The organism is Amycolatopsis sp. NPDC004169, assembly GCF_040610315.1.
GTDB lineage: Bacteria > Actinomycetota > Actinomycetes > Mycobacteriales > Pseudonocardiaceae > Amycolatopsis.
The window spans coordinates 1-57,671 of record NZ_JBEXMD010000048.1; the positions used below are offsets into that span (position 1 = coordinate 1).

Genomic DNA, 57,671 nt, shown 5'->3' on the forward strand with positions numbered 1-57,671 from the left:
CAGTACTCAAGAACGTGTAGCTGCCAACGTACCGTGCCTGATCGATTCTCCGAGCCCCGGCTCCCCGAACCGGCTCACGCGACTCGGCTGTCCTCAGTGGACGGCGACGCCGTTCTTCGGCTGGGGGGCCGAGGTCAGGCGGAACAACCGCGTGAACAGCTCGAGGTCGCGGAGGTCGCCCTCGACGGACACCGAGCCGTTCGCCACGGCCTCCGCCGGCGTCAGCTGGCCGCTGATCACGTCCAGCAGCGCCGATCCCTGGCCGGCGCGGATGATCAGGTCCGCCTCCGGGTAGCGGCCCTCGGCGACCTTGAGGTCGCCGTTGTCGACCATCGCGTGGAGGATCATCGTGTTGTGGTACTGGATCTCGAAGGTGATCTGGACGTCGGCCGCCGCTTCGGCCTGGAACGTCGTGAACAGCGAGAGGATCGCCGCGTCCAGGGTGAAGACGTCGTCCGGGCCCGGGTGGCTCAGCGACCGGGCGCCCCACAGGCCGAGGTCCAGCAGGATCTGGTCGAGTTCGCTGCCGTACTGGGTGAGCTCGTAGACCAGGCCGGCGTCGAGGTCCGGGCGGACCCGGCGGCGGATCACGCCCGACTCCTCCAGTTCGTTGAGCCGCGCCGAAAGGATGCTCGGCGGGATCTTGGGCAGACCGGCCCGGAGCTCGTTGTAGCGCTTCGGGCCGAGCACCAGGTCGCGCACGATGAGCAGCGCCCAGCGCTCACCGACGAGCTCCATGGCGCGGGCCAGTCCGCAGTACTGTCCGTAGGTGCGGGTGCGTGCGGTCATTGATCCTCACTTCGTTCGTGCCGGTGGGTCGGTGGTGCGGTGGTGCGGTGGATCAGAGGTGGTCGCCCTCGGAGATGAGGTCGTGGTGCAGCAGCTGCACTTCGTCGCACGGCTCGACGCCGAGCTCCTCGCTGAGCCGCTTGCGGAGGCTGCGGTAGACGGCCATCGCGTCCGACCGGCGGCCGCTGCGTCCCAGCACCCGCATCAGCTGCCCGTGCAGCGCCTCGTCGAGGGGGTTGCCCGCGGCCAGCGAGCGCAGCTCCCCGATCAGTTCGCGGTGGTTGCCGCTGGTGATCTCGGCCTCGATGAGCATGTGCAGCGCGTTGCGCCGCTGCTCCAGCAGCTCCATCGTGTACGGGAGCAGCACGGGTCCACAGTGGATGTTGGCGAGCGGCGGCCCGCTCCACAGGTCCAGCGCGGCGCGGAAACGGGCGGCCGCCGCCGCGTGCTGGTTCCGGCGCAGCAGGTCCTGCGCTTCCTGCTGCATCAGCCCGAACCGGTGGACGTCGACCTGGCTCGGGTCGATCCGGAACAGGTAGCCCGGCGCCTTGGTGACCAGCATGTCCTCGGTGCCGTCGGCCAGGCTGTGCTGTTCGAAGCAGCGGCGCAGGTGGTAGACGTAGGTGTGCAGCGTGGTCCGGACCGTCCGGGGCGGGCCGCTCGGCCAGAGCTCCTGCGTGATCGAGTCGACGTGCACCATCTTGCCGGGACGCATCACGAGCAGGGCCAGCAGCTGCAGGACTTTCGGCGCGGTGGGGGTGCAGTCGACACCGTCGTGCAACACACCGAGCGGGCCGAGGACCGTGAACTGGACCACACTTTCGGGTGGTTGGTCGGACCGCCGGGACACGTCGACCGGCCCGTCCGATAGCCTTTTCTCGGAGTACATGTCGCGCGCCTCCAGTGTTCTGCCGCGATGTATCTGGCTCCCCAGTACGCCGCGCAAGCCGGGCATAACCGGCCGCGGGCTGTCCACTGTCGAATGTGACAGAGCCGCAGCACCCCAGCCAGTGAGCGGTCCACCAGAGTCAAGATGTGTCTTCCCCGGCGGCCCCGTGCGATCCGCACGTCCTGCTCGGGCACCACCCACCCGCGCCGAGCGCCCCGGGGTGGGCAAACCGCAGGTCCGGCCGGGCGTGACGGGCCGGGAACGGCCGACCACGGCCTCCGGTCCTTCTCGAACCGGCGCTTCTGCCGACCGGGCGCGGTGTGCCGCGCACGGCGCGGGTGTGCGTTCCGCACGGCCGGAGCCGAGACGGTCACACAGTCGCCGTCCGGCGGCGAACTCCGCCTCACCCGGCTTTCGATCGGGGGTCCACCGGCCCGCAAGATCCGGCGTCTTACCTGGCGAAGAGGGAACTTGACTGCGGCAGGGAATTCGAGGTTGGACTGATGATCTTGCGATCGGTGACGTCCGGGGGCGGCGACGGCGAAGACCCGTCGGCGGTTGTGGAGCGGTACAGGCACGTCCGGGCGCCGGAACAGGCCGTGCAGCCCGCTGTTCTCCGCGCGATCGAAATGATCCTGGAGCGGTACTTCGAGCCGATCACGTTGTCGGCGCTGGCGTCCCAGGTGTTCGTGAGCCCGTTCCACTTCTCACGCATCTTCGCCAAGGCGACCGGGGTGACGCCGGGGCGCTTCCTCACCGCGGTGAGGTTGTTCGAAGCCAAGCGGCTGCTGCTGACGACTTCGCTGACGGTGTCGGACATCGTCTGCAGCGTCGGCTACAGCAGCGTCGGCACGTTCACCAGCCGGTTCGTCCGCGCGGTCGGGATGACCCCGACCGAGTACCGGGAGCCGGAGGTGGGTGAGCTGCTCGTGGCGCATTCGGCCTACTTCCAGCGGCTGCCGGCGCTGCGGTCCCTGCGGGAGGCGGCCAGCAGCTGCGCGTCCCTGCAGGACGGCAACGAGCGGCTGGCGGTGCGGCTGGAGTTCCCCACCGGCGCCGCACCGGCCAACGTGCTCGTCGGCGTGTTCGCGGACTCGGTGCCGCAGAGCGGTCCGGTGGCCTTCGGCGGGCTGGCCGACGCCGAGTCGGCCGACCTCACCATCCACGGGGTGCCCGAGGGCACCTGGACGGTCATCGCGGTGGCCGACCACGGTGCGGGGCGACGGCCCGCCGGCGGACCCGCGTTCACCATCGGCACCGCGACGGCGTCGGTGACGCCGTTCGAGCCGTCGGAGGTGACGATCCGGTTGCGCCCGCCTGCCCTGACCGACCCGCCCATCGCGATCACCCTGGCGGCGCGCCGGACGCCGGGCAGCCAGCAGATGCTCGCCGCGTCTCGTGCGCACCTGCGCGCGGTGGCGTGAGCCGGCCGGACGAAAGGGACGAGTGATGGCGACTTTCTTCGGTGTCCTGCGCAAGCGCGCGCTGGCGCCTTCCCTGGCTTCGGTGGGGTTCGAGGAGCGCGGCTTCCCGGTCACCCCCACCGCGGCGACGGCCCGGCTGGAGGCGGTGCCGCAGGCGGTGGTGTGCGGGTTCGAGTGGGCGATCGAGGGCGCGTCCCTCTGGGAGCTCGAGCGGCGGCTCGCCCTCGTCGAGCCGGAGCAGCGCGGGTTCGCGTACGAAGGCGCGACGATGGGGTGCACGATCCTCGACGCGATGCCGGGCGGCGGCCGCGACCGCACGAAGGCACTGCTGGAAGGACCGGGCGAGCCGCACATCTTCCTCACCTACATCGGGATCGGGTTCGCGATGGCCCGGCTGCCGCGTCCACTGTGGAAGAACATTCTCCCGCAGCTGGACGGGGTGCACCACCACCCGGTCATGAGCTGGCTGGCGGTGGACGGCTACGGCTTCGACCGGGCGTACTTCGACACGCACCGGTGGGTCGACGAACAGGCCGAGCCGGCACCGTACCCCTGGGCGGGGCGCCCCGACTACTTCTCGCGTGCCTTCGACCAGGGGGTGGGCCGGGCCCTGTGGTTCATCCACGGCGGCGTGCCCGAGGCGGCCGCGGCCGCGGCAGGCGCCTTCGCCGAAAGCCGCCGTCCCGACCTGTGGAGCGGGATCGGGCTGGCGGCGACCTTCGCCGGCGGCGCGGACCGGGCCGGGCTGGCCACCCTCCGCCGGCTCGCCGGGCCGCACCACGCGGAACTGGCGCTGGGCGTGGTGTTCGCCATCAAGGCGCGCACCTACTCGACGTTCGTGCCCGAGCACTGCCGCCTCGCCGCGGAGGTGCTCGCGGACCTCACGGTCGAGGAGGCGACGGCGCTCGCCGACCGCACCGAAGTGCCCTTCGCCGACGAAGGGCCGCTGCCGCCGTACGAGCGGTGGCGGGAGGCGATCCGCGCGGAGTTCCGCGCGGGCTCGCAAGAGCGCGCAGCCTGACGCCCGAGGTCACCGGCAACCGTGGAGTAGACCGCTGACCAGGGCATCTGTGACCGTGATGAGAAAGAGCTCCACATTCACACCGACCCTTAAGGGGGAGAGTGCGTTGGGCAATGGTTGGCGCGCGCTCAGACGTCGCATCCTGACACCGAACGTCGCGGAGACTTCGCTGGAGAAGCGGGGTTTCCACCGCAAGAGCCCAGCCGCTCAGGAGCGACTCGAGACGATCGGGGAGAAGTTCCTCCTCGGGTACGCACACGCGGTCGAAGCGCGTTCGCCCGCGCAGGCCGAGGAATGGCTGGAGCGCATTCCCCCGCAGTTCCGCGGCTTCGCCTACGAAGGCGCGGGAATGGGGTACGGCGTTCTCGACGGGCTGCCGTTCGGCAAGAGCACGAACATCGCCGAGTTCCTGGCCGGTCCCGGGGAGAAGCACGACTACATCATCTACGTCGGGGTCGGCTGGGCCATGTGCCGTCTCCCGCGGTTCGCGTGGCCGAAGGCGTCGGGCTTCGACCCGCTGCTGCGCTGGCTGGTGCTCGACGGGTACGGCTTCCACCAGGCGTACTTCAAGACCGATCGCTACATCCGGGACCAGTACCAGGAGCCGGGCTTTTCCTGGCCCGACCGGCGTTACGACGGCTACGCGCTGCGGGCCATCGACCAGGGCATCGGCCGGGCGCTGTGGTTCATCTGCGGCACCGACGTTTCCCTGGTGGCCAAGACGATCGAGGAGTTCCCCGAGTCGCGCCACGGCGACCTGTACGCCGGGGTCGGGCTGGCCTCGACCTACGCGTGCGGCGTCACCGCCGACGAGCTGGCGGAACTGGTCGACCGGGCCGGCATCCACCACGGGCAGCTGGCCCAGGGAAGTGCCTTCGCCGCCGAGTGCCGGGTGCGCTCGGGCCTGATGATCCCGGAGACCGAGATGGCGGCCCGCGCGATCTGCGGCCTGCCGGCCGAGCGCGTGGCGGCCATCACCCAAGAGGTCCGGCCGGCCGTGGTCGTCGACGGCGACGACGTCCCGGCGTTCGAAACCTGGCGGCAGCGGATCGCCGAAGAAGTGCTGACCCACGGAGGGAAGAACAAATGACCGCGACCTTCGGCTGGCTGCGCAGGCAGCTGGCGGGCATCGTGGCGCTGGTGCTGATCCTCGGCCTGTTCATGGTCGCACGGCTGCCCAGCGTCTCCGCCGCCGAACAGGACCAGCTGGCGGGCAAGTTCCACTTCACCCCGATGACGATCGCGCTGCCCGCGGCGAAGAAGTCGCAGTCGATCCGGACGGTGAACAAGGAGTACGACAAGATCGCGGCCTGGATCTCCTCGGTCGGCGCCGCGATCGCGATCAACGACATCAGCGGCAGCGGCAAGCCGAACGACCTCTGTCTCGTCGACCCGCGCAGCGACCAGGTCGTCATCACGCCGACGCCGGACTCCGGCCCGCGCTACGCCCCCTTCGCGCTGGACCCGGCGCCTACCCTGCCGACCTGGGACTACATGGCCCCGATGGGCTGCGTCCCCGGTGACTACAACGAAGACGGCCGGACCGACGTCCTGGCCTACTACTGGGGCCGCACGCCGGTGCTGTTCCTGCAGAAGGCCACCGCGACGAAGTTCGACGCCTCGGCCTTCCAGCCGGTCGAGCTGGTGCCGGGCAACCACCGCGGCGCCGACGGCAAGTACAACGGTCCACTGTGGAACACCGACTCGGTCACCATCGGCGACTTCGACGGCGACGGGCACGTCGACATCTTCATCGGCAACTACTTCCCGGACAGCCGGGTGCTGGACCCGAACGCCGACGGCGGCATCACGCTGAACCAGTCGATGTCGCACGCGGTGAACTCGGGCGCCAAGTACATCTACCGCTGGACCGGGGCCAAGTCCGGGGCGAACCCGAGCGCGCAGTACGTCGACGCTTCCCAGGGCATCCCGGAGAGCGCGCGCTTCGGCTGGACGCTGGCCTCCAGCGCGACCGACATCGACGGCGACAACCTGCCGGAGCTCTACATCGCCAACGACTTCGGCCACGACCACCTGCTGTACAACAAGTCGACGCCGGGCAAGATCGAGCTCGCCGAGGTCACCGGCGTCCGCGGGATCGACGACCCGAAGTCGAAGGTGCTGGGCCACGACTCCTTCAAGGGCATGGGCGTCGACTTCGGCGACCTGAACCACGACGGCCTCTACGACCTGTTCGTCAGCAACATCACGACGTCGTGGGGCATCGAAGAGTCGAACTTCCAGTTCATGAACAAGGCCAAGGACAACGCGGACCTGACCAAGCAGCTCAAGGACGGCGTCGCGCCGTTCCACGACGACAGCGCCGAGCACGGCACGGCGTGGTCGGGCTGGGGCTGGGACGTCAAGATCCAGGACTTCAACAACAGCGGCGACAACCAGATCGCGCAGGCCACCGGGTTCGTCAAGGGCCAGGTCAACCGCTGGCCGAACCTGCAGGAGATCGCCACCGCGCACGACGGCCTGCTGTCCAACCCGTTCTGGTGGCCGAACGCCCGCGCCGGTGACGACATCGGTGGTGACCAGACGCTGCACTTCTTCGTGAAGAGCGCCGACGGCCGCTACACCGACCTCGCGCCGAAGCTGGGTCTCGCGGTCCCGGTGCCCACCCGCGGCATCGCGGTCGGTGACACCGACGGCGACGGGCTGCCCGAGTTCGCGGTCGCGCGGCAGTGGGAAGAGCCGATCTTCTACCACAACGACAGCCCGAACCCCGGCAAGTACCTGCAGCTCAAGCTGACCACCGACGCCCCGGTGGCGCCCGGCCCGCTGCCCGCGGCCGGCGTGCCCGCGATCGGCGCCCAGGTCACCGTGACGACCTCGGACGGCAAGAAGTACCTCGGCCGGGTCGACGGCAGCAGCGGGGAGGCCGGACGGCGCAGCTTCGACGTCCAGATCGGTCTCGGGCACGACGTGAAGGGCCCGCTCGACGTCCACCTGCAGTGGCGGGACCGGACCGGGCAGCTGCGGACGCAGAACCTGAAGCTCGAACCCGGCTGCCACATGTACCAGCTCGGCACCACGGCGAAGGAAGCGATGTGACATGACCACCCCGACTCTGACCAAGGTGGACAGTGCGCCGCCGAAGCGGACCAACAAGGTCATCACCGCGCTGCGGCGCTTCGCGATCTCGATCACGATCTTCAACATCGTCGGCTACACCGTGCTCGGCTTCGAGCAGCCGTGGCTGTACCCGTTCGTCGCGCTGGCGACCGCGTACACCACGGAGATCGTGCTGGAGATCATCAACGCCCGGGTGACCCACCGGGACGTCCGGTTCCGCGGCAACGGGTTCAAGGGGCTGATGGAGTTCCTGCTCCCGGCGCACATCACCGGGCTCGCGCTCAACATGCTGACCTACGTCAACGACCAGATCCTCGTCATGATGTTCGGGGTCGTCGTCGCGGTCGGCGCGAAGTGGATCCTGCAGGCGCCCGTGTACGGCCGCATGCGGCACTACATGAACCCGTCGAACTTCGGCATCACGATCATCCTGCTCGTCTTCCCGTGGGCCAGCATCGCCCCGCCGTACCACTTCACCGAGCAGATCCCGACCTGGGGCGGCTGGCTCATCGTCGGCATCATCCTCGTGTCGGGCACGGTGCTCAACGCGCTGCTGACCGGCCGGATGTTCCTCATCGCGGGCTGGCTGAGCTTCTTCGTCGTCCAGGCCTTCGTCCGCGGCTGGATCTTCGGCACGTCGATCTCCGGCGCGCTGGCGATGGGCACCGGCGTCGCGTTCGTGCTCTACACCAACTACATGGTGACCGACCCGGGCACGTCGCCGTCGAAGAAGGGTTCGCAGTTCCTCTTCGGCGCGGGCGTGGCGCTCGCGTACGGCTTCTTCACCGCCGTGCACGTCGCCTACGGGCTGTTCCTGGCCACCGCGACCGTCTGCCTGATCCGCGGGCTGTTCCTGTGGGGCCTGCACTTCTCGAACAAGGCGCGGATCAAGTTCGAGGCGGACCAGGCCGCGCAGAAGACCAAGCTGGAGATCGCGCCGCCGGCGGAAACCGGTGACGAAAAGCCCGGAGCCATCGCGGCATGACCGGTCCCCAGCACCACGCCCGGGCGGCGCGCACCGCGCCGCCCGGGCCGCCGCGCCGGGCGACCCTCCGGTTGCTGAAGCAGCTCTTCACCGACCGGCTCGCGCTCATGGGCGACAACGCCGAGGCCTACGGCGACGTCGTCCGCATCGCCATCGGCCCGAAGGCGATGTACCTGGTGAACCACCCGGACCTCGCGAAGCACGTCCTCGCCGACAACGCCGCGAACTACCACAAGGGCATCGGCCTGCAGGAGGCCCGCCGTGCCCTCGGCGACGGCCTGCTCACCAGCGACGGCGAAACCTGGAAGCAGCAGCGGCGGACCATCCAGCCGGTGTTCCAGCCCAAGCGGATCTCGCGGCAGGCCGCGGTCGTCGCGGCCCAGGTGGCCGGGCTGATCGACCGGCTCGCCGCGCACGACGGGCCGGTCGAGATCCTGCACGAGATGACCGGGCTGACCCTCGGCGTGCTCGGCCGGACGCTGCTCGACGCCGAGCTCGGCGGCTACGAAACCCTCGGCCACTCGTTCGAGGCCGTGCAGGACCAGGCCATGTTCGAGGCGGTCACGCTCAGCGCGGTCCCGCAGTGGGTGCCGCTGAAGAAGCAGCTGGAGTTCCGCACCGCGCGCGACGACCTGCGCCGGATCGCCGACGAGCTGGTCGAGCAGCGGCTGGCGAACCCGGTGGAGAACGGCGAGGACGTGCTGTCGCGGCTGATCGCCTCGGGCTCGCAAGACGGCGCTTCCCGCGAGCGCATGCGCGACGAGCTGATCACCCTGCTGCTGGCCGGGCACGAGACGACGGCGAGCACGCTCGGCTGGGCGTTCCACCTGATCGACGAGCACCCCGAGGTCGGCGCGCGGCTGCACGCCGAAGCCGCCGACGTGCTCGGCGACCGGCTGCCGGAGTACGAGGACCTGCGGCGGCTGACCTACACCGTCGCGGTCGTCGAGGAGGTCATGCGGCTCTACCCGCCGGTGTGGCTGCTGCCGCGGATCGCCCAGGCCGACGACGAGATCGGCGGGTACCACGTGCCTGCCGGGTCCGACGTCGTCGTCGTGCCCTACACGCTGCACCGGCACCCGGGGTTCTGGACCGACCCGGAGCGCTTCGACCCGGACCGGTTCACCGCCGCGGAGCGGCCGCCGCGCTACGCCTACCTGCCCTTCGGGGCCGGGCCGAGGTTCTGCATCGGCAACAGCCTCGGCGTGATGGAGGCGGTGTTCGTGCTCGCGATGGCCGCGCGCGACCTCGAACTGCGCAAGGTGCCGGGCAAGGTCGTCGAGCCCGAAGCGATGCTCTCGCTGCGGGTGCGCGGCGGGCTGCCGATGACCGTGCACCGCCGGCACCGGGTGTCGCGGTCCGAAGCAGCCTGACGTCTACTGTGGACATTCAATGAGGAGGTAGGCCGGTGCAACCCGAGGCCCGACCAGAGAGCACTGCGGAAGAACGCGTCGAGAACACGACCCTCGAGGCCTACGCGGACACGATCGTCCCCGGTGAGAAGCGGTCGCCGGAGGACCGGGCGATCGCCGGGGCCGCGCCCGGCCCGGGTGCGGTGGCGGCGGGTGCGCTGGACCTGCTGAACTTCGACGCGACCGGCGTCACGGCCGGCCTGCCCTACCTCGCGCAGTCGCTCAACGACCACGCGAAGTCCTACGCGGGCGAGGTGGAGCTGGAGCTCGACCACGACGTCCCGCCGTTCGTCGCGCTGCCGTACGAGCACCGCCGCGAGCTGGTGCGCCGGCTGACCACGCCGGGTCACCCGGAGAAGGACGGCTGGGTCAGCCTGGCGCTGTTCTGCAACATGGCCTTCGACAGCGCCGCGCACCTGCACACCGCCGACGCCATCCGCGACGGCCACCCCGGCCTGCTGGCCCTGGGGTACACGCCTCCGGACGCGGACGGGTTCTGGCGGTTCCCGAAGTATGGCTACGGCCGCAAGCTGGCCGAACTCCACCCCGACACGACTGCCTCCGGGAGCCCGGCATGAACGCGATCGACAGGACCGACGTCGTCATCGTCGGCAGCGGCTTCGGCGGGTCCATCCCGGCCTACCACCTCGCCGCCGGCGGGGCCAAGGTGACCGTGCTGGAGCGCGGGCCGTGGCTGGCGGCCGACGACTTCGAGCACGACTACCTGCTCGGCTCGTCCTACACCCGCGCGTTCGACTTCGTCGTCGGCGACGGGATGAGCGTGCTGGGCGGCAACTGCGTCGGCGGCGGCAGCGTGGTGTACTTCGCCGCGATGCCGCGGGCGCCGCGGTTCGTCTTCGAGCGGCACGGCAGCATCGGGCGGCGGATGTGGCCTTCGGTCATTTCGCGGGACACGCTGGAGCCGTGGTACGACCGCGTCGACGAGTCGATCCCGGTGTCCAAACAGGACTGGAGTGACGTCTCCTACGCCGGTGGCCTGTGGGCCGCGGCCTGCAACCACTCCGGGCGGACCGCCAACCCGGCGCCGGTCGCCGTCGACAACGCCACCTGCGTCAACTGCAACTTCATGATGGCGGGCTGCAAGTTCGACGCCAAGCGGTCGATGCTGACGAACTACCTGCCCGCCGCGCTGGCCCACGGCGCGCAGATCCGGCCGCTGCACGAGGTCCAGCGGCTCGAGCGGACCGAAGACGGCGGCTACCGCGTCCACTTCGACCTGATCGACGAAGAGGACTACCGGATCCACACCGGCAGCGGCGTGATCGAGGCGAAGGTCGTCATCATCGCCGCCGGCGCCGGCGCGACCCCGGTCATCCTGCAGCGCTCGGAGGCGGCGCTGGGCGAGATGCCGCACGGCGTCGGCCGGTACTTCTCCGGCAACGGCGAGCGGCTCAACACCGCGATCATCGACGAGGACCGCGTCCGCGAGGTGCTCGGGCTGTCCCGTGAGGACGGTCCGGTGTACTCGGCCAACCACATCGGCAAGGGCCCGACCGTGGCGAACTGGGACAAGCTCGACGGCTCGCTGCCGGAGTACGAGCGGTACTCGCTGGAGCAGCTGTACTTCCCGCCGGGACTGGGCACCATCCTCGCCCAGGTGCCCGGCGGGGCCGAGCCGCGCTGGTTCGGGGCGGAGAAGAAGGAGATCCTCAAGCAGTGGGCCAACTGGCTCACGATCTTCCTGATGACCGAGGACGACAACGAAGGCGTCTTCGGCACGCCGCCGCCGACCGGGAACGCCTACCGGATCTCGCAGCAGATGCTCGGCCGCGGTTCGCTGCGCTACGACCCGACGGAGAACACGCGGCGCGGCTGGGCGCTCGCGGACGCCGACTGCAAGGCCATCATCGAGAAGGACGGCCTGGCGAAGGTGGCGCCGTGGACCAACGACGTCGTCGGGGCGTACACGGTGCACCCGCTGGCGTCCTGCCGGATCGGGGACGACCCGGCGACGTCCGCGCTGCACCCGAACCACGAGCTGCGCAACCACCCGGGCATCTTCGTCACCGACAGCGCGTCGGTGCCGGGCGCGCTGACGGTCAACCCGGCGATGACCATCGCCGCGCTCGCCGAGCGTTCGGTCCCGGGCATCGTCCGGCAGCTGCAGGCCCGCGGCGTCGACGTCAAGTACGGCGCCCCGGCCCCCGACGGCTCGATCACCGGCCGCCGCGCGGTCTCCAAGCTCGATCTGGTCGCCGGCAGCTGATGCACGGGTACTTCGAACTCGCGCTCCTCGGGATCTGGGAGCGCGAGTTCTCCGTGGAAGGGAGAACCATGACCCCGGGACTGGTGCGGCTGGCGCTGCGGCGGACGGTGCGGGACGTCAAGCACGTCGAGGCCGTGCGGCCGCGGCGGGCGGGCGGCCGGGTGCGGGAGGTGTACCGGCAGCTGGAGCGGGACTTCGGGATGCTGGCGCCACCGATCGCGCTCCACTCGCCGTCCCCGCCGGTGCTGGCGGCCGCGTGGCTCCTGCTGCGCGAGTCGCTGGTCGCGGCGGGGGTCTCGAGCCGGGCGGACCGGGAGGTCGTCGCGGCCGCCGTGTCGGCCGCCAACTCCTGCCCGTACTGCGCCGAGGTGCACGCGATGGCGATCGGCGCGCTGGGGGACCCCGGCACCGCGGCCGCGCTGGAAGCCGGCAAGCCGGGGGAGATCGCCGACCCCGGCGCCCGCCGGCTCGCCGGATGGGCGCGGGGCGCGGGCCCGCTCCCGCCGGCCACCCCGGCCGGGGCGGCCGCCGAGTTCACGGCGGTGGCCACGGCGTTCCACTACCTGAACCGGGTGGTCGCCGTCTTCCTCGGCGACTCGCCGGTGCCCGCCCGGGTGCCCGCCTCCGCACGGGGCCGGGTGAAAGCCGTGCTGGGCCGCTTCCTCCGGCCGGGCCAGGCCCCGCCGCCCGGACTCGCCCTGGCCCTGCTGCCCGCCACGGGCGCCGACGGCCCGGACTGGGCCGAGCCGGGCAGCACGCTCGCCGACGCCTTCGCCAGGGCCCGCGTGGCCGTCGAAGCCGCCGGAGAGCGGGTGCTGCCGCCGCGGGTGCGCGATCTCGTGCGGCGCGAGCTGAAGGCGTGGGACGGGCGGCCGCCCGGCCTCGGCCGCTCCTGGGCCGAGGGGCCGCTCGCCGAGCTGCCGGCGGCCGAACGCCCGGCGGCGCGGCTGGCTCTGCTGGTGGCGAAGGCCGCCTACCAGGTCGACGACGACCTCGTCGCCGACCTGGTCCGCAGCGACGGCCTCGACGACCGGGGGCTGGTCGAGCTCGTCTCGTGGGCGGCTCACGCCGCCGCGGAGGAGCTCGGCAGCCGCCTTTCCCTGCGCCCACGAGGAGAAGACGCGTCACGCGAGCGCGGGTGATGATTCGAAAAGGAGCAGATCGACCGGCCGGTCGAGCGCAGCACCGGGACACAGCCGAAACCCTGCCCGGCGTGCCGCCGCCGACCGGCCGGATCCCCCCGATCTTCTCCTCGGCGGCCGCCGCACCGTGGCCCACTCACCCCCGCCACGAGCCCGGCGGCCGCCGAGCCCCGTCCCCTGACCGTCCACGAGAACCGCGTAGCGAGAGGACAACCGGTGACTGACACGACGGCCGTGATCGCCGACCTGACGACCGAGGCCGAGGGCGTGGACGCGCTCGTCGCCGGCCTTTCCGAGACCGAGTGGGACACCCCGACCCCGGCGCCCGGCTGGACCGTGCGCCACCAGATCGGGCACCTCGCGTTCATCTTCCGCATCGCGGGCCTCGCCGCGGCGCAGCCCGAGGCCTTCGTCGCGATGACGAAGTCGATCGGCGGCGACCTCGACGCCGCGGTCAACGGCGCGCTGCACGAGTACCTGGGTGGTCCGGCCGAGGTCCTGCTGAACCGCTGGCGCGCCGAGCGCGACCAGGGCATCAAGGCGCTCGCCGCCGTCGGGGGCACCGACCTCGTGCCGTGGCTGGTCAACCCGCTGCCGCCGTACGTGCTCGCCTGCGCGGGCATGATGGAGGTCTTCGCGCACGGCCAGGACATCGCCGACGCGCTCGGCGTCCGCCCGGTGCGCACCGACCGCCTCGCCCACCTCGTGGGCTTCGCCGTGCGCGTGCGCGACTTCGGGTACCAGGCGCGGGGGCTGACCCCGCCCGAGGAGGAGTTCCGCTTCGAGATCACCACGCCGTCCGGGCGCCTGCTGAGCTTCGGGCCGGAGGACGCGCCGGAGCGGGTGACGGGAAGCGCCGAGGACTTCTGCCTGCTGGTCACCCGGCGGCGGCACCCCGGCGACCTCGACGTGCGCGCCGAGGGCGGGCTGGCCCGGCAGTGGCTGGAACTGGCCCAGGCCTACCGCGGCCCGGCGGGCGCGGGACGCCGCCCCGGGCAGTTCCCGGCCTGATCGGTCCGATGTGGACGGTCGCGGGGAGCGCGGCGGATTTGTTCGCCGTTGCGCTTCCCCCGGCCCGGGCAGGGAGAAAGTAGAAGGCGGGCGTGCGGGAGCCCATGCTGGAGCGGCTGGGGCAACCACGGGAGACGCCGGCGGTACACGACGAACGACCTCGGCGGCGGTGCGAACCGTGCGCCGGACAGAACCGGGAGCCGTCGCCCTCGCGACGGACGGGCTCGAGAGCTATTTGGGAGTGCGGTGGCATGAGCGGTGAGCGGATAGCGATCGTCGGGATCGGACTGCGGTATCCGGACGCCCGTTCGCTGGACGAGCTCTGGGAGAACGTGCTGGCTGGCCGCCGCGCGTTCCGACGGCTGCCCGACGAACGGATGAACCGGGCGGACTACTACTCCCCGGATCCGGCGGCACCGGACCGGTTCTACGCGCAGAAGGCCGCGGTGCTCCGCGACTTCGAGTTCGACCGGGTCGCGTACAAGGTCGCCGGCAGCACGTTCCGGGCCACGGACACCACGCACTGGCTGGCGCTGGACGTCGCCGCCCAGGCACTGGCGGACGCCGGGTTCCCGGAGGGCGAAGGCGTGCCGAGGGAGGCCACCGGTGTCGTCATCGGCAACAGCCTGACGGGCGAGTTCTCCCGGGCGAACATCATGCGGCTGCGCTGGCCGTTCGTGCGCCGGACCGTCGCCGCGGCACTGTCGGAGCGGGGCTGGGGCGACGAGGAGACCGCGGCCTTCCTGCGGGACCTCGAGGTCCAGTACAAGGAGCCCTTCCCGGAGATCAACGAGGACACCCTGGCCGGCGGCCTGGCGAACACCATCGCCGGGCGCGTCTGCAACTACTTCGACTTCGCCGGCGGCGGCTACACCGTCGACGGCGCGTGCTCGTCCTCGCTGCTTTCGGTGGTGAGCGCGGCCAACTCGCTGGCACAGGGCGACCTCGACGTCGCCATCGCCGGCGGCGTCGACCTCTCGATCGACCCGTTCGAGGTGATCGGCTTCGCCAAGACCGGCGCGCTCGCCAAGCGGGAGATGAAGGTCTACGACGCCGACTCGAACGGCTTCTGGCCGGGCGAAGGCTCCGGCATGCTCGTCCTGATGCGCGAGAGCGACGCGATCGAGCAGGGCAAACGCATCTACGCTTCGATCGGTGGCTGGGGCGTTTCCTCGGACGGCAAGGGCGGCATCACCCGGCCCGAGGCGGCCGGGCACCGGCTGGCCCTGCGGCGCGCCTACGACCGGGCCGGCTACGGCGTCGAGACCGTGTCCTACTTCGAGGGCCACGGCACGGGCACCGCGCTGGGCGACGCCACCGAGATCGAGGCGCTCTCCACCGCCCGCCACGACGCCGACCCCCTGGCCGGCCCGGCCGCGCTGTCGACGATCAAGGGCAACATCGGGCACACCAAGGCCGCGGCGGGCGTCGCCGGGTTGATCAAGGCGACGCTCGCCGTGTACCACCAGGTGATCCCGCCCGCGACCGGGCACTTCGACCCGCACGAGAAGCTCACCGGCGAAACCGCGCGGATGTACGTGCCGCTCGAGGCGCAGCTGTGGCCGGCCGACGCGCCGGTCCGCGCCGGTGTCTCGGCCATGGGCTTCGGCGGGATCAACTCGCACGTCACCGTCACCGAGGCGCCCAACGCGCCCCGCAAGACCGAGCTCGACGAGCGCACCAAGGCCCTCGTCTCCGGCCGGCAGGACGCCGAGCTGCTGCTGCTCGACGCCGACGACGTCGAGGGGCTGCGTGCCCGCGTCACCGGCCTGCTGGAGATCGTGCCGAAGCTGTCGATGGCCGAGCTCACCGACCTCGCCGCGCAGCTGGCGGGCGAGCTCGCCAACCGGCCCGCCCGCGCCGCGGTCGTCGCGACCGGGCCGGAGGAGGCCGAGCGCAAGCTGACCCGCCTGCTCGAGCTGCTGGCCACCGACGGATCGGTGTTCTCGGCCACCGACGGCATCTTCGCCGGCCACCGCGTCACCGAACCGCGCATCGGCTTCCTGTTCCCCGGCCAGGGATCCGGGCGGGCCGTCGACGGTGTGCTGCGCCGCCGGTTCACCGCCGCCGACGACGTCTTCCGCGCCGCGGGCCTGCCCACCGGCGCCGACCACGTCGCCACCGAGGTCGCCCAGCCGCGGATCGTCGCCGGCTCGCTGGCCGCCCTGCGGGTGCTCCGCTCGCTCGGCATCGAGGCGCAGACCGCGGCCGGGCACAGCCTCGGCGAGCTGACCGCGCTGCACTGGGGCGGTGCCCTGGACGAGCGCGCGGTGCTGCAGCTGGCCAAGGTCCGCGGCAAGGTGATGGCCGAGACCACCGCCGGCGACGGTGCCATGGCGGGCATCGCCGCGTCGCCGAGCCGCGCGGAGGAGCTCGGCCTCGGTTCCGACGTCGTCATCGCGGGCTACAACGCCCCCGAGCAGACGGTGATCTCGGGCCCGGCCACCGCCGTCGACCGGGTGATCGCCCGCGCCCACGCCGCCGGCGTCACCGCGACCCGGCTCAAGGTGTCGCACGCGTTCCACTCGCCGCTGGTCGAGCCGGCCGCGACGGCGATGACGGCGCCACTGGCCCGGATCCCGTTCGCCCGCCTCGAGCACGCCGTCGTCTCGACCGTCACCGGTGACGTCCTGCACGCCGCGGAGAACCTGCCCGAACTGCTGCGCGAGCAGATCGTGCTCCCGGTCCGCTTCCGCGAGGCCGCCGCCAAGGTGGCCGAGCGCAGCGACCTGGTGATCGAGGTCGGCCCCGGCCGCGTGCTCTCGGGCCTGTTCGAGGAGATCGCGCCGGGCACGCCGGTGCTGGCCGTGGACACCGACAGCACCACGCTCAGCGCGGTCCTGCGGGTCGCCGGTGCGGCCTTCGCCGCCGGTGCCCAGCTGACGACCGGCCCGCTGTTCGAGGGCCGCGCGGTCCGCTCGCTGCCCGAGGACGGCGTGTTCTCCTTCCTCGCCAGCCCGTGCGAGGCGGCGCCCGAGATCGACAGCGAGCTGGCCGCGGAGCTGGCGGCCGAGAAGGAGCAGGTCGCCGCGGAAGCCGCGGTCGAGGTCGGCGGGGGTGCCAACGCGACGCTCGACCTGCTGCGCAAGCTCGCCGCCGAGCGCGTCGAACTGCCGCTGGAGACCGTCACCGCGGACACCCACCCGCTCGACGACCTGCACCTGTCGTCCATCACGGTCGGCCAGCTGGTCAACGACGTCACCCGGGCACTGGGCCGTCCGGCACTGGAGGGCATGCCGAACTTCGCGACGGTCTGCCTCGGTGAGCTCGCCGAGATGATCGACGAGCTGGCCCAGACCGCCAAGCCGGCCGACACCGGCGGCGGCGAGGTCCCGGGCGCCGGCCCGTGGGTCCGGCCGTTCGCGGTCGAGTACGTCCCGGCCCCGCGGCCCGCCGCCGACCTGACCCCGGGCCTCGGCCAGTCGCGCTGGGAGGTCTTCTCGACGCCCGGCCACCCGCTGGCCGAGCCGCTGCGCGCGGCACTGGCCCGCGCGGGTGCCGGCGACGGCGTGCTGCTCTGCCTGCCCGCGGACTGCGACGCGAGCCACACCGGCCTGTTCCTCGAAGCCGGCCGCGCCGTCATGGCCGCGCCCAACGGCACGCGGTTCGTCGTCGTGCAGCACGGCCTCGGCGCCTCCGGGCTCGCGAAGACCCTCCGGCTGGAGGACCCTTCGGCCCGCACCACGATCGTCGACCTGGCCGACCCCACCCCGGCCGATCCGGCCGCGATCACCGAGGCGGTCCGGCTCGTCGTCGCCGAGGTCGCCGCGACCACGGACTTCGCCGAGGCCCGCTACGGCGCCGACGGCGGCCGCACGGTGCCGCGGCTGGTGGCCGTCGCCCCGGCGCCCGCCGGTCCGGCTCCCGAGTCGCTGGAGGCGGGCGACGTCCTGCTCGTCACCGGTGGCGGCAAGGGCATCACCGCGGAAAGCGCACTGGCGCTGGCCAAGGACTCCGGCGCGAAGCTCGCCCTGCTCGGGCGCAGCGACCCGGCCGACGACACCGAGCTGGCCGAGAACCTCGGCCGGATGACGGCGGCCGGCATCGACTACCGCTACGAGCGCGCCGACGTCACGTCGGCCACCCAGGTGGCCGACGCGATCGCCCGGATGCAGGCCCAGCTGGGCCCGGTGACCGCCGTGCTGCACGGCGCCGGGCGCAACGAGCCCGCCGCGCTGTTCAGCCTCACCGAGGACGCCTTCCGCAAGACCCTCGCGCCGAAGATCGGTGGCCTCAACGCCGTCCTCGACGCGGTGGACAAGAGCAAGCTCAAGCTGCTGGTCACCTTCGGCAGCATCATCGGCCGGGCCGGCCTGCGCGGCGAGGCGCACTACGCCACGGCCAACGACTGGATGACCGAGCTGACGCTGCGCTTCGGCCGCGAGTACCCGCAGGCGCGGGCGGTCGCGCTGGAGTGGTCGGTCTGGTCCGGGACCGGCATGGGCGAGAAGCTCGGCGTGGTCAGCGCCCTCAAGCGCGACGGCATCACGCCGATCCCGACCGAGGACGGCATCGCCATCCTCAAGCAGGCGCTGGCCGACCCGGCGGTGCCGCCGGTGCTGGTCGTCTGCGGCCGGACCGGTGGGCTGGCCACGCTGCCGATCCAGCGCAAGGAGCTGCCGCTGACCCGGTTCGTCGACCGCGCGGTCGTGCACTACCCGGGCGTCGAGCTGATCACCGAGGCGGACCTGTCCGCCGGCTCGGACCCGTACCTGGCCGACCACCTGCTCGACGGGCAGCTGCTGTTCCCGGCCGTGCTCGGGATGGAGGCGATGACCCAGGTCGCCGCCGCCACCCTCGACCGGGCCGGTGCGCCGGTGCTGTCGGACGTGGAGTTCCTGCGTCCGATCATCGTCTCGCCGGGCGGGTCCACCACGATCCGGCTGGCCGCCGTCGCCCGCGACGCCGACACCGTCGACGTGGTCCTGCGCAGCGACGAAACCGGGTTCAGCGCCGACCACTTCAAGGCCACGCTGAACTTCGCGCGGCCCGCGGAGATCGGCCCGAAGCAGGCCCGCGGCACGGACGTCCCGTCGGTGCCGGTGGAACCGCTCTCGGAGCTCTACGGCACGGTCCTGTTCCAGGGCAAGCGGTTCCAGCGGGTCATCGGCTACCGGCGGGCGAGCGCCCGGCACGCGGTCGCCGAGATCGCGACGACGGCCGACCACGACTGGTTCGCCCCCTTCCTGCCCCAGCAGCGGCTGCTGGCCGACCCGGGCACGCGGGACGCGATGATGCACGCGATCCAGTGCTGCGTGCCCGACGCGACGCTGCTCCCGCAGGGCATCGAGAAGCTGCACCTGGCCGAACCCGGCGCCCAGCACCCGGAGTACGTGCTGCTGGACGCGAAGGAACGGCTGCAGGACGGCGATTCCTACGTCTACGACCTCGACGTCCGCAACCCCGACGGCGAGCTGGTGGAACGCTGGGAAGGCCTGATGCTGCGTGCGGTCCGCAAGACCGACGGGGCCGGGCCGTGGGTGCCCTCGATGCTGGGCTCCTACCTGGAGCGGGCGTGCGAGCGGTTGCTCGGCGGTACCCGGTCGGTGGTGCTGGAGCCGGACCCGGCCGGCGCCGAAGGCGGCATCGCGGTGCGCCGGGCGCAGACCGCGCTCGCGGCGAGCCGGGCGTTCGACCGGCCGGTCGAGATCCGGTACCGCCCGGACGGCAAGCCGGAGATCGACGGCGGCACGATCACCGCGTCGCACAGCTCCCGGCTGACCCTCGTCGTGGCGGGCACCGGACAGGTGACCTGCGACGTCGAGACGGTGCTCGAACGGACCGAGGAGGACTGGGCCGGGCTGCTCGGCGAGGAACTGCTTTCGGTCGGCCGGCTGCTGGCCGCCGACGCGGGCGAACCGGTCGCCGTGGCGAACACCCGGGTGTGGAGCGCACTGGAATGCGTCCGCAAGACGGGCGCGATGACCGAGTCCCTGACCGTGCGCCGGGTGGAGGCCGACGGCTGGGCGCTGCTGGCCTGCGGGCCGGCCCGGATCGCGACCTGGTCCACGACCGTCAACGACCGGGCCGAGCCGGTGGTCTTCGCGGTGCTGCAGGCAGAGGAGAACTGAGCATGTCCGACTACTACGAGATCCGCCACACGGTCGGCTTCGAAGAGACGAACCTGGTGGGCAACGTCTACTACGTGAACTACGTGCGCTGGCAGGGCCGGTGCCGCGAGATGTTCCTCAAGGAGAAGGCCCCGGCGGTGCTCGAGGAGGTCCGCGACGACCTCAAGCTCTTCACCCTCAAGGTGGAGTGCGAGTTCTTCGCCGAGATCACCGCGTTCGACGAGCTGTCCATCCGGCTGCGGCTGGAGGAGCTCACCTCGACGCAGGTGCAGTTCGCCTTCGACTACGTGCACCTGCACCCGGACGGCGAGCGGCTGGTCGCCCGCGGCAGGCAGCGGATCGCCTGCATGCGCGGTCCGAACACGGCCACGGTGCCCTCGCGGGTGCCGGAGCAGCTGCGCGAGGCGCTGGCGCCGTACGCCACCAGCGCGGTGAACGGCAGGGGAGCGTGACGTGGCCGACGCCGGGGAAACCAACGACGGGGCGGTCCTGAAGCGGTTGCCCGCTTCGCCGGGGCGACGGCACCTGTCGGCCCAGACCGGGTTGCGCGAGGTCATGGCGCAGTTCGCGACCGGGGTCACGGTCCTGACCGCGGGCGGTGAGTCGGGTCACGGCATGACGGCCAACGCCTTCTCGTCCGTCTCGCTGGAACCGCCGATGGTGTTGTGCTGCGTGTCCCGGGCCGCCCGGATGCACGCCGCCATCACCGAGGCCGGTTCGTACGCCGTGAACATCCTCGCGGCCGACCAGCAGGACCTGTCCAAGTACTTCGCCGACTGGCGCCGTCCCGCCGGGATGGCCCAGTTCGACGCGGTCGCCTGGACACCGGGCGCGCGCACGGGGGCACCACTGCTGGCCGGTGCGCTGGCGTGGCTCGAGTGCGAGCTCGAACAGGCCTACGAAGGCGGTGACCACTCGATCTTCCTCGGTCGCGTGCTCACCTCCAGCCGCGGCACGGGAGACAACTCGCTCGTCTTCTACGGCGGCAGTTACCACGAAGTCGACGGCCGCGCCCGCGCGGCCTGAACTCAGGGGAGTGCGATGTTGGTCGCGGTGACCGGGGGCACCGGGTTCCTCGGTGCGCACACCGTGCGGGCCCTGCTGCGGCACGGCCACCGGGTGCGGCTGCTGGCCAGGCGGCCGGACCGGGTGGCGGCCGCGCTGGCCCCGCTCGGGGTGGCGCCGGACGCGGTGGACGTCGTCGAAGGCGACGTCACCGACCCGGCGGCGGCGGCCCGGTTGGTGTCCGGAGTGGACGGTCTGCTGCACGCGGCGGGCGTCTACACCTTCGACCCCCGCCGCCGCGCCGCACTGCGCCGGGTGAACGAGCACGGCACCGAGGTCGTGCTCGCGGCGGCACTGGCCGCACGGGTCGGCCGGCTCGTGCACGTGTCGACCGTGGGAACGCTGTACCCCACCACGGCGCCCGCGATCGGGCCCGGGTCGCCGCTCGGCCGGTCCCGGGAGCCGTACCTGGCCTCGAAGACGGCCGCCGAGCGGATCGCCCGGCGGTACGGGGCGGTGGTCACGCGGCCCCCGGCGCTGCTCGGCCCGCACGACCCGCACCTGGGTGACCAGAACGCGCGGCTGCGGGACCTGCTGCGCGGGCTGATGCCGCTGTGGCCGACGGGCGGCCTGCCGCTCGGCGACGTCCGCGACAACGCCGAGCTGCACGCGCGGCTGTTCGACGGCGTTCCCGGCGCGGAGTTCTTCGGCCCGGGCTCGTTCGTGACGACTCGCGAATACGTCGGCACGGTGCGCGCGGTCACCGGCCGCGTGCTGCCGGCGGCGTTCGCTCCGGCCCGCGCACTGGCTTTCGCGGGCCGCGCGGCCGACGTGCTCCAGCGCTGCTGGCCGGGGCGCCTTCCGGTCCAGGGCGGCGCGATCCACGTGTGCGAGGTCGCCGTGCCGGTCGTGGCGGGCGCCCCGGACGCCCGCGTGCCCGCGCGGCCGCTGGCGGAGACCGTGGCCGACACCGTGCGGTGGCTCGCCGACACCGGCGCGCTCAGCGCGCGCCGGGCCGGGCGGCTCGCGGCGCCCGCCGTACCTCTCTCACCCGCTCCACCAGTCACTCCAGCCGGACCCGTGGGGTCCGGCGCGACCGGAAAGGCACTGCCATGACCGCGCACGAGGAGACCGACGACACCACGCGCCCGGTCCGGGTCGTCCCGGACCCGGTGGCCGCGGCGCCCGCCGCGCCGGTGGCCGCGGAGGTGCCCGTCATCCCCCGCCCGATGCCCCGGCTGGGCCGCGGCATCGTCTGGAGCACCATCGTCGCCGAGATCGAGCAGGAGAACCTGGAGCGACTCGGCCGGCTGCGGGACGCCGCGTGAGCGGTCCGTCCGACGCCGGCGCCCAGCCGATCGACGACGTCGACGTGGTGCCACTGGCCGGCGGTGACCGCCGCGGGCCGGGACACCACCGCCGGTCCGTGCCGTCCGGTGAGGCCCGGGTGATCTCCCTGCACCCGGTCACCGAGCCGGAGCCGGGCATGCCACTGCTGCGCAAGCGGCGCGACGAGCTGGCCGCGCACGTGGCCGAGGGCCGGATGGACGCCGTGCGGCGGCAGCACTCCCTCGGCAAGCTCACCGCGCGGGAGCGGCTCGCCCTCCTGCTCGACGACGACTCCTTCACCGAGATCGAGCCCTACCGGCGCCACCAGGCCCGCGGGCTCGGGCTCGAGGAGAACCGCCCCTACACCGACGGCGTGGTGGCGGGCTCCGGCACGATCGACGGCCGCCGCGTGTTCGTCTACGCCCAGGACTTCACCGTGTTCGGCGGGTCCCTGGGCGAGGCGCACGCGGCGAAGATCCACAAGGTGCTGGACCTGGCCGTGGCCACCGGCTCCCCGGTGATCGCGCTCAACGACAGCGGCGGCGCCCGCATCCAGGAAGGCGTGCTGGCGCTCAACGGCTACGGTGGCATCTTCCGGCGGCAGGTCGAGGCGTCCGGGGTGATCCCGCAGATCAGCGTCATCCTGGGCCCGTGCGCGGGAGGCGCGGCGTATTCGCCGGCGCTGGCCGACTTCACGTTCATGGTGCGCGACACCGGCTGGATGTTCCTGACCGGCCCGGACGTGGTCGAAGCGGTGACCGGGCGGCGCGTCAGCCACGACGAGCTGGGCGGGGCGGACACCCACGGCCGCCACTCCGGGGTGGCCACCGTGGTGCACGACGACGAGGAGAGCTGCCTCGCCGACGTCCGCTACCTGGTTTCCCTGCTGCCGCGCAACTACCTCGAGCGGCCACCGGCCGAGCCCGAGACGGGGGCGACGGCGGACTGGCGGCCGCGCCTGGCCGAGCTGGTCCCGGCGGAGCCGAACCGGCCCTACGACATGCGGGACGTGCTCACCGAAATCGCCGACGACGGCGAGTTCTTCGCGCTGCACGAAGCCTGGGCCCCGAACGTCCTGTGCGCGCTGGCCCGCATCGACGGCCGCGTGGTCGGGCTGGTCGGGAACCAGCCGTGCGTGCTCGCGGGCGTGCTGGACGGTCCGGCGTCGCAGAAGGCGGCGCGGTTCGTCCGGTTCTGCGACGCGTTCGGCATCCCGCTGGTGACGCTCGTCGACGTGCCCGGGTTCCTGCCCGGCGTCGACGAGGAGCGCAACGGGATCATCCGGCAGGGCGCCCAGCTGCTGCACGCGTACTGCGAAGCGACGGTGCCCCGGATCCAGGTGATCCTGCGCAAGGCCTACGGCGGCGCGTACATCGTGATGGACTCCCGGTCCATCGGGTGCGACCTGTCGCTGGCGTGGCCGACGAACCAGATCGCGGTGATGGGTGCCGAAGGGGCGGTGAACGTGCTGTTCCGCCGCGAGCTGGCGGCGGCCCCGGACCCGGCGGCCCTGCGGGCCCGGCTGGTCGCCGAGTACGTCGCGGAGTACCTGAACCCGCAGTACGCGGCGGAGCGGGGCCTGGTGGACGACGTGATCGACCCGGCGGACACCCGCGCGGCGATCGCCCGCGGGCTGGCCATGCTGCAGGACAAGCGCAAACCAGGGCCCCAGCGCAAGCACGGCAACCACCCCGTCTGAGGTTTCGAGGTCCCCGATGGCAGCAACCGAGCCCGCAGGCCCCCGGCTGAGGGTGGTCCGCGGCCTGCCCGACGACGCCGAGCTGGCGGCGGTGATCACGGCCCTGCTGGCGGTGTCGGCCGCGTCGGCTCCGGTGCGGCCGGAGCCGGCGCGTTCGGCGTGGGCCGCCCCGGCGGCCCGGTGGGACGCGCAGCCGGTGGGGCCGGACTCCTGGCGGCTGTCCGGCCTTCCCCGCTGACCCGGCGGCGCGTCCGGTCCGTCCGGGATATCCGGCCCGTCCGGATACACCGCACGCACGCGCCGCCGGCCCCGGTCAGGCCGCGTCGTCCAGCTCGAAGGCGTCGTAGGCGTCGAACTCGTCGCTGTCCCAGACCGGCGGCCGCCGGGGGCGGGGGTGCACCGGACGGGTTCCTTCGCTCACCCGATCGGTCCGGATCGGCGCCCGGCCGTCGTGTCCGGTCCCGGCGTCGGTGAAGATCTCCTGAGGACGTTCGGTCATCGTGCTCCTCGGTGGTCGTGGCGGGCTCCGGCTCGTCCAGTGCACCGCGGTGCGGCACCGTCGTGCGTCTCGCCCGCTGCGGACCGGGTTTCGATCGGCCCGTCAGCCGGGCGCGACGTCACCTCGACCCCGCAGGCGCACCATGGACGGCGCACAGGAGCGAGACGGAGGTACAGCGATGACCGTTCCCCAGATCCGGAACGACCGCGAACTGATCGAAGAGGCGCTGGGTGTCCCCGCGCCCCGCACCGCTCTCGAGGCGGTGCCCGTCGCGCCGGCCGAAGCGCCGGTGCAGCGCGAGTACCTCGCCGACACGATCATCCTGGGCTACAACTGATCCCGGCCGGGAGGCCGCAAGATCCGAGATGCCGCCGGGTGCCGCGAACAGCCACAATTGAGGCTGTTTCGCCCTCGGTTCGTCGCGCTCGGTAGGGAGGCCAGCGGATGGCTATGCACCTCCGGCTCGCGGCGGGTGTCGAGCTGCTCGACAAATGGGCGGAATCCGCTACCCAAGCCGAGCGGAATGTTCTCTACGAGGCTTTGTTCGCCATCGGCGACGGTTCCGTGTTTCTCATTTACGACGTTTTCGGCGACCCGGATGACATTTCCAATTTCATGGTCATGGTCAAAGCCGATCTGCTGGTGAAGATCAACGTGCAGCGCGCCGAATCGTCGTTCGACATCCTCTACGTCGGCACCCTCGACGACGGCGCGGCGGCGAACGCCGCCGAGATCGCGGCCGAACTCGCCGCCGACGCCGTGGCCGACGCCGAGGTCGACGACGCCTGACCTCCCCGTTCCGCGTAACCCCGCTGCCCCGAACGGCCGAATTCGCCGCGCGCGTCCGGCCGCGGCCGCCTGCCCGTACAGCCCTGGCGAATGTGCATTCGTCATCTTGACGCCCGGCCAGCCCGTGTGAAATTCTCGGGCTTGTTCGCAGTTCATGGGGGCTCTCGGGGGCGAAATAAGGAGGCTGCGCGATGACGTCACCGGAATTCGCAGGATTGGATGTTTCCGGGCGGGTGCGGGCACGAGACATCCAGATGGCCGGCGTCGCCGACGTCCGCCGCCGGGTGCTGATGATCTCCGGCGCGATCGACACGTCCGACCACGACGTCTCGGTCACCGTCAACCTGCCGGAGCCGGGGCGCTGGCAGGTCATCAAGTCCGAGACGAACCTGACCGACCAGACGTGGGTCGCGATGCAGGTCGTGATGGACGACGAGTCGACCTTCGTCAACGACCCGGAGACGCTCGTCATGTCCCGGCAGTTCTCGAAGTCGTTCATGACACCCGACCAGCGGCGGCTGACCTTCTACGGCGGCGAGGTCCGCCCCGGCGAGGCCGTGCTCAAGGTCTACGAGATGGAGACCAGCGGGCGCAAGCCGGCGTACTCCTACTCGCGGTACAGCCCGATCGCGACCGACAGCCTGGAGCAGTCCCAGCAGACGCTGGAGGAGCTCGTCCAGGACGGGATGGCCCGGCGGCCGATGGTCGAGGTCATCGTCCCGGTCACCGTGATCGGCTGAGCCGGATGCCGTCCGGACGCCGGGGGGCCCGGTGACCACCACCTTCATCCCGGGTCCGCACCTGCTGGAGTCGCCCCGGGGCCGTGACTGGCCGCGGTTGCCGGCCGCGCCCGCGCGCGTGCGCGAGCCGGCGCCGCCTTCGCGGGCCGACGTCGTCGTCGTGGGCGCCGGCCCGGCCGGGCTGGCCGTGGTTTCGGCGCTCTGGCACCACGGCGTGTCCGACGTCGTCGTGCTCGACCGCGGCGGCCGGCCGGCCCGCCGGTTCTTCGACCGGATCGACCTGCTCGGCCAGCGGGTGCTGCGCTCGCCGTACGAGCACCACCCGGGCGTCGAGGGCTACCGCGACTGCGAGCTGCTGGACTTCGCCCGGCTGCACTGGTCGCGGCTGACGCCGGTCGAGCGCCGGGAAGTCCGGATGGCGCAGGCCGGGCACCGCTCGGTCGTGCCGGTGGACGTCTTCGAGGCCTACTGCGACCACTTGGTCGCCACCCACGACGTGGCCGGGCGGACGTGGCGGGCCACGGTCCGTGACGTCCTGCCGGGGCGGTCCGACGTCACCGTCCGGACCGACCGGGGCACGGTCACGGCCCGGCACGTCGTCCTCTGCCCGGGTGAGGAACGCCGTGAGGCGCCGCGCGAATGGTGGGGTGGCGGCGCTGCCCCGTCGGGGGTGCGGTACTGGGACGAGCGGCCGCCGCCGGGCGGCGAACGCCAGGTGGTGGTGGGTGCGGGCCTGACCTCGGCGCACCTGATCTCCAACGCGCTGGCGGCCGGTCGCCGGGTGCACTGGGTGATCCGGGAGCCGGGCGAGCGCTACCAGTGCGCGGACGTCAACTCGAAGTTCTTCCGGCCCGAGGGCCGGGCCCGGGTCGGCAACGTCGGCTGGGACGACCGGCTGGGGCTGCTGGCTCAGTTCCGGCGGGCGTCGATCATGTTCGAGTTCCGCCCGCTGCTGGAGCGGGCCGAAGCCGACGGGCGCCTGGTGGTGCACCGCGGGGCGGCGGTCACCGGGGTGGCGGCCGCGACCGGGGGCACGGTGGCCGTGCGGCTGGCAGGCGGGCAGCGGGTCGGCGGCGACTGCGTCGTGCTCGCGCTGGGCACGGTGCCCGAGACGGGCCGCGGGCTGCTGCCCGAGGAGGTCGTCGGCGAACGCGACGGCTGGCCGGCCCTCGACGAGCGGACGCTCGCCTACACCCACGCGCCGCGGGTGTCCGTGGTCGGCGCGGCCGCGGGCATGGTGCTCGGGCCGGCGGCCCGCAACATCGACGGGCACCGCGTCGCCACCGCCCGCGTCGCGGAGGCGATCGCGCGCGGGGTGCGGGGCGGGACCCTCGCCGCGGCGCCCGTCCGGACCGAGGTGGGCGCCGGTGTCTGAGCAGGAACCGTACGACTCGCGCTTCACCCTGCCCGACGTCGACGCCTGGCCCGAGACGGAGGCCGGGGTGATCCTGCTGGGCCTGGAGCCGGACCGGCTGCTCGCCGGGCTCGGGTTCGCGGCGCTCGCCGACGACCCGGGCCTGGTCACCCAGGTCGTCGACCAGGCCCGGCACGGTGTCTTCACCGCGGACCTGGCCGGGCTGGCCGAAGCCGGGGTGGCCCGGTGGCGGGCGCTGCGGCCGGCGCTCGCGGCCGTGCCGGGGCGCCCCGCCGCCGGCGCGCTGCGACAGGAGTGGGCGAACTCGGCCGACCTGGTCGCGGTCGCGGTACCGGGCGCCGGACCGGCCGCGCTGGCGTACCTGACGGCCTGCTGGATCCGCCGGGACGAAATCGACCGGCTCGCCGAGGGAAAGGAACCCGATGTCCTACCTGAAGTCGCTGCCGGCTGAAACGACACTGCTCCAGGTGTTCCAGGCCTACCCCGAGCCGGCGCGTCACCTGCTCGCGTTCCACGAAACGCTGCTGCGCGGCGAATCACCGTTCACCGCGGGGGAGCGGGAAATGATCGCCGCCTACGTTTCCGGGGTGAACAACTGCGGTTACTGCCACGGCATCCACACCGTGACGGCCGAGGCGTTCGGCGTGCCGGAGGGCGTGCTGGCGGCGGCCGTGGCGGACCTGGGAAGCGCTCCGGTGGACGACAAGCTGAAGCCGGTGCTGGCCTACGTGGGCAAGCTGACGCGCACGCCGTCGAAGATGACCGAGGCCGACGCCGAAGCGGTGTTCGCCGCGGGCTGGGACGAGCGGGCGCTGCACGACGCGGTGCTCGTGTGCGCGTTGTTCAACTTCATGAACCGGATGGTCGATGGCCTCGGCATCGAGGCGGACGCGGCGTACACGACGACGTCCGGCGAGCGGCTGGCCGAAGGCGGCTACGCCGGGCTTTCGGGTCTGCTGGCCGGGTGACGGAACGGCCGTCACCACCCACCGGTGGTGACGGCCGTTCCGTCGGTCAAGCCGCTTCGCGCCGGGCGGCGTCCGGAGCAGGCGGCGCGGAGTCCGCTGTGGACAGACGGTGGCCCAGCCAGTCTTCGTGGTCGAGCAGCCGCAGCCGCTCGTCCTCGGTGCGCGCCACGCGCCGCATCGACAGCCGCAGCAACGGCGGCGCCATCACCGACGTGACGATCGCGACGAGCACCACCATCGTGTAGGTGGCCGTGTTGAGCACGCCGAGCCGCAGGCCGGTCAGCGCCACGATCACCTCGATCACGCCGCGGGAGTTCATCCCCGCGCCGAGCGCCAGCCCTTCCCAGCGGCTGAGCCTGCTCACCCGGGCGCCGGCGTACGCGCCGACGAACTTGCCGGCGATGGCCAGCGCGAGCAGCGCGAGCGCGGCCCAGGCGGTGGTCGGGTGCCACAGCGCGGTGAGGTCCATCCGGAGCCCGGCCGTGGCCAGGAAGAGGGGCGCCAGCACGGAAAGCACGACCGTGCGCAGCGGCGCCAGCTTCGGCTGCGCCGACCGCGACCGCGCGATCAGGATGCCGCCGACGAACGCGCCGAACACCGGCTCCATGCCGAGGCTCTGCGTGGCGGCGCCGAAGCCCAGCAGGATGATGACGGCCATGGCGACCGCCGGGCCGGGCTCCGGGCGGCGGGCGGCCAGGTCCATCAGCTTGCGCACCAGGACGCGGCCCACGGTCCCGGCCAGTGCCACGAACCCGGCCAGGTAGCCGACCGAAAGCGAGACGACGCCGGCCGTGACGCCGACCGTGGCCGCCGCGGAGACCACCGACAGCAGCAGCCAGCCGACCGCGTCGTCGACCATGCCGGCCGCCAGGGTCAGCTGGCCGATGTTGCGGTGCAGCAGGCGCATGTCGGAGAGCGTCTTCGCGATCACGGGAATGGCCGTCACGCACATGGCGACCCCGATGAAGAGCGCGAACACCCAGCGGCTGGAGTTGCTGCCGAGCAGGGAGCCGGGCAGCACGAAGCCGAGCGCGATGCCCAGCCCGAGCGGCAGCAGCAGCCCGAAGAGGCTGACGGTCGCCGCGACCCGGCCCTGGCGGCGCAGGATGCGCGGGTCGAGGTGCGTGCCGGTGATGCCGACCAGCAGCAGGACGGCGAACTGGCCGACGGCGTCGATCAGGTGGATCTGCTCGGGCGGCTGCGTGGGCAGCAGCCAGTGCGAGATGCCCGGCGCGACGTGGCCCAGCAGGGTCGGGCCCAGCAGCATGCCGGTGACGAGCTCACCGACCACCGACGGCAGCCCGAAGCGCTCGCCGAGGCGGCCGAGCAGCTTGGCCAGGCTCAACAGGACCAGCAGGCCCAGCAGGAAGAGCAGCAGGGGGTGCGGCGCGATCGGCGCCACGGGAGCGGCAAGGTGCATGGTCGACCTCCACGAGTACTCGTCCGTCGAATTGTTTCGGTTGACCACCACCGCCGACGTCTCGATCCGTGCGAATCTCAGGAATTTCCCGTGCAGTTCACCGGTTTCCCGCCCAGGCGGCCGGCCGGCCGTAGAATTCGGGCAGGGGTCAACCTGCGTTTTCCGAACGCACCTCGATGAGGGGAGTTTTCCGATGGGTACGAAAATCCGCAGAATCGCGACCGTGGTGGCGGCGGCCGCCGGGATCGTGGCCGCGTCCGCGCCTGCCGCGTCCGCCGCGGCGCCGGTCCGGCTGTTCGCGGCGCCGACGCATGCCTTGTCCGCCAACGCCACGGTGGCGGCCGTGGTCACCGGCCTGCCCGCGAACGGCACGTTCTGGGTCGGCGAATGCGGCTGGGTGCCGACGGGCTGCGCCGGCAACCCGGCGACGGTCGTGGAAATCCACAGCGACGCGAAAGGTTTCGCATTCACCACGATTGTCGCGCAGAAAGTGTACGTCGGAAACATCGGCGACGGCGTGGACGTGACGGTGGACTGTGCCGCGGTTCAGTGCACGCTGGGCGTTTACGACGCTGCCATCACCGCATTCGATCGCGTCGACATCCATTTCCGCTGACCGCGCGCGGCACCGCCACGGAAGTGGCCGTGGCGGTGCCGTGGCGGCGCGGCGGGTCAGGAGGCGAGGATGCGCTCGGCGCGGTCGCGGTCGCCGTCCTCGTACGCTGACAGCAGGTCCGCCAGCCCCTGCGCGGGCAGGATCCGGATGCCCAGCTGCGCCGCCTTGTCCGCCTTGCCGCCGGAGCCCTCGCCGACGACGACCAGGTCCGTCTTCGCCGACACCGACCCCGACGGCGTGCCACCGAGCCGTTCGACGGCCTGGTTGCCTTCGTCGCGGTTCTTGAGCCCGGGAACGGCGCCGGTGACCACGACCCGCATCGGCGAACCGTCGGGCTTGCGCAGGGGCAGCACGGCCGCCGTATCCGCAGCCGCCGTGGCGGCGGGCCGGGTGGCGTCCGGCTCGGTCATGGTGAGCCCGCGGGCCTCGAGCTTCGCGATGACCCCGGCCAGCTCGGCCAGCTCGCCCGCGATCGCCTCGGCGCGTTCCCGGCCGACGCCTTCGACCTCCTGCAGCTGCTCGGGGGTGGCCGCGAGCAGCGCGTCCATCGAGCCGAAGTGCCGGGCCAGCCGCCGCGACACCGCGCGCCCGGCCATCCGGATGCCGAGCCCGGTCAGCAGGCTCGACAGCGGGCGCGTCTTCGTGGCCGCGATCGCCGCGACCAGCTTGCCGCCGGAGATTTCGCCGAGGCCGTCGAGCGCCGCGAGCCCGGGCACGTCGAGGTCGTAGAGGTCGGCCGGGTCGGCGACCAGTCCCTCGGCCACCAGCAGGTCGATGATCTTGCCGCCCATGCCCTCGATGTCCATCGCCTCGCGCGTGGCGTAGTGGGCCAGGATCTTCCGCGCGCCGCAGGTCCGGCCGCCGGTGCAGCGCCAGCGCGTCTGCGACCGGTCGATCTCCGAGCCGCAGTCGGGGCACACCTCGGGCGGGGTGAACGGCCGGGCGTCCGCGGGCCGTTCGTCGAGCTTGGCGCCGGTGATCTCGGGGATGACGTCGCCGGCGCGGCGGACGAACACGGTGTCGCCGACGCGGACGTTGCGCCGCTGCAGGTCGTCGAAGTTGTGCAGGGTGGCCGAAACGACCTTCACGCCGTCGATGAACACCGGCTCCAGCGTGGCGACCGGGGTGATCACCCCGGTGCGGCCGACCTGGACGTCGATCGCGAGCAGCTTGGTGCTGCGGGTGTCGGCGGGGAACTTCACGGCCACGCCCCAGCGCGGCGCCTTGGCCGACGCCCCGGCCGCGGCGCGGTCCTGCGGCCGGTCGGCTTTGATGACCGCGCCGTCGACGCCGAAGCCGAGTGCCCCGCGCAGGTCCCGGATCTCCGCGACCGCCGCTTCGATCTCCTCGGCGCTCCGGCAGACCTTCAGCGCCGGCTTGCCGCCCGAGGTCGTCGCGACGCCGAGTTCTTCCAGCTGCCGCATGGCTTCCGAGTGGGTGCCGTCGTCGGCGAGGCCCTGCACGGCGTAGGCGGCGAACGAAAGCGGCGCGGAGTAGGCGCGGTCGACCGCGCGCAGGGTCCCGGCCGCGGCGCTGCGCGGGTGCGCGAACGCCGGTTCGCCGTGCCCGGTGCGCAATTCGTTGGCCGTGCGGAAGTCCTCGTCGGTCATGAACACCTCGCCGCGGACCTCGATCGTCCGCGGCGACGAGAGACGGGTGGGCAGGCCCTTGGCCAGTACCGCCCGGGTGGTGACGTCCTCGCCCATCGTGCCGGTGCCGCGCGTGAGGACGAGGGTGAGCCGGCCGCGGGAGTAGCGCGCCGCGACGGCGAGGCCGTCCAGCTTCGGCTCGACGGTGTAGGCCGTGACCGGGTGGCCGAGGACGCGCTCGAGGCGCGTGGCCCACTTCCGCAGCGATTCGCTGTCGAAGACGTTGTCCAGCCCCAGCATCGGTGTGCTGTGCGGGATTTCGGTGCCCGGCGCCACGCCGGCGCCGACGGCTTCGGTCGGGGTGTCCGCGGGCTTCCACGCCGGGTGCGCGGCCTCCGTCGCGATCGCGCGGGCCAGCAGGGCGTCGTAGGTGTCGTCGTCCATGACGACGTCCGCGCCGGCGTAGTAGGCGGCCGCGGCGGCGCGGATCTCGGCGAGCGCCTTCTCGTAACCCGCGACGGACGGGAACGGCTTCGCCTTCGCCGGGTCGACGGGCGCCCCGGTGCCGGGGGCAAGTTCCGTGGTCATCGGGATCCCTCGCTCGTCGGCCGTCGGCGGGGCCGGACGGCCCCGCCTGGGACGCTAGCCCCGGCGGGGCCGCCTGCCATCTCCGAAAGTGCCGTGAAGGCCCCCTGGTCCGCGCCGGGCGCGGGCGAGGGGGCCTCCACGGACTTCGTCAGCCCTTGACCGGGCTGCTCTGGTGCGAGAACAGGCTCAGGTCGCCCTCGCCGTTGCGGACGACGACCCAGACGGCCCGGATCTGGTTCTCCGGCGCGATCTCGGACTCACCGGCGCGGATGATGCCGCCCTCGGTGATCGCGATCGCGATGCCCGGCTCGAGGAACTTGACCTCCAGCGGCCAGCCGTAGACGTGCGCTCCCTTCAGCGGCCCGGCGAACCCGGCCCGCATGTAGCCGCGGATCTCGTCCCGGCTGGTGAGCTGGTTGTCCTGCAGCAGCAGGCTGCCGTCGGCGGTGAAGACGTCGGCGAACTTGTCGGCGTCGTTCCGCAGCCAGGCCTCCTGGATGCGCTGCGGCACGGTGAGGACGGCCTTTTCGTCCGCGCTGGTGAACTCGCGGTAGAAGGAGGTGTCCTCCTCGACGCCGTGCGCGGCGAGGATCGCGGTGGCATCGCCCCACGAAGTGTTCGGCACAATGATCTCCCGGGTGGTTTCGGTTACCAGCGGAGCGTCGCGCCGGCGCCGCGCGGGCTGTTCTGGTACACGGCCAGCTGCCATTCGTTGTCGCGCTTGACGACGACCCAGGTCGAGCGGACGGCGAGCTCTTCGTCGATCTCGGTCTCGCCCGGCGCGAGGATGCCGCCGTGCGTGCGGATCAGCGCGACGGTGTCCGAGACGAACCGGAGGTTGACCGGCTTGCCCGTGACGCCGGTGCCCTTGAACGGACCGGCGTACGCGGCGGCCATGAAGGCGCCGATCTCGTCACGGCCCTTCTTGAGCACGTCGCCGGGCAGGATGAGGATGCCGTCCTCGGTGAAGGCCTTGGCGACGCCGTAGCCGTCGTTCTTGCTCCAGGCGGCGATCAGGCGCAGGGGGACGTCGAGGGCTTCCTTTTCCCTTTCGGAGGTGAAGGGCCCGTAGTAGTCGTCCAGCCTGGCCTGTTCGTCAGAAGTGGGTGCGGACACTGTTGCTTCTCCTTCGATCGGTCGGCCAACCAACGGCGGGGGTTACGATCGGCCCATACGGCGTTCATGGTCACACGCGGCCCCGCGCCGCGACCTCTCCTGAGTTGCCGCGCCTGCCCGTCGTTTTCGCGCGGTGCTGCGCGCGGTGTTCGCGCAGGGGAGGAGATGCCGGACGGCCCCGGTTGCCGGAATCCTGGCCACGGAGATTCGAGCCACATCGTCTGCCAAGGAGAGCCGGATGTCCGAGAAGGCTTCGTCCCTCGTCGCGGGGGCCAAACAGTGGGCCACCTACTACGGGAAGTTCACCCAGGGTGAGGAAAGCGCCGCGGTGACCGCCCAGCTGCGCGCCCGCGCCGCGTGGGACGCGAACGATGCCGGCGCGTTCGCCGAGTCGTTCGCCGAGAACGGCAGCATCCTCGTCGACGACGAGCAGATCAACGGCCGGGACGCGATCCGGGCGTTCTTCGCCGACGCCTTCGGGGCCACGCTGTCGGGCACCAAGCTGGTCACCGAGCCGATCGAGGTCAAGGTGGTCGAGCCCGGCGTCGCGGTGGTCATCACCGACGGCGGCGTGCTGTACGAAGGCGAGACGGCCGTCCCGGCCGAGCGCACGGTCCGCGGCACGTGGGTGGTGGCGCAGGTCGACGGCGAGTGGCGCCTGGTTTCCCAGCAGACCAGCCCGGTCAAGGGCTGAGGGGGAACCGAGATGACCGAACGCACGGGCGTCGTGACCTTCCGCGGCAACCCGGTGACGTTGCTGGGCCCGGAGATCGCCGTCGGCGACCGGGCCCCGGACTTCACGGCGCTGGGCAGCAACCTCGCCCCGGTCCGGTTCTCCGAGCTGGGCGGGACGCGGGTGATCTCGGTCGTCCCCTCGCTGGAGACGCCGGTGTGCGACCTGCAGACCCGCCGGTTCAACGAAAGCCTGGCCCGGCTGGGCGAGGCGTCGGTGCTGACCGTGTCGGTGGACCTCCCGTTCGCACAGGCCCGCTGGTGCGGCGCGGCGGGCGTCGAAGGCGTCCGCACGCTGTCCGACCACCGCGACCTGTCGTTCGGCCTGGCGTACGGCGTGGTGATCAAGGAGTTCCGCCTGCTGGCCCGAGCGGTGTTCGTGGTGGACGCGGCCGGCACGGTGGTCCACGCGGAGTACGTCCCGGAGGTCGGCCAGGAGCCGAACTTCGACGCGGCGATCGTCGCCGCACAAGGAGCCGAGACCGCGCGCCGTTCGGACGGTCGCGCCGCCTGACCGTCCGAAAGGGACGGTCACCGTGAGGGCCGCCGTTCGGGTTCCCCTGTACCCGAGCGGCGGCCCTCGCCTTGTGCTGCCCGCGATCGGGATCGGCGCGCCCGGGTTCAGGGTGGCGAGGTGGGTGCCGTTGCGGAGCATGGCGTAGCGGACAAGGTACCGGCGGAAGAGCCGGAAGCGTTTAGTGGCACGGGAACGGGAGAAGCCCCCGGCGGGACCGGGACGCGAGTCCCGATCCGCCGAGGGCTCCGGTTCCCTTGAGCAGAACCTCCGTCAAGCGGCGCGCGGCGCCGCGTCGATCCGGGCCAGCAGCACCTTGAGCGCCTTCTTGTCCGCCTTGCCGACCGCGGTGTGCGGGAAGGCGGCCAGCACCTCGAGCCGCTCCGGGATCTTGAACGCCGCCAGCCCGCGCCCGGTCAGGAACCGGGTGATCTCCGCCAGCGACAGGGAACACCCGCCGTGGAAGCGGACGAACACGCAGACCCGTTCGCCGTACAGCGGGTCCGGGTCGGGGACCGCCGCGACCTCGGCCACCTCGGGCAGCTCCTGGATCAGCGTCTCGACCTCGCCGGCCGAGATCTTCTCGCCGCCGCGGTTGATGAGGTCCTTCACGCGGCCGCACACCACCGCGTAGCCCTCCGGCGTGATGCGCACCAGGTCGCCGGTGCGGAACCAGCCGTCTTCGGTGAACGACAGCTTGTTCTGCTCCGGCACCCCGTAGTACCCGCGAGGCGTCCCCGGCCCCCTGGTCAGCAGCTCACCCTCACCGCCCGGGGGAACCGGCCGCCCGTCCTCGTCGACGACCAGCAGCTCGTCGAACGGGCTGACCGGCGGCCCCTGGGTGCCGAAGGCCAGCTCGTCCGGGGCGTCCGGCGGGGTGTAGCAGACCAGCCCCTCGGCCATCCCGTAGACCTGCTGCAGCCGGCACCCGAGCGAGCGCGCCATCCGCTCGGCGATCTCCGGAGCGAGCATCGACCCGCCGACGTGCACGTACCGCAGGCTCGCGAGATCGGGCTTCGCGGCCGCCGCCGCCTCGACCCACTTCAGCACCACGGCCGGCACCGCGGACGTGGCGGTGACCCGCTCCGCCTCGATGGCGGCGAACACGGGTTCCGGCCGCGGCGAGGAGGAGAGCACCACCCGCCCCCCGGCGTGCAGGGCGCCGAAGATCCCCGGACTGGCCAACGGGAAGTTGTGCCCGGCCGGCAGCACCGCGAGGTAGACGGTGCCGGAGTCGAAGGCGCACGCCCGCGCGGTGTGGGTGATGTTGAACAGGTAGTCGTCGTGGGTGCGGCTGATCACCTTGGGCACCCCGGTGGTGCCGCCCGAGAGCAGGAACACCGCGATGTCCGACGGCGCGGGACCGTGCGCGTCGAGCCACGCCCGCCGCCCGGCGACGTCACCGCCGGGCTCCATCAGGGCACGGACGTCGACCGCTCCGGGCGTGACGGTGTCGCCCACCACGAGCACCGATGCCGGGGCGGGCAGGGCCGCGCTGACGCGGAAAGCCAGCTCCTGGTGGTCGAAGCCGCGCCACGTGTCCGGCACGACGAGACCCTTGGCCCGCACGTGGGCCCCGATGGCGGTCAGCTCGTGGTCCCGGTGCGGTGGCAGCATCATGGCCGGAACGACGCCGAGCCGCAGCAGGGCCGCGGTCACGACGACGAACTCCCACGTGTTCGGCAGCTGCACCAGCACGGTGTCCCCGCGCGACAGCCCGTGGTCGGCCAGCCGCACGGCCAAGGCGTCCGCGCGGACGGCGAGGTCCCGGTAGGTCAGCCGGGTGGTGCCGTCGACGACGGCCTCACGCGCACCGTGGTCCTCGGCCCACTCCCACAGGTAGGACCCCATCGTCCGGCCCGGCCAGACCCCGGCCGCGCGGTAGGCGTGGGCCAGGTCCGCCGGCCAGGGCACGAAACCGTCGAAACTCATTCGGGTTCCCCCGTCTCCTCGGCCATCCGCTCGGTGAGCAGGGCGGCGACCGCTTCGATCGTCGGCCGGTCCCAGAACAACGTCGCGGGCAGCGCGAACCGGAAGCGCCGCTCGAGCCCGCGCCGGATCCGGACGGTCATCACCGAGTCGAGGCCCATCTCGATCAGCGGCCGCCGGGAGTCCACTTCGGACGCCGCGAGGCCGGTCTCGGCCGCGACGTGCTTGCGGATCTCCTCGACGACCGCCGCCGACAGCTCGGCGCCGGTGAGCCCGGCCCACGGCACGTCGACCAGGTCCGCGGCGGTGGCACCGGCCGCGGCCTCCTCGGGCAGTTCCGACAGCAGGGCCAGCTTCCGGACGCCGGGCTCCGCCGGCAGCGTCCGCAGCATGACCGCGTACCCGAGGTCGTGCCGGGTCGCGAGGTCCCAGGCCCCGAACGCCTCGGTGACGCTGATGTCGGCCGTGCCGCGGGCGGCGAGCTCGGCGTCGATCACCGCGGAGGAGGTCGACATGCCCAGCCCGCGCCACGACGTCCAGGCGTAGCTCGCGGCACCCGCGTCCCCCGCCGCGCGGCGGTGGGCGGCCAGTGCGTCGAGGAACGCGTTGCCCGCCGCGTAGCTGGTCTGCCCGGGCAGGCCGAGCAGCTGGCCGCACGAGGAGAACAGCACGAAGAAGTCCAGCGAGCCCGGCTCGAACAGGTGGTGCAGGTTCAGCGCGCCCTCGACCTTCGGCCGCATGACGCGGCGCAGCGAGGCTTCGTCGAGCCGGCCGAGCGTGCGGTCGTCGAGCACACCGGCGGCGTGCACCACCCCGCGGAACGGCGGCAGCCCGAGCGCGTCCGGCGAAAGCTTGGCGGCGACCTGGGCGGCGTCGGCGATGTCCACCGCGACGGGGACCACGGTCACCCCGAGCCGCTCCAGCGCGACCACGGACTCGACGGCGCCGATTTCGGCCTCGTCGGTCAGCTCGCCCCACCGGGCGCGCGGCGGCAGCCCCCGGCGGCCCGCGAGCACGATGCGCCGGGCCCCGCGGTCGGCCAGCCAGTACGCGACTTCCAGCCCGAGCGCGCCGAGGCCGCCGGTGACCAGGTAGGTCGCGTGCGGCCGGGCGGTGAGCCGCGGCCGGGCCGGATCGCCCTCGAGCCGGTGCAGGCGCCCGACCGAGGCCTCGCCGTCGCGGACGACGACGACGTCTTCGCCGCGAATCGTCCGCAGCACCTCGACCAGGGCGGCGATGTCGCTTTCGGACTGTCCGATGTCGACGGTGCCGCCCCAGAGCCCGGGGTGCTCGCCGCCGATCACGCGGCCGACGCCCCACAGCGGACCGTGGGCGAGCGCGTCGGACTCGGCGCTCTCGCGGACGCCTTCGGTGAGGCACCAGACCCGGGCCGTCTTCGCCTCCCCGGTCGCGGCGACCCGCTGTGCCGTGCGGGCGAGCAGCCACGAAGCCGCCGCGGCGGCTTCGCCGGTCGACCCGGCGGCGGGCACCACGAGCAGCGTGTGGTCCGGGCCGAGCACCCTTTCGGGCAGGCTCTCCGGCGTGGCCGCGGCCAGGTGCGCGACCCCGAGCGCGTCGAGGCCGGCGGCGACCCGCCGCAGCAGCGGCGAGTCCGGCCCGACCAGCACGAGGTTCCCGGACGGCGCGCCGGCGACGCCCTCGGCGGGGCGCCAGGCCAGCTCGTGCACGACCTGGCGGGGACTCGTGACCGCACCGGCCTCACTGTCCAGCACGCCGTACTTGAGCCGCGTCAACCGGCCCACGACGGTGCCGTCGAGGTCGGCGATCTCGACGTCCACGGTGTCGTCGGCGACCACCCGCACGGTCACCTTCGCCCGCGACGGCGACCGCTCGGCGAGCGTGACGCGGTGGATGTGCGCGGGCATCCGCAGGATCGGCGGGCCGCCGAAGGCGACCGAAGCCGCCGACAGGGCACCGTCGAGCAGGGGGGCCCACGTGGCCGGCGGCTCGGCCGAGCCGGGGTCGGTGTCGACCGTGACGACGAGGGTGCCCTCGCCGCGCCGGATCTCCTCGACCGCCCACGGGAAGCCCATCGCGGCGACGCCCAGGGTGGCGAGCCGGTCGATGACGTACCCGGTGGGCAGGTCTTCGGTGGTCCGCGCCTCCGAGCGCTGGCCGCGGATCGAGCCGCCGAACGCGGTGACCGCCGCCGTGGTGTGGGTGACCCAGCCCTTGTCGTCGCCGTCATCGGCGCTGACGTCCTCGATGATCCGCGAGGACAGCCGGAACGTGCCGTCCTGCAGCACGATCTGCAGGTGCCGCGGCCGCGTGACGCTCACCGGGACGCGCAGCGCGACGTCGGAGAGCTCGTGCCAGGTCCCCTTCGCCGTCGCCGCGGCGGTGAGGAAGCTGTTGAGCAGCACCGCGGCCGGGATGATCTCGACCTTCCGCACCGGGTGGTCGCCCGGGTACGGCCGCGAGTCGCGGTCGAGGTAGGTCAGCCAGGCCTGGGCCGGGTTCGCGCCGTGCACGTTGATCCGGCCGCCGAGCAGGGTGTGGCTGTCGAGGTCGTGCTGCTCGGTGAGGAACGAGCGGCCGACCGAATCGTCGACCCAGTGCTCCTTGCGCTGCCACGCCGTGGTCGGCAGGTCCGCGAGGGACCCCTCCGGCCAGTGCGCCGCCCAGTCGACGTCGGCACCGCCGCAGTGGAGCACGCCGAGGTTCGTCAGCAGGGTTTCGCGCTCGGGCCGGTTGCGCCGCAGGGAGTGCGTGACGACGGCGTCGGTGATGCCCAGCTCGTCGAGGGTCTCGTTGATCGAGTGCTCGACCACCGGGTGCGGGGAGACCTCGACGAACAGCCGGTAGCCGTCCGCCGCCGCGGCCGCGACGGCCTCGGCGAACCGCACGGTGCCGCGCAGGTTCGTGGCCCAGTACGCGCCGTCGCGCGGCGCCTCCGACCGCGGGTCGGCCAGCGCGGTGCTGTACACGGGGATGCCGGCCGGGGCGGGCGGCAGGTCCGCGGCGGCCGCGGCCAGCGACTCCAGCAGCGGGTCCATGTGCGGGCTGTGGAAGGCGACGTCGGAGTCGACCTTGCGCACGGCGAGGCCCTCGGCGGCGAACACCTCGCTCGTCTCCTGCACGGCGTCGATGTCACCGGAGAACACGGTCGACCCGGTGGCGGCGGCGACCGCGACGGCGATGTCGGTGCGGCCGGCGAGGCGACGGCGCGCCTCTTCCGGCGGCAGGTTCACCATCGCCATCGCGCCCCGGCCGGCCACCCGCCGCAGCAGCACCGAACGGCGGCAGACCAGCCGGGCGCCCTGCTCGAGGGTGAGCATGCCGGCCGTGACGGCCGCGGCGATCTCGCCGACCGAGTGCCCGATCACGGCGTCCGGGTGGACCCCGCGGTCACGCCACACCGCGGCCAGCGCGACCTGGACGGCGAAGATCATCGGCTGGATCACGTCGACCGGCTGCACGGCGTCCGAGCCGATGGTCGCCCGCGGCGAGATCCCCAGCTCCGCCTGGAAGACCGGCTCGATCTCGTCGATGACGGCCGCGAAGGCGGGTTCGGTGGCCAGCAGCTCGCGGGCCATGCCGGTCCACTGCGAGCCGTGCCCGGAGAAGACCCAGACCAGCTCCTGGCGCGCGGTCTCCGGCAGCGCCCGCCCGGTGACCCCGCCGGTGCCCGAGGCCGCGAATTCGGCGAGCTTCGCGCGCAGCGCCGCGGTGCTGTCGACCGTCACCGCGGCCCGGAAGGGCAGGTGCTGGCGGCGCCGGGCCAGCGTGTGCCCGACGTCGGCGAGTGCGGTGTCCGGGTGCCGCGCCAGCCAGTTCGCCAGCCGCCCGGCGTACTTCGCGACGGCGGCTTCGGTCGCCCCGGACAGCGGCAGGACGTTCGGCCGGCTGGTGCTGTCCGCCTTCGCCGTCGTGGCTTCGGCTTCGGGGGCGGCTTCGGGGGCGGCTTCGAGGATGACGTGCGCGATGGTGCCGCCGTAGCCGTAGCCGGACACCCCGGCGCGGCGCGGCGCGCTGCTCTGCGGCCACGGCGTGTTCTCGGTGACCACGCGCAGCCCCGAGGTGTCCCACGGGATCTTCGGGTTCGGCGTGGTGAAGTTCAGGCTGGCCGGGATCTCCCCGTGCTGCAGCGCCAGCACGGTCTTGATCACGCCGGCGACGCCCGCGCCCGCTTCCAGGTGCCCGACGTTCGGCTTCACCGAGCCGATCAGGCACGGCGCGCCCGCCGGGCGCCCGGCGCCGAACACCGAGCTCATCGCGCCCGCTTCGAGCGGGTCGCCGACGCTGGTGCCGGTGCCGTGCGCTTCGACGTAGCCGACGGTCGCCGGGTCGATGCCGGCGGCCTGGTAGGCGCGGCGCATCAGGTGGGCCTGTGCCTCGCCGTTGGGCGCCATGATCCCGTTGGTCTTGCCGTCCTGCTGCACGGCGCTGCCGCGGATGACCGCGAGCACGCGGTCGCCGTCGCGGCGGGCGTCCTCGAGCAGCTTGAGCACGACGATGCCGCCGCCCTCACCGCGGCCGTAGCCGTCGGCCGAGGCGTCGAAGGACTTGCTGCGCCCGTCGCGCGAGGTGGCGCCGGCGGCGTCGAGCACCACCGACAGGCCGGGGCCTGCCATCACCAGGATGCCGCCGGCGAGCGCGACCGGGCACTCGCCGGACCGCAGGGCCTGTGCGGCCAGGTGGATCGAGACCAGCGACGACGAGCACGCGGTGTCCACCACCATGCTCGGCCCGCGCAGGTCCAGCGCGTAGGACACCCGGTTCGCGACGGCGCAGAACGAGCTGCCGATCCCGGTCCAGGCCTCGATCCGCGGCAGGTCCTCCAGCAGCCGGCGCCCGTAGTCGTCGGCGCCCACGCCCATGAACACACCGGCGTCGGTGCCGCCGAGCGAGCGTGGCGGGATGCCGGCGTGTTCCAGTGCCTCCCACGCCAGCTCCAGGGTGATCCGCTGCTGCGGGTCCATCAGGGCCGCCTCGCGCGGGGTGACGTCGAAGAAGTCGGCGTCGAACTCCTTGACGTTGTCGAGGAACGCACCGCGCTTGGTCACGTCCCGCACCACCGCGGCGTGCTCGCGGCTCTGGCCGGCGTGCCACTCCCAGCGGTCCGCGGGCAGGTCGCCGACGGTGTCGCCACCGTCGCGCAGGAGCGCCCAGAACGACTCTGGTGACTCGATTCCCGCGGCGAAACGGCAAGCCATCCCGATGATGGCGACGGGTTCGGGGAAGTTCATCGGCCTTCTTTCGTTCGTCCCGCAAGCGGCGGGCGCCGGGCAAGGACACCGAAGATCCGGGCGAGCCGGTTCCGGCTCGCCCGGATCGGGGACCGGGCTACTTGTGGCCCACCACCAGGGCGTGGCTGAAGCCGAGGTCGGCGAACCGCTCGACCCGCGAGAACCCGGCGTCGCGCACGGACTTCTCCATGTCCGCCGCCGACCAGGTCATGCCCTCGCCCGAGGCGAGTGCGAGGAAGTACGGCGAAACGAGCCCGCCGGACAGCGAGCCGGTGCCCTCGTCGTTGGAGACGAAGTTGTAGACGAGCACCGTGCCGCCCTCGGGCAGCGCGTCGTAGCACTTGCGGAGCATCTCCGTGTTCCGCTCCAGCGACCAGATCTCGTAGATGTGGAAGTACAGGATCGCGTCGGCGCCCTCGGGCAGCCGGTCGGTGAGCATGTCGCCGGGGTGGAAGTGCACGCGCTTGCGGACCGACGGGTCCTCGATCTTGTCCGCGGCGAGCCGGGTGACGCTCTCCTGGTCGAACACGGTCATCTCGAGCTCGGGGTAGCGCTCGGCCAGCTTGACCGAGTTGGTGCCGTCGCCGCCGCCGATGTCGATGGCGTGCTTGACGCCGCTGAAGTCGTAGAGGTCGAGGAACTGGTCGAACGCGCGGTTCGAAGCGTCACCCATGTTGTCGTAGAAGACCTTCTGCAGGTCCGGGGTGGCCGTGAGCTTCGAGTACAGCGTGTCGCCGGGGCCTTCGAGGTGGCGCAGGCCGACGTTGGTGCTCTGCCGCATCGACTCGGCGAAGTCCACCAGGGTCTTGTTGATGATCTTGTCCTGGATGTCGATGAGCGGGCCGAGGAACCGCTCACCGTCCTTGAGCAGCTTGCGGCGCACGATCGGGGCGTTGACGAACTTGCCGTCCTTCTTCTCGACCAGCAGCAGGGAGGCCAGGCCGAGCAGCAGGACGCGCGCCGGGTACTCCTCGACGCCGAGCGCCTCCGCCGTCTCGGTGACGTCCAGGCCGCCGCTGTCCTCGAGCTTCTGGAACAGGTCGAACTCCAGACCCGTGCGCAGCAGTTCGAACGCGGTGTGGCCGTGGATGAGGATCCGGAGGTAGTCCGCATCCGAGATCGGGACGCTCGTCGCCATGACTTGTGCTCCTTCGCAAGGGATGGGTCGGCCGCCCGGCTCGCCCGCATACGAGGATGATCGGGGCGAAAACCCGGCGGCGCCTCCATTTCTGCGGTGGGCGCTGCCGGGCGCCGGACCGGAACCCGGAAGCGCACGACGGGAGACGCGGGCCGGGCGCGCGCGGGGTGCCGTGGCGGGCCCGGGTGACCCTGCGTAGATTCGCACCGTGACCGACGGCCGGTGTCCCAGCTGCGGCAAGCCGCTCCCCGCGCGGGCGGGTGGCCGCGGGCGCGTGTCCAAGTACTGCTCGCCCGCCTGCCGGCAGAAGGCCTACCGCGAGCGGCAGCAGCAGGGCGGCTACGCCGTGCCCCAGCTCATCGCCGACATCGAGCAGCGCGTCCGGCGGCTCGCGCCGCAGCTGCCCGAGGCCTTCTACACCGACGTCACCGACCTCGCCTCGACCGTCGGCAGGCTGCGCCGGGTCGCCCAGCTCGCCCGCGACGCCGCGGCCACCGAAAACGTCACGCCCGCCCGCGTGACGGAGAACCGGCCGGAAAACGTCACGCCCGCGGACGTGACGGAAGAAAGCGTCACGGAAGAAAACGTCACGGACGACGCCGTGACGGAAACCGGCGCCGGTGAAGACGGCGAGGTCACGGCGGCCGTCCGGGCCGGTGACGAATGGGACTTCGCCGGGCTCGTCGAGCCGTTCCGGCACGAACTGCAGGTGCACTGCTACCGGATGGTCGGCTCCTACGACGACGCCGAGGACATGGTCCAGGAGACGTTCCTGCGCGCCTGGAACCGGCGGGACGCCTTCGAGGGCCGGTCGACCTTCCGCGCCTGGCTGTACCGCATCGCCACCAACGCCTGCCTCGACTTCCTGCGGCGCAACGAGCGCCGCCCGCAGCGGTACGAGCCCGTACCGGGAATGGACAACGGGGCCGCCGAACCACCCGTCCGGGTGACGTGGTTGCAGCCCTACCCGGACGCGCTGCTCGCGGACGTCGCGTCCACCGACGTCGAGCCGGAGCGGGCCGCGGTGTCCCGGGAGACGATGGAGCTGGTGTTCCTGGCCGCCATCCAGCACCTGCCGCCGCGGCAGCGGGCTGTGCTGATCCTGCGTGACGTGCTCGGCTGGCCCGCCGCCGACACGGCCGAGCAGCTGGACATGAGCGTCGCGTCGGTCAACAGCGCCCTGCAGCGGGCCCGGCCCGCGCTGCGGCGCCATCTGCCGGAACGGCGCAGCGACTGGACCGCACCGGCTCACCCGACCAGCCAGGAGCGCGAAATCCTGCAGCGCTACATGGACGCGGCCGACCAGGCCGACGCCGCCGTCGTCGCCGAGCTGCTCAGCGAGGACGTCGTCCTGACGATGCCGCCGAACCCGTTCTGGTTCGTCGGCCGCGACGCGATGATGGCGTTCATCAAGCCCTCGATCGACCCGGCGTCACCGCACTTCCAGGGCACCTGGAAGCACCTGCCGACCTTCGCGAACCGCCAGCCGGCCGCGGCGGGGTACCTGCGGCGGCCGGGCACCACCGTGTACCGGGCGCAGGTGCTGGACGTCCTGCGCATCGAGGACGGCCGGATCGTCGAGATCACCTCCTTCGAGCCGCACCTCTTCCCGGCCTTCGGCCTGCCGCTCACGCTTTAGCCCGATCCGGGCGATGAGTTCTCCGGCGGCCGTGCGTCTCAATGTCCGACAACGCGGGCAACACAGCACGCGAAGAGACGCGAAGGAGAGAGCGATGTCGCTCGAGAAGAAGAACGCGATCGTCTACGGCGCCGGCGGCTCGATCGGCGCGGCGGTGGCCAAGGCGTTCGCCGCCGACGGCGCGCACGTGTTCCTCGTCGGCCGCACCCTCGAGCCGCTGCAGGCCGTGGCGGACGAGATCGAGGCCGCCGGCGGGTCGGCGTCGGTGGACGTGCTCGACGCCCTCGACGAGTCGGCCGTCGAGGAGCACGCCAAGACCGTGGTGGTCGAGGGCGGCAGCCTGGACGTCTCGATCAACCTGATCACCCGCGGCGACGTGCAGGGCATCCCGCTCGTCGACATGAAGACCGCGGACTTCACCGGCCCGATCGTCACCGGCGTCACCACGAACTTCATCACCATGCGCGCCGCCGCCCGGCACATGGTGGACCAGGGGTCCGGCGTGATCCTGGCGCTGGACAGCGGGTCCGCGCACGGCAGCCCGATGATGGGCGGCACCGGGCCCGCCGACGGCGCGATCGACACCCTCGTCCGGAACCTGGCCGCCGAGGTCGGCCCGAGCGGCGTGCGCGTCGCCGGCATCTGGACGGCGGGTCTGCCGGAGACCCTGTCGCCGGAGAAGCTGGCGGCCTTCAGCGGCGGCCCGAAGATGGACGACGCGGCGTTCCAGGGCCTGCTGCAGCACCTCGACGGCATGCGCATGACCAAGAAGTCGCCCACGCTCACCCAGGTGGCGCAGACCGCGGCCTTCCTGGCCTCCCCGGAAGCCGGCGCCATCACGGGCACGTTCGTCAACGTCACCAGCGGCATCTTCCCCAGCTGAGTCACGCGTACGGCGCAACCGGTTCCTTCCGACGGGGTAAGGCCGGTACCGCCGAACGCAGTCGGTGAGCGCAATCCGGAAGATGCCGCCCGCCTCGCGAAGGCACAACGATGTGCTCGGATACCTCGCCTTGGTCCGCCGTCCGGCGGGGCGGGGCCGAGGCGATGGCTGGGGGGCCAGGCCACGCACGTGTGCACCGGCACACGTCGACGAGGAAAGGAAAGCTGATGTCCCTGGAGAACAAGAACGCCATCGTCTACGGGGCCGGTGGTTCCATCGGCCGCGAAGTGGCCAAGGCGTTCGCCGCGGCCGGGGCTCGCGTCTACTGCGCGGGGCGCACCCGCAAGAACCTCACCCCGGTGGTCAAGGAGATCACGAACGCGGGCGGCTGGGCCAAGGCCAACGTGGTCAACGCCCTCAACGAGGCCGCGGTCGAGCGGCACGCCAAGGCGGTCGTGGCCGAGAGCGGCAGCCTGGACATCTCGATCAACCTGATCACCCGCGGCGACGTGCAGGGCACGCCACTGGTCGACATGATCGCCGACGACGTGACCGGGCCGGTGCTCACCGGGCTCACCACGAACTTCCTGACCGCGCGGGCGGCCGCGCGCCACATGGTGGAGCAGGGGTCGGGGGTGATCCTCGGCCTGAACAGCGGGTCGGCCAACGGCAGCCCGATGATGGGCGGCACGGGCCCGGCCGACGCGGCGCTGGACACGCTGTTCCGCAACCTGGCGAACGAGGTCGGGCCCGCGGGCGTCCGCGTCCTCGGCATCTGGACGGCGGGCCTGCCGGAGACGCTCTCGCCGGCGAAGCTGGCGGCCTTCAGCGGCGGGCCGGAGATGGACGAAGAGGCGTTCCAGGGCCTGCTGCAGCACCTGGACGGGATGCGCATGACGAAGAAGTCCCCGACGCTGGCCCAGGTGGCGGCGACGGCGACGTTCCTCGCCTCCGACCGGGCGGGCGCCATCACGGGCACGTTCGTGAACGTCACGAGCGGCACGTTCCCGAGCTGATCCCGGCCACGGACGGAAGGGGATCCCCGCGAACCGCGGGGATCCCCTTCGGCGTTCCCGGGTGTCTCGAATGGACTCGGGGGAACCGGCCGGGATTTCTCCGAACGTTCTCCCCGGGCCCCGCGGGGCAAACCATGAGACGTCCGCCGCCCGACGGGGGTGTGAGGCTGACAGCAGGCCGCACCGCGGGATGACCCGCGTGATGGCCCTTCACGTACCTCTCACGCCAAGGAGGCCGGCACATGGCCGGACAGGTCGGAAGCGTCGCCGTCGTCCTCGGTGGCAGCATGGCCGGTAGCCTGGCGGCCCGGGTGCTGTCCGAGTCCTACGAGAACGTCCTGGTCCTCGACCGCGACACCGTCCTCGGGGTGACGAAGCCGCGCCGGGGCACGCCGCACACCCGGCACGCGCACGGACTGCACGCCCGGGGCCAGCGGATCCTCGAAGACTTCTTCCCCGGTTTCACCGACGACCTGCGCGCCGCCGGCGCGCCGGTCGGTGACCTGGGCGAGATGCGCTGGTACTTCAACGGCCTGCGCCTGCCCTACACCCACACGGGCCTGGTGTCCGTGACGCCGACGCGCCCGGTGCTGGAGAACCACGTCCGCACCCGGGTGAACGCGCTGCCGAACGTGACCTACCTGGAGCAGCACGACATCCTCGGCCTGGTGTCCACTTCGGACAACTCGCGGGTGATCGGCGTGCGCGTGCGCGACGACGCCGGGATCGAGAAGGTGCTGCGCGCCGACCTCGTGCTCGACGCCACCGGCCGCGGCTCGCGGACGCCCGCCTGGCTGGAGCAGCTCGGCTACGCGCGGCCCACCGAGGACCGCGTCAAGATCGGGCTGGCCTACACCACGCGGTTCTACCGCCGCCCGCCCGGCTCGTTCACCGACACGTGGTCGATCAACCCGGTCGCCTCGCCCGCGCACCCGCGCGGCGCCTTCTTCGGGCTGTCCGACGAGGACACCTGCATCGTCTCCCTCACCGGGATCCTCGGCGACCACCCGCCGACCGACCCCGAGGGCTTCGTCGAGTTCGCCAAGTCGCTGCCGGTGCCGGACGTCTACGACGGCATCAAGGACGCCGAGCCGCTCGACGACCCGACGTCGTTCGGGTTCCCGGCGAGCGTCCGCCGCCGTTACGAGCACCTCGACCGCTTCCCGGCCGGCCTGCTCGTGCTCGGCGACGCGATCTGCAGCTTCAACCCGGTCTACGGCCAGGGCATGAGCGTCGCGGCCTGGGAGGCCCACACCCTCCGCGAGCACCTGCGCGCCGGCGAGGTCGACCAGTACGCCTACTTCCGCGACATCGGCCAGGTCGTCGACGCGCCGTGGGCGGTCTCCGCGAGCGGCGACCTCGCCTTCCCCGACGTCGAAGGGGAGCGGACCCCGGAGATCGAGCAGGGCAACGCCTTCATGGGCCTGCTGCAGTACGCCGCGTCGAAGGACCAGGAGATCGTCAAGGCGTTCATGCGCGTGGCCGGGCTGATCGACCCGCCGACCGCGCTGATGGACGAGTCGCTGGTCCAGCGCGTCCTCTCGTACCAGCCCGCCGAAGGCCAGGCCGCCTGACCCCCTGCCCGGCAGGCAGCACAACCCGCAAACACCTCGGCCGCGGGTCACCCGCGCCCGTTTCTCGGCGCCGGAACCGGCGCCGCAGGACTTCGAGGAATTGGAGTGTGATCATGTCCCGGTCCGTTCACGAGGCGTTCTCCGCGCAGGCCGCCCGAACCCCCGACGCGGTGGCCGTCTCCGGCTCGGACCGGACGCTGACGTACCGGGAGCTCGACGAGCGCGCCAACCGGCTCGCCCACCGGCTCGCCGGCCTGGGCGCCGGCCCGGACGTCCCGGTCGCGGTGCTGCTCGAGCGCAGCACCGACGTCGTCGTCACGTTCCTGGCCGCGCTCAAGGCCGGCTCGTTCTACCAGCCGATCCACTCGGCCTACCCGGCCGACCGGCGCCAGTGGATCGTCGACCACTCGAAGGCGACCATCCTCGTCACCGACGAGGCCTCGAAGGGCCTGGGCATCCCGTCGATCGCCGATGTCGTGCTGGCCTCGGAAGACCTCGCGGACCAGCCGGCGACGGCCCCCGCGGTGACGCTGGACGACAACGCCCCGGCGTACGTCATGTACACCTCGGGCTCGACGGGCGAGCCGAAGGGCGTCGCCGTGCGCCACACCGACGCCCTCGCGCTGGCCCTGGACTCCACCTGGGACACCGGCAACCACGAGCGGGTCCTGCTCATCGCGCCGCACGCGTTCAACGTCTCGACCTACGAGATCTGGGTGCCGCTGCTGCACGGCGGCACCGTCGTCGTCGCGCCCGAGGGCAAGCTCGACATCCCGACGCTCGGCTCGCTGCTGGCCGCGCACCGGATCACCGGTGTCCACCTGACGGCCGGGCTGTTCCGGGTCGTGGCCGAGGAGGCGCCGGAGAGCCTGGCGGGTGTCCGCGAGGTCCTGACCGGCGGTGACGTGATCGCGCCGACCGCGGTCGCCCGCGTGCTCGAGGTCAACCCGGACCTGACCGTCCGCGCCATGTACGGAGCCACCGAAGGCACCGTCTTCAGCACGAACTCCGCGATCACCGCGCCCTACACGCCGGGCCCGGTGGTCCCGGTCGGGCGCGCGATGGACGGGGTCGCACTGCACGTGCTGGACGAGCGGCTCGACCCGGTGCCCGACGGCACCGTCGGCGAGCTCTACTTCGGCGGCGTCGGTGTCGCGCTCGGCTACGCCGGCCGCCCGGACCTGACCGGCGAGCGCTTCGTCGCCAACCCGTTCGGCGAGCCGGGGTCCCGGATGTACCGCACCGGCGACCTCGTGCGCCGCACCCCGGCCGGGGAGATCGAGTTCGTCGGCCGCGCCACCGACCAGGTCAAGATCCTCGGCTTCCGCGTCGAGCTCGCCGAGATCGAGGCCGCCATCGCCGGGCACCCCGGTCTCGCCGACGTCGCCGTCGTCGCCCGCGAGGTCAAGGCCGGTGACGTCCGGCTGGTCGCCTACCTGGTCGCCGACTCCGGTGCTCCGGACACCGCCGCCATCCGCGAGCGCGTCCGCTCCCGGCTGCCGGAGTACATGCTGCCCGCCGCTTTCGTCGTCGTCGAACGGCTGCCCCTGACGGCCAACGGCAAGCTCGACCGGGCCGCGCTGCCGCAGCCGGAGTTCGAGGCCGCGGGCGCGTCCCGCGCGCCGAGCGGCCCCAAGGAGGAGGCGCTCTGCCGCGCGTTCTCCGCGGTCCTCGGCGTCGAAGAGGTCGGCGTCGACGACAGCTTCTTCGACCTGGGCGGCCACTCGCTGCTCGCGATGCGCCTGCTCAACCGGATCCGCGCCGAGCTGGGCGTGGAACTGAAGATCAACACGCTCTTCGACACGCCGACCGTGGCCGGCCTGGCCCAGCTGCTCTGAGGAGACCGAAATGACGAACCCCTTCGACGACCCGGACAAGAACTACACCGTCCTGGTGAACGCCGTGGGCGAGCACTCCCTGTGGGTCTCCGGTATCCCGGTGCCCGCCGGCTGGGAGGTCACGTACGGCCCGCGCGGGCGCCAGGCCTGCCTGGACCACATCGCCGAGAACTGGCGTGACCTGCGGCCGCACCCGGCCGGCCGCCGCGCCGCCTGACCCCCGGACGCCGCCCACCGCGCTGATCCCACGAAAGAAGGTTTCCATGGTCACCCCGAACCCGTCGGCCCTCGACGGTCTCGAGCTGGACTACGTCCGTTTCTACGTCGGCAGCCTCGACACGGCACGGGACTGGCTGGTGCGCGGATACGGCCTCGGCGAACGGCCGCTGGGCGACTCCGGCCCGGACTGGGCGACCGTGCGCTCGACCGAGATCGGTGCCAACGACATCCGGTTCGTCTTCAGCGAGCCGCTCGTCGACGACCACCCCGGCACCGCCTACGTCGACCGCCACGGCGACGGCGTCTCGGACATCGCCCTGCGCGTCACCGACGCGAAGGCGGCGTTCGAGGAGGCCGTCGCCCGTGGGGCCCGCCCCGTCGCCGGGCCGTCCCGCGCCGGCCACGTCGTCACGGCCAGCATCATGGGCTTCGGCGACACCCTGCACACCTTCGTCGAGTACCCGGACGGCCCGCCCGCCCCGATCGCGGTGAACGCCGAGGAACCGGGCGCGCTGCTGGAGATCGACCACTTCGCGGTGTGCGTGGAACACGGTCACCTCGACGCCACGGTCGACTTCTACCGGGACGTGCTGGGCTTCGAGCTGATCTTCGCCGAGACCATCGCGGTCGGCTCGCAGGCGATGACCACGAAGGTCGTGCAGAGCAAGTCCGGCAGCGTGACCTTCACGCTCATCGAGCCGGACACCTCGAAGGATCCGGGGCACATCGACGACTTCCTCAAGGACCACGGCGGCGCCGGCGTGCAGCACATCGCCTTCACCAGCAACGGGATCATCGAGGCGGTCGACGTGCTGCGCGACCGGGGCGTCGAGTTCATGGGCACCCCCGCCTCCTACTACGCGGACCTGCTGCAGCGCGTGGTGCCGGAGCAGTACTCGGTGCCGGAGCTGCGCACGCAGCAGGTGCTCGTCGACGAGGACCACGACGGCCAGCTATACCAGATCTTCGCGCGCTCGGTGCACCCGCGGAACACGATCTTCCTCGAGCTGATCGAACGGCTCGGCGCGCGGGGCTTCGGCAGCGGCAACATCACCGCGCTGTACCAGGCCGCCGAGCGCCAGCGCGACCACCACTGAAATCCGTCCGGGCAGGAAAGGGAATCCCGATGAGCCGCTACCCGTTGTCGGCCAACCTCGGTCTGCTGTGCATCTTCGACAAGGGCGAGACGGACGGCGCGTTCGGGCCCCGGCACCTGGTGATCCACGGCTGGCGGGTGCGCGGCGAGCTGGACCCGGACACGCTGCGCGGCGCGCTGGACGACGTCGTCGAGCGGCACGAGATCCTCCGCACGGAGATCGTCCGCGAAAACGGCGAGCAGTACCAGCGCGTCCACCCGCCGTGCTCGCCGGAACTCGTCCTGCACGAGCTGACCGACGACGGCCGCCCGCGCGACGAGCAGGTCGACGAGTTCATCAATGCGGTCGAGGCGGGCCGGCTGGGCGCCGACGAGCTGCCGCACCTGCGCGCCGAGCTGGGCCGCTTCGACGACCGGGACGGGGTGCTGGTGCTGATCGTGCACCACACCGCCGGCGACGGCTGGTCGCTGCACGTGCTGATCAACGACCTGGCGGTCAGCTACGCCCGGCGCCGCGGGCTCGACGTGCCCGCGCTGCCGGAGCCGCGCCAGTACGGGGAATTCTCCGTCTGGCAGATCGACGACCTGGCCGGGGAGCAGGCGCAGGCGTCGCGCGAGTACTGGGGCGGGAAGCTGCGCGGCGGCCGGATGCTCGACATCAAGGCCGACCGCACGCTCGCCCCGGACACCCCGGCCGTCTACGCGGTGGAGCGGTTCCTGCTCGACGCCGAGCTCACCCGCGGCACGACGGAGCTGGCGCGGGTGATGCACTGCTCGCCGTTCATGGTGCTGCTGGCGGCCTACAACGCACTGCTGGCGCGGATGTCCGGCGCGACCGACCTGGTCGTGCCGATCATCACCTCCGGCCGCGCCGACCAGTCGCACTACGACACCATCGGCCCGTTCTTCAACCTGGTCCCGCTGCGGACCGACATCGACGGCTGCCGCACCTTCTCCGAGCTGGTGCTGCGGATCCGGGCCACCTGCCTGGAGGCCTACGCGCACGAGCTGCCCTTCAGCGAGGTCGTCGCGCAGGCGCCGGAGATCAACAAGACCTACGAGCGGGACGACAACGCCGTCTGCGCCATCCAGGTCCTGCAGTTCCCCGGCATGACCGAGGCGGAGACCGTCGGCGACGTCGAGTACGCGGAGGTCCGCAGGCGCACCAAGTCCTGCCAGGACACCTCGGACATCCCCAACGGCGTGCTGTGGGCGCTCGACATCCTCGGCGACGGCGAGATCGCCGGCACCTCGCGGTACAACACCGAGCAGTTCGACCGCGAGACGATGGTCCGGATGATCGACGACTACCGCGGCATCCTGGCCGCCGGCCTGGCCGACCCGAACCGTCCACTGTGGGCACTCTGACTTCCAGCAGCAGCGGCCGATATCCGAGGAGGATCGCGCAGATGAGCGCAAGCGAGGAAACGTACGACGTCGTGGTCGTCGGCGGTGGACCCGGCGGCGCGGCGACGGCCGGGCTGCTGGCCGGCATGGGCCACAAGGTGCTGGTCCTGGAGCGCGAGAAGTTCCCGCGTTACCACATCGGCGAGTCGCTGATCACCGGCGCGCTGCCCACCCTCGACGACCTGGGCCTGATCGAGCGCCTGGACGCCATGGGCTTCACGAAGAAGTACGGCGGCACGCTCCTGTGGGGCAAGAACCAGGGAACCTGGGGCTTCCGGTTCACCGAGTCGGCGCTCTACGACTACGCCTACCAGGTGCGCCGCGCCGACTTCGACGCCCTGGTTCTGGGCCGGGCCCGCGAACTGGGCGCGAAGGTGCTCGAAGAGGTCACCGTCCGCGAGCCGATCTTCGACGGCGAGCGCATGGTCGGCGTCACCTACGCGGAGAAGGGCAGCAAGGAGACGAAGGAAGCGCACGGGACGTTCGTCGTCGACGCCACGGGCCAGAACCACATCCTGGCCAAGCACTTCGACTCCGTCGCCTGGCACGACGACCTGCGCAACATCGCCACCTGGACGTACTGGCAGGGCTGCAACCTCTACAGCGGCACCAAGGCGGGCGACATCATCTCGGAGAACCGCCCGACCGGCTGGTTCTGGTTCATCCCCCTGCACGACGGCACGGTCAGCGTCGGCTACGTGACGCCGCTGGAGGAGTACCAGAAGTCGGGCAAGTCGCTGGAGGAGCTGTACTTCGAGGAGCTCGGCAAGACCGAAGAGGTCAGCACCCTGGTCAAGGGCGCGACCCGGGCGAGCGGGTTCCGCAACATCAAGGACTGGTCCTACACCGCCGAACGCTTCCACGGCCCGGGCTGGGCGATGGTCGGCGACGCCGCCGCGTTCGTCGACCCGCTGCTGTCCACCGGCGTCACGCTGGCCCTGCGCGGGGCGCGGGCGCTGGCCGACGCGATCGACGGAGTGCTGCAGGACCCGTCGGCCGAGGACGAGCTGCTCGGCCTGTACGAGGAGAGCTACCGGACCTTCCTCGACTCCGTGCTGGACTTCGTGCGGTTCTTCTACGACCGCACGAAGAACAAGGAGGACTACTGGGACAAGGCCCAGGAGCAGATCGACCCGCAGAAGCTGCGGCCGCGCGAGACGGACTTCGCGACCATGCTTTCGGGCCTGACCGGGATCAACGACATCTTCCAGCAGCGCCGGCGCGCGGCGTAGCGCCTCGAAAGGGCACGAAAATGAGTGAACACGAGATCCTCGCACCGCGGGGGAAGGGGCTCACCTACCGCGGGGTCGCCTACGACTGTGGGTCGAACCACGAGACCGGTCAGGGCCACAACTCGCGCATGGTGTGGAACGAAGACATCATGCGGTCGGAGATCGACTCGATCGCCGACGGCCTCAAGGCCAACTCGGTGACGATCTACGGCACGCTGTTCGACCGCCTCGAGGCCACGACGGCGCACGCGGTCGAGCGCGGCCTGCACGTCTGGCTGCAGCCGCGCCTGATGGACGGCGAGCAGCCGGAGGTGCTGGAGCACATCGCCGAGACCGCGCGCCTCGGCGAGAAGTTCCGCCGGCAGGGCGCCGACATCCACGTCAGCGTCGGGTGCACGCACGCGATCCAGACCATGGGGATCATGCCGGGCGAGTTCTACCACAACCGGATGGGCAACGCCTTCCCCGACTCCGACCACCACTTCCTGCGCCCGGTCGGCCCGATCGACCACGAGGACGTCGAGCTGAAGCTCAACGCCTTCCTGGGCCAGGCGGCCAAGGTCGCGCGGGCGAACTTCGACGGGGGCATCACCTACTCGGCGGGTTCGTTCGAGCGGGTCGACTGGACGCCGTTCGACTACATCGGCATCACGGACTACTACCACCCGAAGCCGAGCCGCGAGGCGTACATCGCCGAGCTCGACGCGTACCGCAAGTGGGACAAGCCGATCATGATCGCCGAGTACGGCACGTTCACGTACGCGGGCGCGTCGGAGAAGGGCCTGCTGGGCTTCGACATCGTGGACCGCACGGTCGAGCCGCCCCGGGTGTTCGACGGCTTCCGCCGCGACGAGCAGGCCCAGGCCGACTTCCACCTGGACCGGCTGCGCCTGTACGACGAACTCGGCATCTACAGCGTCGCGGTGACGGAGTTCGTCCACCCGACGCACCCGCACTCCGAGGACCCGCAGTGGGACCTCGACACGGCGAGCATGACGATCACGAAGACCATCCGCGACGACTACTTCGACCACTTCTCGACGTACCGGATCGAGCCGAAGGAGTCGTACAAGGCGATCGCCCGCTACTACGAGGCGGTCACCGAGCGCGAGCGCCGCACCGCGGCCTGACCTGGGGGCGCCCCGAGCCGCCTCGCACCGACGGGTGCGAGGCGGCTTTTCCCTGTGCGCAGGAGGCGGCCTTGGTTGCGTGTGACGCACCGCAGGCGGCCTTGGGGGCGCCGGCGGGTGGTGGTGTCCCGTCAACCCCATGGGGACACCACCCGGCTCATGCCTTCGACTGGGTGCCTCGGTCATGCCGGGCCTGGCGACCACAGCTCCTGGTGGGGGCCCTCGAAAAGGGACGGGGAGCCCGCAGCGCCGAAGCCCCGCGGGCCGTCCGGCCGGAGACGCGAAAGAGCCCCGGGCCGGCGAAGCCGGGCCCGGGGCTCGAGCGAGCCGCCCTACGCGGCCGCCGCGGCGGAGGACTCCGTCAGGCGGATGGGCAGCTCGTTGAGGCGGTGCACGAAGTAGCTGGGCTTCCAGCCGAGGTCCGACTCCGGGATCGCCAGCCGGATGTCCGAGAACTTCGCCAGCAGGCTCTTGAAGAAGATCTCGCCCTCCAGCCGGGCCAGCGGGGCGCCCAGGCAGAAGTGGATGCCGTGGCTGAAGGCCAGGTGCGGCGTCTGGCGCTCGAGGTCGAACTTGCCCGGCTCCGGGAAGTCCCGCGCGTCGTAGTTCGTCGCGGTCAGCGAGATGGCCACGTGCTCGCCCGGCTGGACCGTGACGTCGCCGATGGTGACCTCCGCCTTGGCGAAGTGGTAGGTCACCGTCACCACCGGCGGGTCGACCCGCAGGATCTCCTCGATCGCCTTCGGCACCAGGTCCGGGTTGGCCCGCAGCTTGGCCAGCTGCTCCGGGTTGCGCAGCAGCGCCAGGATGCCGTTGGCGATCATGTTGACCGCCGTCTCGACCGAGCCGATCAGCATCAGGAAGATGTTGGACCGCAGCTCGATGTCCGACAGCGTCGCGTTGCCCTCCTGGCCCGACAGGATGGCCGAGATCATGTCCTCGCCCGCGGTTTCCTTGCGCTGCGAGATCAGCTTCGTCAGGTATTCGTCGAACCAGCGGCCGGCCTGGAAGATGTCGTTCTGGTCGGTCACCTCGCCGAGGCCGGTGACGATCCCGCAGTACTCGCGGAACTCCGCGCGGTCGGACATCGGGACACCGAACCACTCGCAGATGACCTCGTTGGGCAGCGGGATGGCGAGGTCCTCGACGACCTCCGCGGTTCCGCTGGCGGCCACCGCGGCCAGCAGCCGGTCGGTGATCTCCTGCACCCGCGGACGCAGGTTCTCCATGTACCGCGGGGTGAACGCCTGCGAGACCAGCTTCTTCATCCGGGTGTGGTCCGGCCGGTCGTTGAACACCATGGAGTGGCGGAAGAAGTCGTCGTTGTACAGCGCCAGGTACGGCTTCAGCGTCGGGTCGGCGACCTTGTCGCTGCGGGCCAGGCGCGGGTCCGACAGGGCGCGCCGCGCTTCGCGGTAGCCCGTCACCAGCCAGGCCGGCATGCCGTCGGGCATCGACACCTTGTGGATCGGCCGGTCGGTGCCGAGCTTGGCCAGCAGCTTCGGCGGGTCGGTCAGTTCGGTGGCCTCGAGCGGCACGCGCGGGGCGTCTTCAGCGGACATCAGTCACTCCTCAAAGGTCTTCGGCCGAACCCCGCGCCCACCCCAGGACGGCCGCGGTCGCCGTTGCTCGTTCCCCGGCTTCATCTTCGCCGCGGCACCGGTCGCGGACACCTCGCGTCTTGCCCAGTGCCGCGGCGCGCTTCACCGGGTCATGTCGGGAACGGTCCAGCCGTCGAGGTCGTATTCGTTCAGGCACGTCTCGACGAACCGCTTGTAGTCGTCGACGTCACCCGAGGCGACCTGCCCGAACAGCAGCTCGATCCGGGTGTTCTCGTGGCTGCCGGCGTAGTTGCGCTCGTAGAGCTCGTGCCGGCCGCCGAACTCCGTGCCCACGGCGTCCCAGAGCAGCTTCATCACCTTGACGCGGGTCTCGGCTCCGATGCCGTTCGAACCGCGGACGTAGGTGTCCAGGTAGCCGCGGATCTCCGGGTTCTTGAAGTCCTCGGCGCTGGAGTTGATGTAGATCAACGCACTGGCGACGTCCTGCAGCACGATCTCGCGGATGCGGGCGTAGCCGACCTGCGTGAACCAGCGGTAGGCCAGGCCGTACGCCGGGTTCGGCAGCAGCGCGCCGTCGCGCCACGGCACGGGGTTGCGCGCCGCGGCGTCCGACAGGCCCCAGAACAGGTTCCGCCAGGCCAGCACCTCGCCGAGGCGGGTCTGCACGCCGCGGAAGTCCTCGGTGCCGGTGATCTCCAGTGCCTTGGCGATCAGGCCGGCGATGAACTCCAGCTTCACCGCCAGCCGGGTGCAGCCCTGGAACGTCG

48 protein-coding genes (1 of these 48 running past the window's edge) are annotated in these 57,671 nt (G+C 72.1%); 36 read left to right on the forward strand and 12 right to left on the reverse strand.

Going from position 1 to position 57,671, the window contains the following annotated elements:
- Positions 1 to 93: 93 nt before the first annotated feature.
- Together ABZX11_RS40730 and ABZX11_RS40735 are read right to left on the reverse strand one after the other, a co-directional pair.
- Entirely contained in the window at positions 94 to 789 is a 696-nt protein-coding gene (locus ABZX11_RS40730) for a winged helix-turn-helix transcriptional regulator (RefSeq protein WP_354923739.1), read from the reverse strand.
- Positions 790 to 841: 52 nt separating this feature from the next.
- A complete protein-coding gene (locus tag ABZX11_RS40735; protein WP_354923741.1) occupies positions 842 to 1,678 on the reverse strand; it encodes an AfsR/SARP family transcriptional regulator in 837 nt (278 codons plus the stop codon).
- A 503-nt stretch (positions 1,679 to 2,181) separates the two neighbouring features.
- Here ABZX11_RS40735 and ABZX11_RS40740 point away from each other — a divergent pair.
- The 17 genes from ABZX11_RS40740 (at position 2,182) to ABZX11_RS40820 (ending at position 24,323) form a co-directional block, all read left to right on the forward strand.
- Positions 2,182 to 3,102, forward strand: coding sequence for an AraC family transcriptional regulator (locus ABZX11_RS40740; protein WP_176171972.1), 921 nt, complete (start codon positions 2,182 to 2,184; stop codon positions 3,100 to 3,102).
- A 25-nt stretch (positions 3,103 to 3,127) separates the two neighbouring features.
- Positions 3,128 to 4,123 carry a DUF1702 family protein gene (locus ABZX11_RS40745; protein ID WP_176171971.1) on the forward strand — a complete coding sequence of 332 codons (996 nt, stop codon included), beginning with the start codon at positions 3,128 to 3,130 and terminating at the stop codon, positions 4,121 to 4,123.
- 106 nt (positions 4,124 to 4,229) lie between these two features.
- The gene (locus ABZX11_RS40750) at positions 4,230 to 5,213 is read left to right on the forward strand and encodes a DUF1702 family protein (protein WP_176171970.1); all 984 of its coding nucleotides are present in this window, start codon (positions 4,230 to 4,232) and stop codon (positions 5,211 to 5,213) included.
- Positions 5,210 to 7,183 carry a CRTAC1 family protein gene (locus tag ABZX11_RS40755; protein ID WP_354923743.1) on the forward strand — a complete coding sequence of 658 codons (1,974 nt, stop codon included), beginning with the start codon at positions 5,210 to 5,212 and terminating at the stop codon, positions 7,181 to 7,183. The genes ABZX11_RS40750 and ABZX11_RS40755 overlap by 4 nt, the downstream gene beginning before the upstream one ends.
- 1 nt (position 7,184) lies before the next feature.
- The gene (locus tag ABZX11_RS40760; RefSeq protein ID WP_176171968.1) at positions 7,185 to 8,189 is read left to right on the forward strand and encodes an enediyne biosynthesis protein; all 1,005 of its coding nucleotides are present in this window, start codon (positions 7,185 to 7,187) and stop codon (positions 8,187 to 8,189) included.
- On the forward strand, positions 8,186 to 9,562 hold the full coding sequence (locus ABZX11_RS40765; RefSeq protein WP_354923745.1) for a cytochrome P450: 1,377 nt from the start codon (positions 8,186 to 8,188) through the stop codon (positions 9,560 to 9,562). The genes ABZX11_RS40760 and ABZX11_RS40765 overlap by 4 nt, the downstream gene beginning before the upstream one ends.
- 35 nt (positions 9,563 to 9,597) lie before the next feature.
- Positions 9,598 to 10,179 (forward strand): DUF5987 family protein, encoded by a 582-nt coding sequence (locus ABZX11_RS40770; RefSeq protein ID WP_176171966.1) that lies wholly within the window; start codon positions 9,598 to 9,600, stop codon positions 10,177 to 10,179.
- The gene (locus tag ABZX11_RS40775; RefSeq protein WP_176171965.1) at positions 10,176 to 11,828 is read left to right on the forward strand and encodes a GMC family oxidoreductase; all 1,653 of its coding nucleotides are present in this window, start codon (positions 10,176 to 10,178) and stop codon (positions 11,826 to 11,828) included. Before ABZX11_RS40770 ends, ABZX11_RS40775 begins: the two co-directional genes overlap by 4 nt.
- A gap of 68 nt (positions 11,829 to 11,896) precedes the next feature.
- Positions 11,897 to 12,970, forward strand: a complete 1,074-nt coding sequence (locus ABZX11_RS40780; protein WP_354923748.1) for a carboxymuconolactone decarboxylase family protein — start codon at positions 11,897 to 11,899, stop codon at positions 12,968 to 12,970.
- A 216-nt stretch (positions 12,971 to 13,186) separates the two neighbouring features.
- A complete protein-coding gene (locus tag ABZX11_RS40785; RefSeq protein ID WP_176171964.1) occupies positions 13,187 to 13,981 on the forward strand; it encodes a TIGR03084 family metal-binding protein in 795 nt (264 codons plus the stop codon).
- Between the two features lie 251 nt (positions 13,982 to 14,232).
- A complete protein-coding gene (locus ABZX11_RS40790; RefSeq protein WP_354923750.1) occupies positions 14,233 to 20,052 on the forward strand; it encodes a type I polyketide synthase in 5,820 nt (1,939 codons plus the stop codon).
- Positions 20,053 to 20,054: 2 nt separating this feature from the next.
- On the forward strand, positions 20,055 to 20,504 hold the full coding sequence (locus ABZX11_RS40795) for an acyl-CoA thioesterase (protein ID WP_176171962.1): 450 nt from the start codon (positions 20,055 to 20,057) through the stop codon (positions 20,502 to 20,504).
- 1 nt (position 20,505) lies between these two features.
- Entirely contained in the window at positions 20,506 to 21,078 is a 573-nt protein-coding gene (locus ABZX11_RS40800) for a flavin reductase family protein (RefSeq protein ID WP_254896898.1), read from the forward strand.
- Between the two features lie 15 nt (positions 21,079 to 21,093).
- A complete protein-coding gene (locus ABZX11_RS40805) occupies positions 21,094 to 22,173 on the forward strand; it encodes an SDR family NAD(P)-dependent oxidoreductase (RefSeq protein ID WP_354923753.1) in 1,080 nt (359 codons plus the stop codon).
- Positions 22,170 to 22,385 (forward strand): DUF6222 family protein, encoded by a 216-nt coding sequence (locus tag ABZX11_RS40810; protein WP_176171960.1) that lies wholly within the window; start codon positions 22,170 to 22,172, stop codon positions 22,383 to 22,385. The genes ABZX11_RS40805 and ABZX11_RS40810 overlap by 4 nt, the downstream gene beginning before the upstream one ends.
- A complete protein-coding gene (locus tag ABZX11_RS40815; RefSeq protein WP_354923755.1) occupies positions 22,382 to 24,085 on the forward strand; it encodes an acyl-CoA carboxylase subunit beta in 1,704 nt (567 codons plus the stop codon). The genes ABZX11_RS40810 and ABZX11_RS40815 overlap by 4 nt, the downstream gene beginning before the upstream one ends.
- Positions 24,086 to 24,101: 16 nt before the next feature.
- The gene (locus ABZX11_RS40820) at positions 24,102 to 24,323 is read left to right on the forward strand and encodes an acyl-CoA carboxylase epsilon subunit (RefSeq protein ID WP_176171958.1); all 222 of its coding nucleotides are present in this window, start codon (positions 24,102 to 24,104) and stop codon (positions 24,321 to 24,323) included.
- 75 nt (positions 24,324 to 24,398) lie between these two features.
- Here ABZX11_RS40820 and ABZX11_RS40825 read toward each other — a convergent pair whose 3' ends face one another.
- Positions 24,399 to 24,584, reverse strand: coding sequence for a hypothetical protein (locus ABZX11_RS40825; protein ID WP_176171957.1), 186 nt, complete (start codon positions 24,582 to 24,584; stop codon positions 24,399 to 24,401).
- A gap of 178 nt (positions 24,585 to 24,762) precedes the next feature.
- On the opposite strand from ABZX11_RS40825, the gene ABZX11_RS40830 reads away from it, so the two are divergent.
- The 6 genes from ABZX11_RS40830 (at position 24,763) to ABZX11_RS40855 (ending at position 28,456) form a co-directional block, all read left to right on the forward strand.
- Positions 24,763 to 24,921 carry a hypothetical protein gene (locus tag ABZX11_RS40830; RefSeq protein ID WP_176171956.1) on the forward strand — a complete coding sequence of 53 codons (159 nt, stop codon included), beginning with the start codon at positions 24,763 to 24,765 and terminating at the stop codon, positions 24,919 to 24,921.
- Positions 24,922 to 25,028: 107 nt separating this feature from the next.
- Positions 25,029 to 25,373, forward strand: coding sequence for a DUF6235 family protein (locus tag ABZX11_RS40835; RefSeq protein WP_176171955.1), 345 nt, complete (start codon positions 25,029 to 25,031; stop codon positions 25,371 to 25,373).
- 254 nt (positions 25,374 to 25,627) lie between these two features.
- The gene (locus tag ABZX11_RS40840; RefSeq protein WP_176177852.1) at positions 25,628 to 26,113 is read left to right on the forward strand and encodes a DUF6423 family protein; all 486 of its coding nucleotides are present in this window, start codon (positions 25,628 to 25,630) and stop codon (positions 26,111 to 26,113) included.
- 31 nt (positions 26,114 to 26,144) lie between these two features.
- Positions 26,145 to 27,488: an FAD-dependent oxidoreductase gene (locus tag ABZX11_RS40845; protein ID WP_176171954.1), complete on the forward strand. Its 1,344-nt coding sequence runs from the start codon at positions 26,145 to 26,147 to the stop codon at positions 27,486 to 27,488.
- Positions 27,481 to 27,939, forward strand: a complete 459-nt coding sequence (locus tag ABZX11_RS40850) for a DUF6187 family protein (protein WP_354923759.1) — start codon at positions 27,481 to 27,483, stop codon at positions 27,937 to 27,939. The genes ABZX11_RS40845 and ABZX11_RS40850 overlap by 8 nt, the downstream gene beginning before the upstream one ends.
- Complete coding sequence (locus tag ABZX11_RS40855) at positions 27,911 to 28,456, forward strand: carboxymuconolactone decarboxylase family protein (RefSeq protein WP_354923761.1); 546 nt, start codon at positions 27,911 to 27,913, stop codon at positions 28,454 to 28,456. Before ABZX11_RS40850 ends, ABZX11_RS40855 begins: the two co-directional genes overlap by 29 nt.
- Before the next feature lie 46 nt (positions 28,457 to 28,502).
- Here the strand turns inward: ABZX11_RS40855 and ABZX11_RS40860 are convergent, their stop codons facing one another.
- On the reverse strand, positions 28,503 to 29,876 hold the full coding sequence (locus ABZX11_RS40860; RefSeq protein ID WP_176171951.1) for a cation:proton antiporter: 1,374 nt from the start codon (positions 29,874 to 29,876) through the stop codon (positions 28,503 to 28,505).
- Here ABZX11_RS40860 and ABZX11_RS40865 point away from each other — a divergent pair.
- Complete coding sequence (locus ABZX11_RS40865) at positions 29,875 to 30,492, forward strand: neocarzinostatin apoprotein domain-containing protein (protein WP_354923763.1); 618 nt, start codon at positions 29,875 to 29,877, stop codon at positions 30,490 to 30,492. The genes ABZX11_RS40860 and ABZX11_RS40865 overlap by 2 nt on opposite strands.
- A gap of 56 nt (positions 30,493 to 30,548) precedes the next feature.
- Here the strand turns inward: ABZX11_RS40865 and ligA are convergent, their stop codons facing one another.
- The 3 genes from ligA to ABZX11_RS40880 all read right to left on the reverse strand — a co-directional run bounded on the left by ligA (position 30,549) and on the right by ABZX11_RS40880 (position 33,785).
- Complete coding sequence (ligA, locus tag ABZX11_RS40870; RefSeq protein ID WP_354923765.1) at positions 30,549 to 32,669, reverse strand: NAD-dependent DNA ligase LigA; 2,121 nt, start codon at positions 32,667 to 32,669, stop codon at positions 30,549 to 30,551.
- Positions 32,670 to 32,817: 148 nt separating this feature from the next.
- A complete protein-coding gene (locus tag ABZX11_RS40875) occupies positions 32,818 to 33,294 on the reverse strand; it encodes an SgcJ/EcaC family oxidoreductase (RefSeq protein WP_254896896.1) in 477 nt (158 codons plus the stop codon).
- A 23-nt stretch (positions 33,295 to 33,317) separates the two neighbouring features.
- Entirely contained in the window at positions 33,318 to 33,785 is a 468-nt protein-coding gene (locus ABZX11_RS40880) for an SgcJ/EcaC family oxidoreductase (RefSeq protein ID WP_217709615.1), read from the reverse strand.
- A gap of 238 nt (positions 33,786 to 34,023) precedes the next feature.
- Here ABZX11_RS40880 and ABZX11_RS40885 point away from each other — a divergent pair, with 238 nt between their 5' ends.
- Both ABZX11_RS40885 and tpx read left to right on the forward strand, forming a co-directional pair.
- Entirely contained in the window at positions 34,024 to 34,479 is a 456-nt protein-coding gene (locus ABZX11_RS40885; protein ID WP_176171948.1) for an SgcJ/EcaC family oxidoreductase, read from the forward strand.
- A gap of 12 nt (positions 34,480 to 34,491) precedes the next feature.
- Entirely contained in the window at positions 34,492 to 35,031 is a 540-nt protein-coding gene (tpx, locus tag ABZX11_RS40890; protein WP_176171947.1) for a thiol peroxidase, read from the forward strand.
- Between the two features lie 273 nt (positions 35,032 to 35,304).
- Here the strand turns inward: tpx and ABZX11_RS40895 are convergent, their stop codons facing one another.
- From ABZX11_RS40895 to ABZX11_RS40905, 3 genes are all read right to left on the reverse strand, one after another.
- Positions 35,305 to 36,963 carry an AMP-binding protein gene (locus tag ABZX11_RS40895; RefSeq protein WP_354923768.1) on the reverse strand — a complete coding sequence of 553 codons (1,659 nt, stop codon included), beginning with the start codon at positions 36,961 to 36,963 and terminating at the stop codon, positions 35,305 to 35,307.
- Positions 36,960 to 42,170: a type I polyketide synthase gene (locus tag ABZX11_RS40900; protein WP_354923770.1), complete on the reverse strand. Its 5,211-nt coding sequence runs from the start codon at positions 42,168 to 42,170 to the stop codon at positions 36,960 to 36,962. Before ABZX11_RS40900 ends, ABZX11_RS40895 begins: the two co-directional genes overlap by 4 nt.
- Before the next feature lie 97 nt (positions 42,171 to 42,267).
- Entirely contained in the window at positions 42,268 to 43,308 is a 1,041-nt protein-coding gene (locus tag ABZX11_RS40905; protein WP_354923772.1) for a methyltransferase, read from the reverse strand.
- Between the two features lie 208 nt (positions 43,309 to 43,516).
- Here ABZX11_RS40905 and ABZX11_RS40910 point away from each other — a divergent pair, with 208 nt between their 5' ends.
- The 10 genes from ABZX11_RS40910 (at position 43,517) to ABZX11_RS40955 (ending at position 55,342) form a co-directional block, all read left to right on the forward strand.
- The gene (locus ABZX11_RS40910) at positions 43,517 to 44,947 is read left to right on the forward strand and encodes an RNA polymerase subunit sigma-70 (protein WP_354923774.1); all 1,431 of its coding nucleotides are present in this window, start codon (positions 43,517 to 43,519) and stop codon (positions 44,945 to 44,947) included.
- Between the two features lie 94 nt (positions 44,948 to 45,041).
- The gene (locus tag ABZX11_RS40915) at positions 45,042 to 45,830 is read left to right on the forward strand and encodes an SDR family oxidoreductase (RefSeq protein ID WP_176171943.1); all 789 of its coding nucleotides are present in this window, start codon (positions 45,042 to 45,044) and stop codon (positions 45,828 to 45,830) included.
- A 227-nt stretch (positions 45,831 to 46,057) separates the two neighbouring features.
- The gene (locus ABZX11_RS40920) at positions 46,058 to 46,846 is read left to right on the forward strand and encodes an SDR family oxidoreductase (protein WP_176171942.1); all 789 of its coding nucleotides are present in this window, start codon (positions 46,058 to 46,060) and stop codon (positions 46,844 to 46,846) included.
- Positions 46,847 to 47,088: 242 nt separating this feature from the next.
- Positions 47,089 to 48,420 (forward strand): FAD-dependent oxidoreductase, encoded by a 1,332-nt coding sequence (locus tag ABZX11_RS40925; RefSeq protein ID WP_176171941.1) that lies wholly within the window; start codon positions 47,089 to 47,091, stop codon positions 48,418 to 48,420.
- 113 nt (positions 48,421 to 48,533) lie between these two features.
- The gene (locus ABZX11_RS40930) at positions 48,534 to 50,258 is read left to right on the forward strand and encodes a non-ribosomal peptide synthetase (protein ID WP_254896895.1); all 1,725 of its coding nucleotides are present in this window, start codon (positions 48,534 to 48,536) and stop codon (positions 50,256 to 50,258) included.
- A gap of 10 nt (positions 50,259 to 50,268) precedes the next feature.
- Complete coding sequence (locus ABZX11_RS40935) at positions 50,269 to 50,475, forward strand: MbtH family protein (RefSeq protein ID WP_176171940.1); 207 nt, start codon at positions 50,269 to 50,271, stop codon at positions 50,473 to 50,475.
- Positions 50,476 to 50,521: 46 nt separating this feature from the next.
- Complete coding sequence (gene hppD / locus ABZX11_RS40940; RefSeq protein WP_176171939.1) at positions 50,522 to 51,574, forward strand: 4-hydroxyphenylpyruvate dioxygenase; 1,053 nt, start codon at positions 50,522 to 50,524, stop codon at positions 51,572 to 51,574.
- Positions 51,575 to 51,603: 29 nt separating this feature from the next.
- The gene (locus tag ABZX11_RS40945) at positions 51,604 to 52,941 is read left to right on the forward strand and encodes a condensation domain-containing protein (protein ID WP_354923778.1); all 1,338 of its coding nucleotides are present in this window, start codon (positions 51,604 to 51,606) and stop codon (positions 52,939 to 52,941) included.
- A gap of 41 nt (positions 52,942 to 52,982) precedes the next feature.
- Entirely contained in the window at positions 52,983 to 54,212 is a 1,230-nt protein-coding gene (locus ABZX11_RS40950) for an NAD(P)/FAD-dependent oxidoreductase (protein ID WP_176171937.1), read from the forward strand.
- Between the two features lie 20 nt (positions 54,213 to 54,232).
- Positions 54,233 to 55,342, forward strand: a complete 1,110-nt coding sequence (locus ABZX11_RS40955; RefSeq protein WP_176171936.1) for an abortive infection protein — start codon at positions 54,233 to 54,235, stop codon at positions 55,340 to 55,342.
- 332 nt (positions 55,343 to 55,674) lie between these two features.
- On the opposite strand, the gene ABZX11_RS40960 is transcribed toward ABZX11_RS40955, so the two are convergent.
- Positions 55,675 to 56,904, reverse strand: a complete 1,230-nt coding sequence (locus ABZX11_RS40960) for a cytochrome P450 (protein WP_176171935.1) — start codon at positions 56,902 to 56,904, stop codon at positions 55,675 to 55,677.
- Positions 56,905 to 57,045: 141 nt separating this feature from the next.
- Positions 57,046 to 57,671, reverse strand: the 3' portion of a protein-coding gene (locus tag ABZX11_RS40965; RefSeq protein ID WP_176171934.1) for a 4-hydroxyphenylacetate 3-hydroxylase N-terminal domain-containing protein. Its footprint extends 883 nt past the window's final position; only the last 626 of its 1,509 coding nucleotides appear in the window; its start codon lies beyond the right edge, outside the window; it ends in the stop codon at positions 57,046 to 57,048.

Coding starts and splice junctions, on each gene's coding strand:
- ABZX11_RS40925 (WP_176171941.1), top strand. CDS start 47,089: ATGGCCGGACAGGTCGGAAGCGTCGCCGTCGTCCTCGGTGGCAGCATG.
- ligA (WP_354923765.1), bottom strand. CDS start 32,669: ATGACCACGGAACTTGCCCCCGGCACCGGGGCGCCCGTCGACCCGGCG.
- ABZX11_RS40840 (WP_176177852.1), top strand. CDS start 25,628: ATGGCCGGCGTCGCCGACGTCCGCCGCCGGGTGCTGATGATCTCCGGC.
- ABZX11_RS40915 (WP_176171943.1), top strand. CDS start 45,042: ATGTCGCTCGAGAAGAAGAACGCGATCGTCTACGGCGCCGGCGGCTCG.
- ABZX11_RS40935 (WP_176171940.1), top strand. CDS start 50,269: ATGACGAACCCCTTCGACGACCCGGACAAGAACTACACCGTCCTGGTG.
- ABZX11_RS40955 (WP_176171936.1), top strand. CDS start 54,233: ATGAGTGAACACGAGATCCTCGCACCGCGGGGGAAGGGGCTCACCTAC.
- ABZX11_RS40805 (WP_354923753.1), top strand. CDS start 21,094: ATGTTGGTCGCGGTGACCGGGGGCACCGGGTTCCTCGGTGCGCACACC.
- ABZX11_RS40740 (WP_176171972.1), top strand. CDS start 2,182: ATGATCTTGCGATCGGTGACGTCCGGGGGCGGCGACGGCGAAGACCCG.
- ABZX11_RS40945 (WP_354923778.1), top strand. CDS start 51,604: ATGAGCCGCTACCCGTTGTCGGCCAACCTCGGTCTGCTGTGCATCTTC.
- ABZX11_RS40795 (WP_176171962.1), top strand. CDS start 20,055: ATGTCCGACTACTACGAGATCCGCCACACGGTCGGCTTCGAAGAGACG.
- ABZX11_RS40820 (WP_176171958.1), top strand. CDS start 24,102: ATGGCAGCAACCGAGCCCGCAGGCCCCCGGCTGAGGGTGGTCCGCGGC.
- ABZX11_RS40895 (WP_354923768.1), bottom strand. CDS start 36,963: ATGAGTTTCGACGGTTTCGTGCCCTGGCCGGCGGACCTGGCCCACGCC.
- ABZX11_RS40830 (WP_176171956.1), top strand. CDS start 24,763: ATGACCGTTCCCCAGATCCGGAACGACCGCGAACTGATCGAAGAGGCG.
- ABZX11_RS40900 (WP_354923770.1), bottom strand. CDS start 42,170: ATGAACTTCCCCGAACCCGTCGCCATCATCGGGATGGCTTGCCGTTTC.
- ABZX11_RS40885 (WP_176171948.1), top strand. CDS start 34,024: ATGTCCGAGAAGGCTTCGTCCCTCGTCGCGGGGGCCAAACAGTGGGCC.
- ABZX11_RS40745 (WP_176171971.1), top strand. CDS start 3,128: ATGGCGACTTTCTTCGGTGTCCTGCGCAAGCGCGCGCTGGCGCCTTCC.
- ABZX11_RS40855 (WP_354923761.1), top strand. CDS start 27,911: ATGTCCTACCTGAAGTCGCTGCCGGCTGAAACGACACTGCTCCAGGTG.
- ABZX11_RS40835 (WP_176171955.1), top strand. CDS start 25,029: ATGGCTATGCACCTCCGGCTCGCGGCGGGTGTCGAGCTGCTCGACAAA.
- ABZX11_RS40950 (WP_176171937.1), top strand. CDS start 52,983: ATGAGCGCAAGCGAGGAAACGTACGACGTCGTGGTCGTCGGCGGTGGA.
- ABZX11_RS40825 (WP_176171957.1), bottom strand. CDS start 24,584: ATGACCGAACGTCCTCAGGAGATCTTCACCGACGCCGGGACCGGACAC.
- ABZX11_RS40860 (WP_176171951.1), bottom strand. CDS start 29,876: ATGCACCTTGCCGCTCCCGTGGCGCCGATCGCGCCGCACCCCCTGCTG.
- ABZX11_RS40905 (WP_354923772.1), bottom strand. CDS start 43,308: ATGGCGACGAGCGTCCCGATCTCGGATGCGGACTACCTCCGGATCCTC.
- ABZX11_RS40930 (WP_254896895.1), top strand. CDS start 48,534: ATGTCCCGGTCCGTTCACGAGGCGTTCTCCGCGCAGGCCGCCCGAACC.
- ABZX11_RS40760 (WP_176171968.1), top strand. CDS start 7,185: ATGACCACCCCGACTCTGACCAAGGTGGACAGTGCGCCGCCGAAGCGG.
- ABZX11_RS40865 (WP_354923763.1), top strand. CDS start 29,875: ATGGTCGACCTCCACGAGTACTCGTCCGTCGAATTGTTTCGGTTGACC.
- ABZX11_RS40765 (WP_354923745.1), top strand. CDS start 8,186: ATGACCGGTCCCCAGCACCACGCCCGGGCGGCGCGCACCGCGCCGCCC.
- ABZX11_RS40960 (WP_176171935.1), bottom strand. CDS start 56,904: ATGTCCGCTGAAGACGCCCCGCGCGTGCCGCTCGAGGCCACCGAACTG.
- hppD (WP_176171939.1), top strand. CDS start 50,522: ATGGTCACCCCGAACCCGTCGGCCCTCGACGGTCTCGAGCTGGACTAC.
- tpx (WP_176171947.1), top strand. CDS start 34,492: ATGACCGAACGCACGGGCGTCGTGACCTTCCGCGGCAACCCGGTGACG.
- ABZX11_RS40775 (WP_176171965.1), top strand. CDS start 10,176: ATGAACGCGATCGACAGGACCGACGTCGTCATCGTCGGCAGCGGCTTC.
- ABZX11_RS40780 (WP_354923748.1), top strand. CDS start 11,897: ATGACCCCGGGACTGGTGCGGCTGGCGCTGCGGCGGACGGTGCGGGAC.
- ABZX11_RS40735 (WP_354923741.1), bottom strand. CDS start 1,678: ATGTACTCCGAGAAAAGGCTATCGGACGGGCCGGTCGACGTGTCCCGG.
- ABZX11_RS40730 (WP_354923739.1), bottom strand. CDS start 789: ATGACCGCACGCACCCGCACCTACGGACAGTACTGCGGACTGGCCCGC.
- ABZX11_RS40790 (WP_354923750.1), top strand. CDS start 14,233: ATGAGCGGTGAGCGGATAGCGATCGTCGGGATCGGACTGCGGTATCCG.
- ABZX11_RS40810 (WP_176171960.1), top strand. CDS start 22,170: ATGACCGCGCACGAGGAGACCGACGACACCACGCGCCCGGTCCGGGTC.
- ABZX11_RS40920 (WP_176171942.1), top strand. CDS start 46,058: ATGTCCCTGGAGAACAAGAACGCCATCGTCTACGGGGCCGGTGGTTCC.
- ABZX11_RS40755 (WP_354923743.1), top strand. CDS start 5,210: ATGACCGCGACCTTCGGCTGGCTGCGCAGGCAGCTGGCGGGCATCGTG.